Below are 57,671 nucleotides of genomic sequence, written 5' to 3'. Positions count from 1 at the left end.
GTTTAATCCGGCAATCGTCTCCGAATACCGTTTAATAGGCTATGAGAACCGGGCCCTCAATCGTGAAGACTTCAATAATGACAAGGTGGATGCCGGCGAGATAGGTGCGGGTCACAGGGTCACAGCGCTCTATGAGATAAGCTATGTAGATAGTCCCAATCAGGCTAACGACAAACTCAGATATGGCTATGATAATGCCACCGGCACGGAGAAATATAGTCGGGATGAGATAGCCTTCCTCAAGTTGCGATACAAGCCTATAGGGCAAGATACCAGCCGTTTGATCTCATATGCGATTCGCAGAGATTCTGGAGTGAAGACATTAGCCCAGGCTAGCGATGACTATAGATTCTCCGCCGCGGTTGCCGGACTGGGGCAATTGATTAATCAGAGCCTATATACCCATGATTTGAGCTATTCTAAGGTGATCGATCTGGCTAATTCTGCAATGGGGCAAGACGCGTTTGGCTATCGTCATGAGTTTGTGCAGTTAGCTAAGACGGCTCGCCTATTGGCAGGGCAGGAGGCTGTTATTAAAGGAGAAAATATGTCGAGTGTCATTGTTCCCATCGAACCTATACCTAGACCTGAGCTGGAGATTCAAGCTAAATACATAGCCCCACATATAAAATCTTCTCAATACCAGCTCGAGATAGACAAAGGGGTTCAGGGCGTGCAAACTTTGCATGACTAGTCTATCTATTGTCTTTCCCTCGAGGGGTTTACGGCCTAAGGGAGAGGCGTTTCAGCAGGAGAGGTGTGTGGCACAAGCGTTAGGGCAAGATAAATCGACAGAGGCGGAGATAGATCAGCGCTTAATGCTGAACTATGCCAGTGGAGACACCTCGGCATTTGAAACTCTGTATCTAAAACATAAGGGTGGCTTGTATCGTTATTTTGTCCGCCAGATAGGGGATACGCAGTTGGCGGAAGACCTCTATCAGGAGACATGGGGGCGAGTCATCAAGTCTGCATCCAGTTACCAGGCCAATGCCAAATTTACTACCTGGATCTATAAAATTGCCCATAACTTGCTTATCGACCACGTCAGGGCGGTGAAACCTGTCGACCTGTTTAGCGAGACCTTTAGCGAAGAGCAAGACGCCGAAGCCTTGCTGCCCAGTGATGAGATGTCACCGGACAGGGCGATGGAAGACAGCGCCAAGGCCAGCCTGCTTAAACGTTGCATCGCATTATTGCCAAGTGTGCAGAAAGAAGCCTTGTTATTGAATATGGAGGCGGGCTTTACCGCCAGTGCCATCGCAGATATCGTCGGCGTAACACTCGAAGCGACCAAGAGTCGAATTCGCTATGCCAACCAAGGTCTGAAAGCCTGTGTGATGAATAAGTGGCAGGAGGTTCAAAATGAAAGATGATCAAAACAACAAGCCTGCGACTGAGCGAGCTGAGGCATTCGATAGTGAGCTGCAGATCTGGTATAAACTGCAGGCCCAAGAGAAACCGAGTCGTGAGCTCGATGATGCCATCATAAAAATGGCCACTGAGGCGAGCACCGTGAGCAAGCAAGCCTTAACTGATAAGCGTCTGCATCAAGCCCCATTAGCTGGCGACAAGAGCACTGACAATGTGGTCCGGGTCGAGAATAGTTTTTGGCGACACAATAGATGGGCAATATCGTCGGCCGCCTCCGTGATGCTGGTGGTGACCGTGATCATGTTAAATCCTCAGAGCCCTGAAGAGATCCTATCCGATGATGCCATGCCCATGATGATGCAGATGAGCCAGCCGCTCGATGAACAGCTTGAATCCTTACCGGCAGATGCTGTCGATGTGAAGAGTGAGTCCAGGCAAGCACACAGGGCGCCGAGCGCAATGCCGGCATCGGAGCCGCAGTTTGCTGGGGCTGCCGCGCCGAAAATGAAACCGACGGCTAAGCGACATGAGGACAAAGCTAAGCTAGGGGCCGAGGCTCCGAGTAACCTGACGCTATCGAGCAAGTCTTTATCGAATCATGCTTCACCGAACAAGAGTGTGCCACAACGTGAGGCTGTGGTGAGTGCCAAGCAAGCATTGAATCATCTGCAAAATGTAATCGATTCAAAGCTGTGGGATGAGGCAGAGAAGCTAGCGAGCAAGATTGCCAAGCAGTATCCAAACCTCGAACAGTCAGAGCATCCTCAGCATCAAAGGTGGAGTGACTTGCAGGCAGAAATAACAGAACACTAGTTGGTTGATTTCTGTTTACTAAATTCTATTCCTCTGTAATTTAACAGGAAAAAGGCAGTTATCGGTATGATAGTTGCCTTTTTAGTTGCTACCCATATTCCATCCACTGTTAATTCAGAGGATAAGGGATGTTTTGTTTATTCGTTTGTACACATTTGCTAATGATTTATATGCTAATTATTGCTGGCTGTTTAATAAAAGTTTGCTACCTTGTTGGCCTCGAAAGAATAATATCAATAATAAATAACGAGATACTCATGAAACTTCGCCTTTCTGTTGCCTGCACCTTGTTAGCGCTCGGCAGCCTAAGTTCTTCGTCGGCTTTTTCAGCAGAGACTATTCATCCCGGTTACTTTCGCGCTCCTGCACTGAGTGACAATACTTTAGTGTTTACCGCTGAGGGCGATCTCTGGACCAAGAAGCTAGGTCAGAGCCAGGCCCAGAGGCTGACCAGTTTGCCGGCAGAAGAGATAGGGGCAAGCATATCGAAAGATGGCGAGTGGCTAGCCTATGTGGCTAATTACGAAGGCAGCAGCGAAGTGTATGTCATCCCTATCAAAGGTGGTGAGGCGAAGCGGATAAGCTTCGAAAATAGCCGAGTGCGAGTACAGGGCTGGACGGCCGATGGCCAGATCTTGTATGCCACAGATAATGCCTTCGGTCCCGCCAACTATTGGGTGCTCAGAAGTGTCAATCCTGACACCTTAGAGACTCAAGACTTACCGCTTGCCGATGCCATCGAAGGGACAATCGATGATAAAGGTGAGTATCTGTATTTCACTCGTTTTGGATTACAGACTACCGGTGACAACGTCAAGGTATATCGCGGTGGAGCCAAGGGTGAGCTTTGGCGTTTCAAGTTGGGCTCCAAGACTGAAGCCCAGCGCTTAACATCTGATCATATCGGCTCTGTGCGTCAACCCATGCTCTGGGATGACCGCCTCTATTTCGTTAGCGACAGTGATGGTAACGATAACATCTGGTCCATGACATTAGATGGCAAAGCGTTTAAGCAGCATACCCAGTTTACCGATTGGCAGGTTCGCGGCGCAGGCATCAATAATGGACGCATCGTGTTCCAGCAGGGCGCCGATATCAAGCTCTACGATATCGCAGCCAATAGTAGCCGCACATTAAATATTAACCTAGTGTCTGATTTTCCACAGCGTCGTGAGCATTGGGTCAATGACCCGATGAAGTACGCCACGTCTACTCGTCTCTCACCTTCTGCGAGCAAGGTGGTGATAACGGCAAGAAGCCATGTGGCCGTGGCGGCCACGGATGGTTCTCGTCTGGTTGAACTTGCCTTGCCCGGCAATAGTCGTATTCGTAATGCGGTGATGAGTCCAGATGGAAAATGGGTCTACGGCATCAGCGACGCCTCCGGTGAGCAAGAGATCTGGCGCTTCCCAGCCGATGGCGGCAATGGCGCTAAACAGTTAACCGATAATGGTCACACCTTACGCATGTCGCTCAGTGTTTCGCCGGATGGAAGATACATTGCCAGTGATGATTATGACGGTAACGTGTGGCTACTTGACCTTAAGAGGCATAGACACAAGAAGATCATCACCCAAGGCGAGGGTCTGGGCCCCTATGCCGATATCGTCTGGTCGGGTGACAGTCAGTTTATTGCCGTCACTAAGTCAGAGATGGGCAAACCCAGACCTCAAATCGTGCTTTATTCATTAGCTAAACAGCGTGCTGAGGCATTGACCAGTGATAAGTATGAATCTTACTCACCCGCGTTTAGCACAGATGGTCATTGGCTCTATTTCCTCTCCGACAGGCAATTTAACTCTACACCTACCTCGCCCTGGGGCGATCGTAACTTAGGGCCCATGTTCGACAAACGTAGCCAAATTTTTGCCTTGGCATTAGATAAAAATGCCAGATTTGCCTTTCAGCGACCCAATGAGTTGCTTAAGCCTGAAGCCGATGACAAAGATAAGACATCATCGAATGAGGTGACTGTCGACTGGGATGGCTTGAGTCAGAGACTATGGCAGGTTCCGGTGGCGTCCGGTAACTATTCAGCATTGACGGCGAACAAGGGCGGCCTCTACTTTCTCGATCGCGTCGCCGCTCGTGGCAGTAAGCCGAGCCTGAAACGGGTGAAGTTCGATCCTCTCAGCCCTAAAGTGGAAACATACGCTAAAGGCGTCGCCAGTTACAGCTTATCGGCGGATGGTGACAAGCTGTTTATTCGCAAGTCTAATCAGGGCGGAAAAAATATGCTCATTGTCGATGCCGGTGATAAATTGCCTAAAGAACTGACCAACGCCAAGGTGCAGATACAGCAATGGCAGCTTGCCATAGAGCCAAGACTCGAGTGGCAGCAGATGTTTGAAGATGCCTGGTTGATGCACCGAGACTCTTTCTACGATAAGAAGATGCGCGGCCTGGATTGGCAGGCGACCAAGGCTAAATACCAGCCTCTGGTAGATAGGCTCACGGACAGACACGAACTCAACGATCTGTTTAAACAGATGATGGGAGAGCTGGACTCTCTCCACTCCCAGGTTCGCGGTGGCGATCTGGACAAAGATAAGCAGATGGCCAAAGCCGCCAGTTTAGGTGCGCGCCTCGAGCAGACGAAAGCTGGCGTTAAGATCACTCATATCTACCAGAGTGACCCCGAGTTACCCGCTCAAGCCGCGCCTCTTGCTAAGGTGAGCGTCGATGCCGAGGTGGGGGATATCATCATCGCCATTAACGGCAAGAAGGTGACTAATGTTGCCGATGTGACCCGTTTCCTGAGAAATCAGGCGAAGAAGCAGGTGTTACTCCAGCTTAAACGCGGCAATAAACAGCATAAAACCATAGTCAAGCCCGTCGATATCCGTAGGAATGCCAAGCTCAGATACTTAGACTGGGTTAACCATAACGGCACTAAGGTGAGTGACACCAGTGAAGGTAAAATTGGTTACTTACACCTCTATGCCATGGGCAGCGGTGACATTGCCAGCTTCGCCCGTGAGTTTTACGCTAACTATGAGAAAGAAGGTCTGATCATAGATGTGCGTCGTAATCGCGGCGGTAATATCGACAGCTGGATCATCGAAAAGTTACTGCGCCGTACCTGGGCATTCTGGCAACCGACTCGTGGCACGCCAAATGCGAACATGCAGCAGACCTTTCGCGGGCATTTGGTTGTCTTGACCGATGAACTCACCTATTCAGATGGTGAGACCTTCGCTGCCGGCATCAAGGCCCTAGGCATAGCACCACTTATCGGTAAACAAACTGCGGGGGCCGGTGTCTGGCTGTCGGGACGTAATTCCCTGACAGACAAGGGCATGGCGCGCGTCGCCGAATATCCTCAATATGCCATGGACGGTCGCTGGATCCTCGAGGGCCGGGGAGTGAGTCCGGATATTGAGGTGGATAACTTACCTTACGCCACCTTTACCGGGCATGACGCTCAGCTTGAAAAGGCGATTTCTTACCTTAAAGATGAGCTGGTGCAGAAGCCGATAAAGCCACTCAAGGCGTTGCCGCTTGCCGGGCAATCCAGGGCTGGCGACATAAACAGTAAGTAGCTAAGTCAGTCACTAAGAGTTAAAATGAATAAGGATTTATTAAATAAAATTAACTGGTTAAAGATATATTGGTAATGCATATTAATGCTTATCCAAGAGTTTTTGTTTGTGTCAGGCATACCCTATGTCTGTTTCGGCTCTCTCACCAAGGCCGAAATTTTTAGGAAGCTATCAGCCAAGCAGTTCCCAGGCTGATAGCTTCCGTTTTTCTTTTGTCTCTCCCAATCTGGGTGTGTTTCCTGACAGCTAGCTCCTAGCGTGATTTTACTCAAAACCCTTGATTTAAGTGGCTTACTGATGATTATTTTCTATAATTTATTAGCCATAGCCGATGATAGCCGTTTCAAGATAGCAGCAGGTGTTTTTTACTCCAATTCTGACACAGGTATGGATGTGAATAATCCATTAACAGGCAAAACATTTTAGCTGGATTTAGAGACCGTTCTAGAGCTGGTAGAGAGTGAGTTTTTGCCTTTTATTGAAATTGCATATTGGTTTAATGCTCGGCATGTTATCTATTTTGATTGGAAACCACTGCATCGTGATGCAACCAATACCAATATCACAGTGCCCTATGAGTTTACTCATCCCGATCCGGATATTGACGAGACTTATTCGATTCAATTTGGCGCCGAGATCACCACGACCTTTAATGTCGATATTGCCCGCCTTGGGTATGGCTATGACTTCTATAAAGATGACCAATGGGATCTGATCCTTACGGTCGGCCTACACGTGATGTGGATAGAGCTAGGCTTCGAGGGGGAGGTCGGTGCATGCCTGAATGAGGATTGTGGCGTTATCGATATCGAAGGTGATTCTTCGACGACAAGTATTTATTATGGTTTCCATGGGCCTGTGCTAACGCTATCCTACGAGTTTTGATCGTCCAGTGAGTAAATTTTTTTGTTTAGTAAAAGCCTGGAGTAAATTAAGAAAAACATAAGAGTAAAAGCTGGGAGGAGGACATAAGGGAAAGTAAAGATGTTCCGCTGCACAAGAGACTGACCCTGAATGAGCCCAATCCTAGGCCTTAAGTAAGGGCTAGAGTCAGAGATAGCTAGGCTTGGGTGTATAATCCCTGGGTCGTCTCGGCATAAATTTGCATGGTCGAGATCTGATGTTGCTGAGCCTTGGAGTTGACTAAGGCCTCACGAGCCTCATCATTATTTGAGGCATAGTGTGCTGTCACCGGAGATAAACCTGAGCTATTGCCCGTCATTGCCCCAGCCATATCTGAATATATCTGATATTGCGCCTTAGCCTTGCGATAATCGACATATTGCTCAGTCACATCACCCTGAACGGGAGCTGAGGGTAGCGTGCCTGCCGAAGTCATGGTGTCAGTAGAGTGCATTTGAGATTGCTGAGAAAGTGCCATCGCCTGTGTTGAAATTTTGACTGAGCTTTCAGACTCGGCCTGAGGTTGAGTCGCCGTGGCTTGGTTTTTATTTGTCGACTCAGCTGCCTGATTAGCAACTGGCTTTACAACGCTGCTGGCATCTTGGATCGTCGTATTAATTTGCATATCAACCTCATCAATTTTTAATGAGCTCCAATAGTAAAATAATAAAACTGTACCTAGGCTGAATAAAGTCTGATCTCTTCATTCAGTTTTTAAGTGATCAAATAGCCCATGCTCGGGATTAAACCAAACAGCATAAAAACCGGTAAAGACTTAGCGCGGTAACTCAGCGTGAGAATCACTAATAGTCCAGCGACAGCAAGCATACCGGTAAAGAATATACTGCCATAAAGCATACCTTGTTTAGCCACACTCAAATAATAGCTTAAGGCAAGCATCGACCAACCGGACCAGTATAAGCCCCTAGTCTGCAGTGGCGTCGGGGCTTTTTTGAAGGTACTTCTGAAATTTGAAAACATGGCCAATGCTAAACAGCCAAATGCGATATAGCTGATCCACAAGATACTCAATACCATTAGATTGGAGATCATAGGGCTTCTTCCTTCATTTTAGCCGTAAGGGGATTTTCACCCGCTAAGTTTTGTCGCCGAGACCCGGTCGCCGTATTTTTATTGATGACTGCAGACTTAGGTTGACTCGAAGCACTGAGCTTTTTGACTGTTAATAATAAACCTAAGCCTAACAAGCTAGATAAGAGATCGAAACCCACCAAGGCCCACTGTCCACTGACAATATTATCGATAATATGGCTCGGAGAAGTTAAGGCGTTGACTAGAGGTAGAGAAATTAACCCTAGTCCCCCAAGGCTCAAAACCAGTCGCCAAGTGCTTAGGCTGCGATTAAGGCAGGCTAATAACCCGACTAAGCCTAAGGTGATAAAGAAGCAATCGGCTTCCCATTGTGCCCTACCTTGTAACTCGAGCGGCAGCATACGATTGGCGTAGAAAAAAACCGATGTCGCTAAGGGCAAGCCTGCAATAAACGTCAGATTCAGCCCTTCTACCAATCGCAGACCAAGACTCGCAGTCTTGCCCTTACTTAGCTGCTTCTGTTGCTTCTGGCGTATCTTTACCGCCCAAAGCAGTGCGCCGCTAGCTATCATGACGCAGCCCATCAGACCGCAGATAAAGAAGAACCCACGTAAAATAGCGCCTGCAAAACGCGCCGTATGCAATGACATTAAGGTGTCGTAAGTCGCATGAGTCGCAGACTCTTCCGAAGGTGACATGGTTATTAGCTCACCTGTCACGCCGCTAAATACAATTTGAGTAGGTTTGTCGGTGACCTCTTGTTCACTGTTGCGATAGAAGCTGATACGGCTATTGCTGTCATGTGGCGCAGCAATGATCACTCGTTTAATCGGGGCGTCTCCCCAATGACGCGTTACTTGTGGCAATAAGCTAGCCGCAGAAATAAGATTAGCATCTTGGCCACTGGGCTTTGTTTGTACCTTAGATGGGGCTAACTCAGCGCGAAAGGCCCGGTTATCACCGTCGTAATTAGTGACTACCGCCCAAGGCATGTACATAAACATCAAGGTGATGAGGCCCGTATAGGTGATCATCAGGTGGTAGGGCAGTGCCATCACAGAGCTGACATTGTGGGCATCAAGCCAGGAGCGGCTGCCCTTATTAGGTCTGAAACTGAAGAAGTCTTTAAATATTCGTTTGTGGATCACTATACCGCTGATTAAGGCGACCAACATAAACATGGTGCAAAATCCCACTATCCAACGGGCAAAATGGGCCGGTATATAATGCAGGTCGAAGTGTAATCGGTAGAAAAAATTACCGCCTTTAGATTCCCGTACTTCACTGAGCATCTCGCCACTATCTGCTTTAACGACCATTTTATGAAACTTACCGCGGCGCTGTCCGGCTTCAGGTTGATCTTGCCAGCCATAGCTAAGATAAGGTCTGCGCTCAGTTGGCAGGTAGATACGCCAGTCCTGAGCATTATCGGTCTGTTCGTGTAAGAATGTCTGTGCCGACGCTAACTGTTTGCCAAGCTCATTAGCTTGATAATGTTGGAATGTACCAGAATGTAATTCAGGTTTGGTCCACAATGATATCTCGTGACGGAAATAACTCATGCTGCCAGCAAAAAAGACGACGAGCAGTATCCAGCAAACGAGTAGGCCGACCCAGGTATGGAGCCAGGTCATTGAGCGAAAAAAAGAATCTTTCATTAGGTTACCTAAAAACGGAAATAAGCCTGTTACAGCTGTTAGGTCATCATTTGAGTGGCTGCGTATAGGCAGGCACTCACGATTAAAATCTCTGACCAGGCACGCATTGGCGACTGTAAACTAAAGCTACGAATCGCACTGACAGCGTAGATGGCGAATGAAAGCATGGTCGCCACTAAGGTAGCATCGACAGCTGGAAGTGGCAGTAAGGCTGCAATAAATCCACATACATTGGCTGCAACCAGATAACCGCCAAATATCGCTGCCGATATTCTGGTCATAAGTGCGCCATGTTTGGGGCGATATAAACTAACTTTTTCTATGAAGGTTAACTTGGTAACGTGAGAGTGAGTCACTGTTTGGCTATCCGTTTTAACCTGCTATAAAACAGGTAGAGCAAAATGGTGGGCACGATTTTACATCAGGAGTGTAAATCTGGTAACTGTTTTCATTCTCATTTACATGTAAATTTACAGAGTGACAACGGCTTCTCATTTTGCAGTAAGATGAGAAAAGATTCGGTGTGAATAAAAATTAATCATCAGATAGAGCGAGTATGGTTTATGCTTAATTTTAGCTGGTTAATTATCAGTCTTTCGGTGGCGGAAATATCAACATTTTGTCCGGTTTTATGACGTTTATCTTAGTTTTGTGTTTATTTTAGACATTGAATATAACCTAGGCTTGCATTTGTTTCGCATCAGGAGTAAATATTAAGGCAGCGGGTTTGGAACTGTTTTGGTGATTGATTATGTGTGACAAGAATGCATCAAAGGTGCGTTGTCATATCTGCCCATTGGCACTTTCATCTTTAAACGTTCACTTTCTGCAATGGTAATAGTTAGGATGGATATAGGACTGTTAGTTCTGTATGAGTATGAAAATACTCTATTAATCTAGGTTGTAATGACTTGCTAGCGTAAAAAAATAAATTAATTTTATGTTAGCCCTTGAGATTTTCAAGCTCAGACCCCAGTTCTATTATTAGAAGTAATTCTTAAAAGGAAAACCTATGAAAATAAATCTTTCAGGTCACCACGTAGATGTTAAAGATTCAATCAAAGAGCATTTGAACGAAAAGTTTTCCAAGATAGCCACTCATTTCCCGACACTCATCTCGTTAGATGTCACCATCTCTAAAGATCATGGCGAGTATCAGGTTGAGTTGCGCACTAATTATGAAGGTAGTCGAATCTCTGCATCTGGGTCAAACGATGTCATGTATCCGGCTATTGCGATTGCCAAGAAGAAGCTCGAGGCAGCGCTCAAGCACCGTAAGGGGCAGCTAAAAGCGGATAAGCATGAGAAGCCGGTGAGCACTACGCCAGAAATCGCCCACGAAATAGTTCAAGAGATGAAGCTGGTTTAAGGACTATTTTGGCGCAAGGCGGTGAGCAACAATACTGCAGAAATCGCCCAGGAAATAGTTCAACAGATGAAGCTGGTTTAAGGCTCACTCTAAGACAGTAGGTAAAAAGAAAGCCATCATACTGATGGCTTTTTTGCTTTTAGGCTATCAAGTTTCAACAGGTTGCAGGTACCTGAGAAAGCAGGGCAGATCTTATCGTATAATCGAGTCTAAGCGAATGTGCTGAATGTGTTGTTAGCGACCCATCAAGAGGTGGTAGAACAAGTCGCATTTATTACCTGTGTCTCTTTGGTTTACGGCTGTTTTAGTGGTTTTTTCCTGTCTAGACTCATCGTATATCGCAGTGCAATGAAAGTAAGATTAGCGGCACATGCTTAACCCGCCCCTTAGATGACTAGCCTAGGTACAAGCGTTGGGGCTAGTCGTATCACTGTCTTTGGGTTAGTTTGCTAAAAGTTCACTTCATTGCTAAACCTAATGGGTATCGCGCTCAGGGAGCGATATCCAGACAAGGAGGTGCTATGTTCATGCTCACCAGAAAGCCTAATTCATCACGATCACCTATATCTATGATGCAAATGGCCAGCGACTTGAAGATATTGAGATTGATGTTTATGCTGAACATCGCATTGGCATAGCTACCTATGGTTCGGTTGATATTTATCGCAGCGAGCTCTTGGAGCTAGGGGAATGAGTTAGGCCTGTTTCTCCCCCTGTTTTGGATAAGCGGAACCCGTTTAGCTTAATTAGCCTGGATGAATAAGCGCTTGTCTACGCCACTATCTAAACCACTATCTAAACCTCTTGTCTAACATCCTGCCGAAAATGCCCCCACATAAAACACCATGAGTATTTATTCAGCCACACTCGTTTCGACTAGACTTAATAGGTCTTTAAGCTTAGTGAGTACGAGGTATGCTATGAGTCTTTATGAGCGTCTTGGAGGGGAGCTGAAAATCGCACGGATCGCGGCAGATATATTCGATACCCATGGGACCAACCCAACCGTGGCTAGTCGTTATAAGGACAGTGACAGAGATCGGGTGATCAAGATGGTGACCGAGTTTTTATGCGCTGGTACTGGTGGACCACAGGAGTACACGGGAAAATCTATGCCAGAAGCCCATCGATGCATGAACATCAACGAGGCGGAATATCTGGCCGTCATCGATGACATCATGGTGGCGCTGGAGAAGAACGAGGTGGGAGAGCAGGAGAAACAAGAACTCTTGATGATAGCCTATTCGCTTAAGGGAGAGATCATCGGCGCCTAGCCTGACACCAACAATATCTGCTCATCCTTTTATCTACGCAGCCAACTGGCTGCGTTTTCGATCTTATCACCTAGGGGGAGTGTCGATAGGTCATGGATCTTAACACTGACACATGAGCTAGCTCTTAGCTTAGGCCTCACTCGCTGTTTCACTTTAGGACTCTGTGCTATAGTGCCGCCAAATATTGTGTAGATGTTAGATTGAAGAGATCGAGATGACGAGAGAACTATTAAAGCGTTGCGACAGCAAGTGTGAACTGTGTGGTAGCGGATCAGAGTTAGCCTCCTATGAGCTTCCAGACTCAAAAGGATATGGCGATGCGCGTATCATGATCTGTGATACTTGTACTGGTCAAATTCAAGATCCTAGCACCATAGACATGAACCACTGGCGTTGTCTCAATGACAGCATGTGGAGCCAGGTTCCAGCCGTTCAGGTGATGGCTTATCGTATGCTTAAGAAAATTAGCCAAGAAGCATGGGCACGCGATCTACTGGACATGCTCTATCTTGATGATGACATGCAGGCATGGGGTGACGCTGGCATCGAAGAGGTTGATGACGATTTTGTCCCTCATAGAGACAGCAACGGCGCCATTATCGAAGCCGGTGATAACGTGGTGATCATTAAAGATCTTAACGTGAAAGGCACCACCTTTACCGCTAAACGTGGTACCACGGTGCGTGGCATCTCGCTGACAAATAATCCAGAGCACATCGAAGGCCGCGTTAACGGTACTCGTATCGTTATCCTGACTTGCTTCGTTAAGAAAGTACCGCTAAGCGAAGAGTAATTCTACTGTTTAGCCAGTGTTTGGCACACAATAAAGCCGCCTTTATCGACAAGATAACGGCGGCTTTATTGTGTGCAGTCAATTTTTAGCCTATGCGCCTGTGAAGCCAAAACCAGATCGCAGATCTATTTTAATCATTCGACTCATCTCATCTTTATGGTAAATGTTCACTCAATTTCGGCTATATAATATTTGCTTGTATCTTGGTATGCAGATAGTGCGTTAATATTAAATCGCTAGACTCGATGGGTTTGATAACAGTAATTGGGAAAATATGAAAATTTGGGTTGATGCCGATGCTTGTCCCGGCGTGATAAAAGAGACACTGTTTAGGGCGGCCGATAGGGCTAAGGTGGACGTGACCTTAGTGGCGAATCATTCGATGCGTGTTCCGCCGTCGCGTTTTATTAAGATGGTGATCGTGTCTTCGGGTTTCGATGTGGCCGATGATGAGATAGTAAAGCGTCTCGATGCCGGCGATTTAGTCATCACCGCCGATATACCCTTGGCCTCAGAGGTGATCGATAAAGGCGGCGTGGCGCTTAACCCGCGTGGTGAGCTTTATACCGAGCAAAATATTAAGGCTATTCTTAATATGCGAGACTTTATGGATACCATGCGAGCCAGTGGTGTACAAACCGGCGGGCCGGCAGCCTTGGGTCAGAGCGATCGCCAGGCATTTGCCAATCAACTCGATAGGTTTATCACCAAGTATCATAAACCCGCTTAGTGCGATGGCTAACAGTGTGATTACCCCCTAACTCTGGGACGCCCTTGTAACAGACTGGGCATAAAAAAAGGCGCCAAATGGCGCCTTTGTTATTCTTAGCTTATCGCTTAAGTCTTAACAGACTCGTTTAACTTAGCTTCTTCTAATTTTTCACTGTGATCGACCATAGTCACTACCGCCGAGTCACCCACTACGTTAGTACTGGTACAGAACATGTCGATAACACGGTCAAGGGCTGCAACCAGAGCGATCGCTTCAACTGGCAGACCCATCTGGTGAATGAGCACGCCAATCATCACAATACCGCCACCAGGAACGCCACCAGCACCGACAGAAAGCAGGAACACACTGAAGGCTAATACGGGGATTTGTTCCATGGTGATGGGGGTACCGAAGGCGTTACCGACGAAGAAGGCTGCGACTGTGATATAGATGGCCGCACCACTCATGTTCATGGTTGCGCCCATAGGTACACCAAAACCTGCCACGCTACGCTTCACACCCAGTTTATCTGTCAGGGTACGCATGGTGACCGGGATGGTCGCATTTGAGCTGGCAGTAGAGAGTGCGAACAGGAACTGCTCACGCGTCTTACGGCGAAAATCAGATGCTGATATATCTGTGGTCATGCCGATAACCACCGGGTATACCACGAGAGCCCAAAATGCCAGTAGACCGACAATAACAGCCATATAGCTCAATACGCTCAGGAAGGCTTCTGGCTCGAAGGTCGCACCGAGTTTAACCATGAGGGCGAATACACCGATTGGCGCTATGCTCATCACCACGGTGATCATCTTAAGCATGATCTTGTTGCCTAGTTGGAAGAAGGCAACCACAGGCTTAACATCTTCACCTAGGGCCTTGATGATACCGCCAGTGAGTAACGCCATAAAGATGATCTGCAGCATGTTACCCGTAGCGAAGGCATGGATTGGATTGCTGGGGATGATGTTCACTATCATGTCGATAAAGCCCGGAAGCTCAGTCGAGGTCAGGCTGGCATTTTGATCGCCTACCAGTTGCATGCCTGTACCCGGTGCGATCCACATGGATAGACCAATAGCGACTATGATGGCGACTGCGGTATTGGCAAGATATAGGGCGAAAGTTTTACTGCCCAAACGGCCGAATGATTTGAGATCGCGAAGTTCGGCAATACCGGTAACGATACTGAAAAACACCAGTGGGACAACCAGCATCATGATGAGCTGGACGAACATGCTGCCGGCACCTGATGCGATATCGACCAGAGTGGTATTGGCAAAGCTAGTGCTAGCAAAGCCATATTGAATGATTGTACCTAATATTAGACCGGCAAATAAGCCGACAAATATGCGGGATGATAGAGATTTGAACATGAGTCTGCACCTTAATTAATAATGATAACTCCTTCCATAGAGCATTAGTCCTTTATTAGTACTGAAAATACTCCGTCATATACAAGGTGCTAACAAGCCCTATCATGGTGATTAGGGTGAACTTTAACCTGTTTTACTTAAGGCTATAACTCAGTGAGCCACTGGTAATAACGTCTTGAGCACGAGACTCGTACACGGGGTGGGGTAAATTAACTTTTCAGAAACAAAGTGACTGGTTGTCAGGTTTGGACACTTATTTACCGCGTTATTAAGATAGTTTCTCTATATTTTACTAGTATTTGTAGTGGAATTACCTGTTTATTTGTTGAGGTGTGACTGATGAAACTTCATTGGCAGATAATGATAGCGATTGTTGTAGCCATTTTTGTCGGCTTGATCACGCCCCCCAATAGTCATATTTACCAAGTCTATGTCTTTTTCGGCACCCTGTTTCTTAATGCGCTGAAGATGGTGATAGTGCCGCTAATCGTGGCATCGATTATCTCCAGCATGGCTAGCCTTAATCAGGGAGACAACTTGGGCCGTTTAGGGCTTAAGACCTTGGGCTATTACGCCACCACGAGCCTCATTGCCATCTTGATTGGACTCACGGTGGTGAATATCACTAGCCCTGGCATTATTCATGGTGCGCCGGCGGGCGAGTTATTAAACCTGCACGCCGATAGCGCCGAACTCGAGTCGACCATGATGAAGGTCGAAGGCCGAGGCAGTAAAGATCTGATTGAGATTTTTATCCGCATGATCCCGACCAACATAGTTGCTGCGGCGGCAGAAGGGCAGATGTTGGGACTGATATTCTTTAGCTTGCTGTTTGGCTTCTTCATGGGGCGTGTGGAAGGGCGCAGGGGAGAGGTGCTACGAGACTTTTTCAAGGGCGTGTCTAAGACCATGGTACTTATCACTCAATTTGTCCTCAAGTTTGCCCCTATCGGTATTTTTGCATTAATCGCTAAAACCGTGAGTGGCACAGGCTTCGATGCCTTCGCTCCTATGTTAGTTTTTCTGTTGACTGTGATAACGGCATTAGCGTTACATGCATTTGTGGCTTTACCACTCTTGCTTAAATTCGTAGGGGGCGTGAGTCCGCTCAAGCAATTATCTGTGATGTCGCCAGCCATCTTGATGGCATTTTCTACCGCTTCATCATCTGCCACCCTGCCTCTGACTATGGAGTGCGTGAAAAAGCGCGCCGGAGTATCACATAAGACTGCCAGTTTCGTGCTGCCCTTAGGGGCAACCGTGAATATGGATGGTACCGCTTTGTATGAGTGCGTCGCAGCCATGTTTATTGCTCAGGCCTATGGTCTGGAATTGGGATTCGTCACCCAGTTCACCATAGTCCTAGTGGCGCTATTAACGTCTATTGGAGTCGCTGGGATCCCAGCGGCAAGCTTAGTGGCCATAACCGTGATTTTAACCGCCATAGGCCTGCCACTAGAGGCAATAGGCTTACTCTTGGTTACCGATAGGGTCTTGGATATGATGCGAACCGCGGTCAATGTGTATAGCGACGCCTGCGGCACCGTGATCATTGCGCGAACCGAGGGAGAATCTTGGGTGCTCTCTCCTGAGCAAGACCATGAGAGAGCAGAACCTGACAATGATTAACCTTAAGTAAGTGTTAGTGCCTGTGTTTGTCATCCTAGGGTTAAGAGAAACTTGGCGATGGCTAGCACCTGAACAAGAAATTATTCAAAACAGGAGGTTCTTTTGAACCGTCAATTAACCACAAGCCTATTATTGGTCACCTCCTTGATCAGTTTTAGTAGTTTTTCCGCTAACAAGCCAGACGAAAACGAGCTGAGTGATGTTTTTAGTGTCGACAGAATCGTCTCTAATGATGTTGAGCTTAATTTCACCAATGATGGTGATATACAGCCGAAAATTAGTGACTTTATTGTGGTCAATTACATCTTGATGAGTAATGAAAAAGGCGATCGTCGCGCCGTGGTGACCCTGGAAAATCAATCATCGGGTAGCCGAATTTTTAAAAGTGATCAGCTTATGGCACTCATGGGAGATGGCGGACGTCTCTCTCCCCTTACCTATAAGCAGAAGTTTAAACGAGGAGAAAGCATCTCAATGACACTCTCATTTGGCAATAACAAGACACCTATCCTACAGATCTATACCCGCCAATAATGCTTATGCTGATTTGTCATGGCTTTTACAGTTTTTAAAGGCTTAGTGGCAATAACAAGACCTTCATTCTACAGATCTATACCCGCCAATAATGCTTATGCTGATTTGTCATGGCTTTTACAGTTTTTAAAGGCTTAGTGGCTTAAAGGCAATAACAAGACCCTCATTCTACAGATTTATACCCGCCAATAAAGCTAGTCTGCATTTATTAGAACCATAATATTATTTTTAGGCGCTGAAAAGCTGAGTGGTCAGCTTTTTTTATCTCTTTGATTCAATTCTAATTCAGCATTTTTTCTCTATATTTATGTTCGTATTTTATGATGCTTTTTTCATTAAGTGCTAATGTGATGCGATGTGAAGTGTTGACAGTTTTTTGAGGAAGAGAAATAGATGGAACCCCATATAGTTGAAATTAAAGATTTTGTCTCGTTTACCTTAGCCATTATTGCGCTGTTTATAGGTAAAACGATCATCTCTCGCTATGAGTTATTGCGAAAATACAGCATTCCAGAGCCCGTGGTCGGAGGTTTTGCTTGTGCGACGATTGTTGGGATCCTCTATTATGCTTTCGACATCCAGATTGAATTTAATCTGGATGTTAGAGATATCCTCCTGCTCTATTTCTTTGCCGGTATCGGGCTTAAGGCCGATATTGTCACCCTGTTAAAAGGCGGCAAACCGCTATTGATCTTGTTAGTGCTTTCGACCGTATTTATCTTCTTGCAAAACTTTATGGGGGTCAGTGTCGCGACTCTGTTTGGTTTAGACCCCAAAGCAGGTTTGATGTCTGGTTCTATCTCCCTCATAGGTGGTGTCGGCACAGCCATGGCTTGGACACCGACCTTCGTAGAGGAGTTAGGTATTCCCAATGCCAGTGAATTAGGCATTGCATCCAATACATTAGGCCTTATTGCAGCTTGTGTTATCGGTGGTCCGATTGCCGCTTACCTGATGAAACGCCATGATGTGAAGCCTAATCTGGATACTAATTTAGATATTGGTGCTAGCCATAAAAACGGTAGCCAGCAGATTAAAGTCGATTATTTTGGTGTGTTACGCGCCTGGTTATGGTTAAACGTGACCCTTATTATGGGTTACTTTATCGATCTGGGACTGCAAGAATCCGGGCTTAAGCTGCCTATGTTCGTTGCTTGTCTGCTAGCGGGTATTATCATAGGTAATCTAGGCAGAGCGTATCTAAATCGTGACAAAGAGAAAGACAGAAGTTATATAGAGGAAGCTTCCAGAGGCCTGTCACTCATTCAAGATATCTGTCTAGGCATGTTTTTAACCATGGCCTTGATGAGTCTGAAAGTATGGGAACTCGAAGGAAGCCTGGCTTATATCTCAGTGGTGATGACCTTGCAGGTGTTGTTGTCGATTCTATTCACCGTGTTTATCGTGTTTAGGATGATGGGCAAAGACTATGAGGCGGCGGTCATATGTTCCGGCTTCGGCGGGGTCACCTTGGGCTCGACAGCCACGGCGATTGTGAATATGACGGCGGTATCTCAGCAATATGGTGCGGCCCATAGAGCCTTTATCATAGTGCCACTGGTGTGTGGCTTCTTTATCGATATCGTCAACGCGATGATCATTAACCTGTTTGTTAATTTCTAAATACGTTCGGGACGAGACAGTTAACCGATGATAAAAAAGGAGCTTAGGCTCCTTTTTTATTGTTTGAGTGTATTTGTAAAAATGCTTATAAAAGTTCTTCGACGATAAGCTTGAGCAGGTAGGTTTCTCGTTCGATAGACATGCCTTTCTTGGGGCTGCTCGCTATGGTGTGCTCGTTGTGTTTTATTGCCTGATGAATATTGATCCAAATTGGTGTCATGCCATTTTGAATCTCATGTGCTTCAAGTTTTGTTTCACCGAGTTCTGGGTGAATATTGCATACATAGCAGTATGACTGCATGTGCATTATGTCAAAATCTGCCTTGTACCAAGGTCTGAACTCTTCGTATAGACCAAACTCGCCGATGATGTCGATATGTTGAGCGCCGGTTTCCTCTTCGAGTTCTCTTAGCAGGCCTGTTTCGATGGCCTCTCCTGCATCAATTCCCCCGCCTGGGATACTGTAATCATGATATCGCTCCGTATAGAGCATGAGAATATTCTCACCATCTAGAATGATGCCACGGGCGGCTTTACGATGGAAAACCTTCCCTTCGAGTGAACTCAGTTCAGGGTGAGTCGTGGTTCTTAAATGGCGCATGATGTTCTCGCGAAATGGCATCTTCTAGAAATGAAAACTTAGAGGAGGTAAGCATGGGGTGAGTGAGCTTTGTGCCTTAATGCCTTCTTTAAGAAGGCTTTAGCAAGAGGTTTTGGCAGGGCTTAAAGCACTACTTCCAGTTCTAACTCAATATCGGTACAGCCTTTCTTACAGAAAACACCATATTTTCCGGTCTGTTGCTTGCCTGTCGGCACGATGAGCTTGAGAGGTTGCTTACAGGTTTCACACAAGACTGTGTTGCCTTTGAAGAGGCGCTTAATCAAGTTTTTCTGTGCGTTAAACGATTTTGCAGTGGTCTTATTAATTACTGAGAAATCGAGTTTCTGTGTCTTTCCTGGGCTAGTTTCGCTCATTATTCGCCATCTAAGTTAGTTATCTTGGTTATCTAGGCTCGAGTATATCTTTGCTTGAGCAAACACTAAAGGCTTAATCGCACGATAAGAGCTTCTCTGTGGTTAATGTTCTACGAGGTAAAGTTAATGTGAGTTCAAGCGGTAGATTATTGATGTCTCTACGTTGAGAAATTAGTGGGTAATCTTCATTTATCAGCCAAGATCACATTGATGAGGGCAATTAAGTGGCCAGAAATAACGAGTCTAGCAAGCTTGTGGCTAAGATAAGAAATATCTACAATGTCAGTTAACCTATATACGATAATTCACAGATGACAAGATGCCCAAGCTAAACAAACCTGGATCACAGAAAGTCCCCACAAACACGGCCGCACCAGCTTCTTCTCTGGATGACGCTGCTGATGAAGTTAAACTGGCCGTGGACCTTATCTACCTCTTCGAAAGTAGCAAGATAGAAGTCGAAGTCGCGTTAGCGGCCATCGAGATAGTCAAAGCCGATCTTATGTCTAAACAAGGTAAACTCGCAGGCTAGTCCCCATTGGTTTGTTTTAACGCCTTTTTGCCTCAGTTGAGTGACTGTTAGAACTGATAGCGAAATCCCGCTATGGCTTCTAACTCGACTTTTACATCATCAATAATATAAAGAATAGGCTGAGCCTCGACGAAGAAAGTGAACTTCTCTACGGATGTTTGCGCACCAAATATGGCCCTGGCACCCAATTTAACGTCATGATGACTGGAATTTATTTCGGCAATTTTGCCACCAAAGCCATAGTAAAAATACGGTGTGTTATTAAAATTAATCACCTTGTCTAGTGTGATTGAAAAATTATCTAAGCCTACTCCTATCTTAATATCACCCAATTTAGCATTGATCCCAGAATCGCTGCCAAGCATGACGCCGACTTGAGACGCGGCCACTGCCGTTGAGCTGGTTATAATCACAAACGCGAGCAGCCTGAAGATATATCGGATTGATTTCATATTTCACCTTTAACTGGAATGGTCAAATACCTAAGTATTGTCGCCATCGATGGGGGCAAGGTTATTGAAATCGACTCTCTATTTCAATCGAATACAGGCTTAATTCATTATAGTGACCACTAATGATCATTTATTGAAAAATTATGATAATAAATACTGTACCTCTTTATCTACAATGAAAGGGGCCTGTGAGTTTTTTGCTTTTAATCTGACTAAAAAAGGGCAAAATATGGCGAGAAAATGATCTGAAAAATTAAGGCCTGCATGACACTTGCTTAGCGTAAATGTTCGCTGAAGTGGACAATCTTGTTCAAGATCGCCGTGATAGTCGAGCGCATTATCGCCAGGGGGAACCAGCCTATGGAATGGTATAACTAGCCTGAGTCTATGGGGGGAACTCAAGTGATTGTGCACGCAAGCGGTGATCTTAATAGGTAAGGTTTATTTTTTGTTCTTGATTGTTCTATGAAAGGACGCTTGTAGAAAGCGCCCTTGTAGTTTGTGTTCACCCATTATTTCGTGGGTTGGTATTATTTCCCCTTAAGCCTTCTTGCCCCATCTTGTACCGAGCGGTGGAACTTGCTTAGGTTGCGATCTTTAGCGCGCTTCTGGGCTAAACTCGCCGTGTTTAATGCCTGTTCTCGGAGTAACTTCTGATAACTAATTAAACGTCTGGATTCTAGCTCTCCTCTGGTTAACGCCTTTTGCACCGCGCATCCTGGTTCAGCCTGATGATGGCAATCACCAAATCGACATTGCCGTGCTAAGGCGGTGATCTCTTCGAAGGTGTCAGCCACGCCTTGCTCACAATCGCTAAGTTGTAATTCCCGCATACCCGGTGTATCTAAGAGTAAACCGCCAGAGCTCAGTTGATGTAAAGTTCGCCCTGTTGTGGTGTGACGTCCTTTGCTATCATCTTGGCGAATATCTGAGGTTAATTGTGCCTCAGCGCCTAACAAACTATTGATGAGTGTTGATTTTCCGACACCGGATGAGCCCATTACCGCCACGGTCTGTCCCGCAGCGCAATAAGCGTGCAAAGCTTGTACGCTCTCGCGTGCTAGCGCGTTAACTGTCTCTATCATAGCCAGCGGGAAAATGCTCAATATCTGTTTAATGAAGACTTGAGTATCATGGCAAAGATCGGCTTTAGTGAGTACGAATACCGGGGTTACTCCAGCTTCATTGGCTAAGGCAAGGTAGCGTTCTATACGGCTTAAATTAAAGTCCTTGTTTAAGGATGACACGATAAATACCGTGTCGATATTGGCCGCAATGAGCTGAATCTGTACCTTGCTTCCCGGGGCTTTACGGCTAAATAGTGAGGTACGGTCCAGACGATGGCGAAAGCTGTCATCACCATTAAGTACCAGCCAGTCACCCACTGTGATATCAGGCATCTGGTTGGTGATTGAGAGCGTCAATGGCTCTGTGCTTGTCTCGAGTTCGAACTGATTTCGGTGACAGGCCATCACTTTGGCGAACTTAATCTCAGTGATATTCTCCTCTGCCACTTGTTGTGCAAAAAAGGGACGCCAGCCTAATCGAATGAGTGAGTCGCTTGATGTCTCTTGATGTGTAACTGCACAGCTATCAATAGAGAGCGAGCTAGCAGTTGAACTTGTTTTAGATTTGATTATTGAGAATCGATTGTGTTTATTCATTTTTATCCCAGCGCAAAGCGCCTGAACTGATTGGATCAGGGGATCGTCAACTAACCTGAGGTATATCTGAGATCCCGGTGTTATGCGTTACTCGAGGCGAGAAACGAGTCGTCGCTAGTCGTAACGATAAGTACAACCGGGCAGTGGAACCTTATCTACAGGAACAGCTACTTAAAGAGCTAAGCAAGACTTGCTTAGTGATCTATAACTGCTTAAGTTAAAGCGCCAGTTGCCCAGTTAAAACCTGTAACAATCATCAATTAATCTCCTATCTGTATCTGTTTAAATTGGGTGTTAGTATGCAAGTCAGTCGAACTTCCAGCTTGGCCATTCGACTTCAAAGTGAGCTAAATAATAGCAAGAACCGCTAGTCCTAGCTACTGGTTGTTGATTTTTCTCTAATTTTTTTAATGGGTAAATGCCCCACCTTGACTAAAATAACCGTCTCCTGTTTCACAAAAGGATGATGTTCACTCTGATGGGGATTACGTATCCAGGTGTTTGCCGGATATCGACCATGCTCATCTTCAAATTGCCCCGATAATACCACCACCTCTTCGCCGCCAAAGTGTCTATGGGGCTGAAAAATCTCATCGGCAGGCCATTTCACCAGCGCCGTGTGCTGGCCCTCAAAATCATGCAGTGACATGACCTCGAGTCCTCCAATACCTTGTTGCCATGTTTGTCTCTTGGTGTCGACGCGCACTTGTTGAGTATCTCGAATATTAAACTGGTTGAGTTTGACAAAAAGGGTGCAGCCATTCGTGCTAAACGGGCTATGACTGCTGCCTGGCGGATTACGAATGTAAGTTCCCGCCGGATAGTCACCGGTCTCATCGGAAAAGGTGCCTTCTAACACAAATATCTCTTCACCCATTGGGTGGCTGTGAGCGCTGAAATGTGATCCGGCTTGATAACGCACTAGGCTGGTGGCATGACCGCTTTCTTGGTTCTCCCTTGCCAGAGGCTTACGGGTGACTCCCTCAAGAGGGCTGGGAAGCCAGTCCATATCATTACTGTCGATAACGACTCGCTGTGAAAAATCCATATGCAGATTTATATTTAGTGAAGGATTCATATCTAAGGCCCTGTTGATTCCAAAAGCTCATGAGTACTATTTCTCTTTCTATTGCTCGATACTCGACTCGTTACGTCAAGCTATCAGATCGCCATCGACATCCCAGGTGGCACCTGTGACCCAACTGCCTTCATCCCCACACGGCACGGTAACGGCCTTCTGTAACTTAGCGGCTAAGGAGTAGTAAGCCCGGGTGAAAGCACGCCCATGGTCGAAACCATAGTCGGCTGTAAATGCTCTGACTCTGTGATCATAGCCAGCCTCTACATTGCAATCGAAGCCGTTGGCGTAAAAGTCACCGAAGCCGCGAAATATCTAGTGTGTAGCGTTTGCCCGTTAACCTTCATAATATGCTTAACTGTAGATTAATGCATGTCAGTATCAGGTAAAATCCGTTACCCAGCATGACTAACTTTTTAGTGATATCGCTAGCTTCTTATCGGCGTGACAGGCGATGCTTGATTACTGCATGCATCCCGTTAAGCTCAGCTGTAGGGCTTTAAGAAAAATCTTGAGATTATATTAACCGACAGCATCTCAATGTCGAGGAGAAGCAGACCGTTGCTCTGGATAGCGGAAAGAAAAACTTCAACCAGAGGACTGAGGTCGTATCGTCGAATATGACGCTGAAGGCCATTCCGTTGGTATGATGATAATTCATATCGATAGGCCTATTAAAGGCAATTTAATGGGGAACTGGTGCAGAATCAAAATTTAAGCATGATGAAAATGACAATTACCGTTCATCAATATATGGCTGAAACAGGTTTCCTTTAAGGGAGTCCATAAAAAATGCAGCCACTGGGCTGCATCTCTTCGCTGTATAGTGAACAATGAGCCTAGTTAGCTATCTTTAGCTCTGCTTTGTCACTAATTAAGTTCATATTAAAATCGAACTCATCGACGCGGATCGCGCGCTCACGTTTGAGGTTGTAGCTGAGCAATTGTTTGTGCTCGGTGGCGTTGATGACGTTAGCAGCAAGGGCATTATCGAGTGTGATAGGCAAGCGAGTGCCTGATTTGAATGCACGTGCCTTAAGCCCTTTTTTCACCTTATCCAGTAACTCGAGGCAATCCATCTTAGCCAGATAGGCTTGCTCGTTGATGTAGTTACCATCACCGACAACAGGCTTAATCAAGTGAGTCAGGTTCTTCTTGAACTCGGTATTGAGCTGGGCCTGCTCGGCAAGCTCTCTGACTAGGTTATCATTCACTTTCGGCATCTTAGCCGAGTAAGTCACCGTTAATGCACGCATTAGCTTACGCACTGGCGACGACGGGAAGTTCTCCAGGAAGGCAAGCAGTGCTGCTTCTGCCTTACACAGAGACCAACGGGTCGCATAGTGAAAGTAAGGCGCCGCTTGTGCTCTTTGCTCGCTTGGCAGTTTCTGTTCGTAATAACGAATCGACGCCATGGCAGCGTACAAGTAACTCATCACATCACCCAGGCGCGCCGAGAGCATCTCGGCTTGCTTGAGTTTTCCGCCAAGTACCAGCAAGGAGAAGTCGGCGTAAACCGCGAGCTTCGAAGCCAGCTTGTTGACCGATTTCTCGTATGTCGCGACTTCAGCTAGCTTAGAGCTCGAAGGAGCTGTAAATGGCAGTAGGCCCAAACGGAATGCGCGCAAACTGTTGTTGACGCTGTAAGCTATTGTTTTACGGAATATGCTGTTAAACACCTTATCGGCATTCTTATGCTCGCTGTGAATCGCCTCGACCATGCTCTGCATATGAGGGTGACAACGCATCACGCCTTGGCCGAAGATCATCAGGTTACGGGTAAGAATGTTAGCGCCTTCGACTGTGATGGCGATAGGCTGGGCAACATAAGCCGAGGCTAAGGTATTTTGTGGACCACGTTGAATGGCCTTACCGGCTTGAATGTCCATGGCTGAGTTGAGTATGTCTCGGCCAAGTTCGGTCATATGATATTTGGCGATTGCAGTGACCACCGAAGGCTTAAGGCCTAAGCCAAGGCCTTCTGTGGTCAGCACTCGCATGGATTCCTGCAGATACGTCTTACCGGCAATGTCTGCAAGTTTCTCTTGAATACCTTCAAACTTGCCGATAGATAATCCAAATTGCTCACGAACGGCGGCATATTCTGCCGAAGACTTAAATGAGCACTGGCTCACCGCAGCGCCAAGGGCAGGTAAGGATATGCCACGACCCGCGCCAAGACAGGCAACTAGCATGGCCCAGCCTCGGCCAATTTTAGTCTGGCCACCTATGATGAAATCCATAGGGATAAATACGTTTTCGCCGCGTGTGGTGCCGTTATAGAAGTTAACGCCCATAGGATCGTGACGATTGCCAAGTTGTACCCCTGGGTGAGACTTAGGGATCAGCGCACAGGTAATGCCCAGGTTTTCCTTGCCACCAAGCAGACCCTGTGGATCTTGAACCTTGAAAGCCAGTCCAAGCACTGTGGCGATAGGGGCTAAGGTGATATAGCGCTTATCCCAGGTGATCGACAGACCCAGAACCTGCTTACCTTCAAATTCACCCATGGTCACTATGCCTACATCCGGGATACCACCGGCATCGGAGCCAGCTTCCGGGCTCGTTAGGGCAAAGCACGGGATCTCCTGACCATTAGCCAGGCGCGGTAGCCAGTAATCTCTTTGCTCACTGGTACCATAATGCATCAATAGCTCGCCTGGGCCCAAAGAGTTAGGCACCATGACAGTCACGGCTACGGCCGAGCTCTTGGCCGATATGGTGGCGACTATGGTCGAGTTGGCGTAAGGGCTAAATTCGAGTCCACCGTAGGATTTTGGGATGATCAGAGAGAAGAATTTGTTCTTTTTAAGGTAGCTAAGAATGTGATCCGGAATATGTTTATCACCCTGAATAGCAAAGTCATCGATCATCTCTATCAAGGTGGTCACAGGACCATCGAGGAAGGCCTGTTCATCGGCGCTTAACGCAGCGACCGGGATATCTCTCAGTGCTGCGAAGTCAGGTTTGCCTTGGAAGATAGAGCCCTCTAACCATACATCGCCGGCATCGAGAGCCTCTTGCTCTGTGGTAGAAATACTCGGCATTATTTTTTTTAATTGGGTTCTTATGCTCATCTTCTTCACTCATCCGACCAGAAATTCAGATCACATTACGACATAAAATCAAACGTAGATCAATAACTCCAAACGAGTAATTTAAACGTTTGTTTGAATCGTTCATTTACTGTGAAAGTTATATTCTGATTTTTCATTAGCTTACACGTGTGCGCTGAGATATTAATTATTTATATTTAGGGTTAATTTTTATTGAATAGAGTGAGTAAAAGGATTGGTTTACTTAGTTTTAATGTATCAAGTTAACCATGTCACAGATTTTCAATGACATAGTGTTCAGTATCTTTGATCAAACTTTTCATCTCTCCACTTAGTTTCATCGAATGACTAGGGGAATAAACTCGTAAATGCAGCCTGACTCAGAAATAAAAATGAGCAGCCCTTGCTGCTCATTTAGCTTAGCTAAGTTTAATCATTAAACTGACTCGTCCTGGTTAGAACTGCGCCTCAACTCTTAGGGTCAATTGTCTTGGATCACCTAAGGTCTGGATCCCATAGCCGGTGTCAGCTGACGCGACATATTCAGCGTCTAACAGGTTGGTGCCTAAAGCGTAGACTGAGAAGTTATCCCATTCATAGCCGACACGCGCATTGACCAAGGTTTTTGCATCGTTCTCAGGATCGTATTTAAGTCCTGATGCTTCGGGGTTATTTAGGGCTGATGATGCATCTGCATAGTTGATGTTTACGTTAGCGAAAAAGCCTGAGTCACTGCGATAGGTAGAACCTAAGTTCGCCGTCCACTCGGGGGATGTTTCACGAAAAGGGTAAGAGTATTTACACTAATATGCCTCGTATCCATTGACGGGCCATAGATGTGCGGGCTGTAATGTAAATTTTAATGAAAGGTTTGTGAAAGATGTTAGGCTCGCCGGCTACCTGAATGATAACTATTTGCATATATTAAGATGAGTGTAACCATAGTCGTACTCTGGATTGGATGTTTAACCGCATTGCTGTCCAGTAAGCATCAAGGTTTATTGGCTAAACCTTTGATGAAGTTCTTTTCCATCTCCGTTTTTATCGGCTGCTTTATGGCCAGTATCTGGTCGTTAACCTATATCTATAACCCGATTGCTGCGGCGCTGATGGTATTGGCGTTTACCATGTTTATCTGGCTGAGCTTAGTATTACAACTTGGGCATGTTAAGGCTAAGTTGGCCCCCCTGTGCTGTGTCAACTTGGTTTTTTGGCTAGCTGTGGTTCAGCTAGGAGATCAACATGTGGCCTAAAACGTTGGCCGCCATATTCGGTGGTTGTCTTGTCTCGATATCGGTCATGCTCAATCTCAATCATCTGCTGCCATTGGACGTAGACACCCGACTATTTCTCGGATTATTGATGGCCTTTCCACTCTGGGTGAGTGCCATGATCTGGTGTTATGCCAGTGATTCAGGCTGGCACGCCTGGCGGCGTTGTGGCAGCTTACTCTTGGTGTCTGTCGGCTTCAATACGCTGTTTTTTTTCAGTTAAATTTGACAGGGCTAAACTCAGGTCAAGTGAACAACAGCATATTAAACCTAACTCAATAAACCTAACCCATTAAATTAAGTCATTATGAATAAACAATTTTTAAAGCGTTTAACTCAGGCTCACAGTTGGCTGGGATTGATCATCTCTGGCTTGCTGTTTATCGTGTTTTTCATGGGCTCGATAAGCTTATTTCGCAGTGAAATATACCTCTGGTCTGTGTTGCCACATCATACGCCTGCCCAAGGTGAGGTCTTGTCTCCCAGTGAGATCATGGCATTGGCAATCAAGGACCGTCCCTTCAATGCCAAGGAGCATTTGACGCTAGTGTCTCCGACTGCCGAAATGCCCTTCTACAAGGTCTATGTGGACATAGTATTGCCCCAAGATGCGACGATGGACATCGATTATGTGTCACTCTTGATGGATCCTGTGTCCGGTGAGGTGGTGGCAAATATCGATGACTTCTATCTGGCCGATTTTATCTACCAGTTGCATTACAATCTTAATATTCCCAATGGCGGTTATATCATAGGTTTTGTGGCCCTATTTTTCTTTTTCGCACTGGTGGCGGGGATCTTCATCCATGCACGCAAGCTATTCAGGCAGTTCTTCCTCTATCGTACTCAGGAGGGACGGCGAGATCAGCTGCTGACCATGCATAATGTCATCGGGGTGATGACCCTGCCTTTTACCTTGATGTATGCCATCACAGGCTTGATATTTAACCTGGTTATCATCTATCAAATCGCGTTCGCCTTAGTCCTTTATAAGGGAGATCAACAAGCGTTACTCAAAGATGCTGGCTATACTCAGCAGATGCCAGAGTGGCTGGATAAGCCGCTCGATACCCGTGCAGAAGTTGATAGCTTAGTGGCTCAGCATATTGCAGATTTTGGTCAGTCACCGAGAGTCATTCGCGCCTATAACTATGGTGATAGTAGCGCACTGCTACATATTTTTGGCAGTGAAGCTGGCAAATTTGTCAGTCCTGTCGAGCAGGTTTTTGCCTTAGATGGTGGCGAAACCTTGTTCTCACGGGCGCCAGAGACTCCCAATACGATGACAACCGGGAGAATTGTCCTTACCACGCTGCACTTTGGTGACTATGCGGGCACGGATCTTAAGCTGATCTATTTACTACTTGGCATGGGCGTGTGTGTGCTTATCGTCAGTGGCAATCTACTCTGGGTCGAGAAACGCTTGCAACAGAGACTGTCATCGCCTAAGAGTATCGCACTGGTTAATAGCATGACGTTGGGCTCGACCATGGGAGTCATATTCGCCACGGCTATGGCATTCTTATTTGAACGAATACTGCCTCTTGGCGTGGCTGGGCGAGACGACTTGATGATGAGCAGTTTTATGGCGAGTCTTGCACTCTATCTGGTGCTGGCTTGGTGTGTGTCTGATAAGCGAAAAATGCTGTTTATTTCACTCATCGCCACGGCTGGCGTCTTGCTTAGCACCATTTTCGCCGATTGGGTGCTTTTCCACGAGCAGATAGTGACGGCGTTAAATGCGGGTTTCCTAGCCGTTGCCGGAGTACAGATAGGCTTGACCATCACAGTGATACTGTTTGTCACGGTCGCTTGCTCATTGTTTAGTCAACCGCAGGCCGCTGTAAATGACTTGGATTCAAATTCCAGAACTGACTCAGATGAGAGTCTAGCATTAGCATCGAATAGGAGCCTGAGTGATGAGGGGCTAACCCAAGGTTAACTTAACGGATTAGCGCCATCAGATAAGCGTTTTATCAGTTTTGGCATACTCTTATCAGCAATAGCAAGCGCCGCCAGATAGCGGCGCTTGCTTGTGGTAGCGCCTTATTAATTTATGCTTAACATCTGTTGCTCAAGCCCGGTATCATATTGCCAAACTTGGTATTGTGGCTCGCTAGTATCATAAAACCATAGCACGGCAATCAAGGTATCCTGATGATTCGCCACCTTGATTTTTGTCGTGAGCCTCCCCTCATCGAGTGGGCCGCGAAATTGGCAGGAATCAAAGTTCACCGAGTACGCGTTATTACTGCCATTAAATTCATCACACAAGGAAAAATAGGCGCGTTTGTTTGAATCGATATTGATATCGATGGCAAGTTGAAACACACTCTGCAAGACATTATTGGGGTCAATAACGAGATCATCTAACGAGGTCGGCTTGGCTGGTGTCGTGACCGGAGGTGTGACTGGAGGCGGGGTGCTTGTTTCTGTGGCAGAGCCTTCATCTCCTCCTCCGCCACCACCGCCACAAGCTGACAGGCTACTGAAAATAAACAGTAATAAATAGCATTTTATCTGCGTCAATCTTGTGAAGTTTTTCATATTCATCTCCTCTTTCCCTACTTATATCAATTCCATTAAATTTATGGTCAGTTACTTGATGCAACTGGTATTTGGCCATGGTGATAATTTAGGTCGCACTAATCTTGGAAAATGAGCGCCGTAATAGGGTTGAGATACCAGTTGAGATTAGTGTTCCCGCTGTTATCTGCCGCGAAGTCGATAAACTCAGGATAGCAAGCGTCTAAACGTTGTCTTTCTAATGGGTGCTTCCAGCTGGTAGGCACCTCTAATGCCCAACTCATACCATCTTCATTGAGAAAATAGAGTCCTTGACTGGGTACGGACCTATCTTCCTTAGAGCCAAAATAGGCGGTATCAAATTTATCAGTAGGGGCTTTATTTTTGAGGTGGATCTCGAGCTTACGTCCGGGATGCTCACCGACAACAGCCTTTGCTGCCCGGCCATGGTCACTTTCTGGCGTAGCAAAGATAAAAGGGTCATAGGGAAAGTCTGGCATCTGTGATTCAGGTACCGCATTGACGAAGGGGATAACCATCTTCCAAGTGGTGCGGTAGCTGGCTCCGCACCCCGACTCCGAACGAAGAAACTCACAGCCGGTCGAGAGGGTAATATAATCCCACAGGTCTTGGGCTAGAATAAATACCCCATAGGTTTGCTCGCTTTCCAGGGGCGAAGCACTCTGTGTAACATCATCAATACTCCATTCGATGGTATTTTCCTTGATGTTGCTCATCGCGATCCCCGGCAGCTGAATGCCAAAGCCGTTGTGATAAAAGGCTCCAGCCGCGGCTAACTTAGCTAAAAACTCTACCCGCCTGACTTGACCATATTTGACGTACTCGATGAGTCTTAGATGGAAAATGACATCATTCATGTCGTAATCTTCTTGAGTGGGGTAAAGATCTTCAAACACTATTGAGGTAAACGTTGACGATGAAGGGTAGTAGTTAATGGTAACGCCGCTTTCTGTCATGCTGATTTGATGGTCTTCGACCTCCCCATCTCCGGCTCCCCCGGTAGGACCGATATCGGCCAGGCTACTGAAGCGAAATCTAGCCCATGTTTGGCCGGTTTTTCCCCATGTAGGCACATCTAAATTGACGCTGTTATTGCCGGGGGAGAGCGCATGGCCTGTGATAGCCTGTTCGTCGCTGTCAAAAACACCATCTTTATTCCAGTCAAACCAGGCGTTGAGAAAACCGCCACTCCCGGTTGCGGTAGCCAGGATGACGGCAGATTCACCTAGTTCAAAACCGGTAGGGAAACTGATGCCATCCTCATCATCTATGCCGTCACTATAGTCGTCTGACAGTGGCGTCGGGTAGCCATTGGCCTCACCGTCGACAGTGGCACCTAGATAGAAGTCATCTATGATGGAGTGCCTGGCGCCATTGGACTGCATATAAGTGCCATAGGTGTCGGGCGCATCACCAAAATCAACATTTTCTCCCACAGGGACTTCTGCCAAGGCGCAGCGGGCACCGTCATTACTCGACGATGAAGGGCCGTAAGCAAAGATATCGGCAAGGGGAGGGGAATCATTAACATCCAGGCGATAGATCTTACCGTCGCTATTATTGCTCATGTAAAGCGTGCCGTCGGGATCGAAGAACTGGGCACCGAAGGTGAATTTTGACCCTGTCGAGACGACCACAACACCGAGGTTGGTGGCGGATGCGTCAAATGGGTCGATGCGAAGCAGGCTGGCATTATAGCCATTGGTGACGGCGTAGATATAACCATCACTAGGGTGGAAGGCAAAATCGGTAATGTTATAGGTCGCGTTAATTGCACTGCCGGTAACGAGTGTCATTGGATACTGGCTTGGGTCATCTAAGGGGATTTTAAACAGACCCTTATTTTTTCTATATCCATACCAGACATTTTCATTGATGGCGATGTCACCGACAAAAAAGTTACCCGCAGCCGCCGCATCGGCATCTTTAGTAATGGTGAGAGGGGTGATCATATAGTCATCACCCGTTTTACCTAAGGTACTGGCTTCATAGTCCCAGCCATAGATATAGTTATCGTGATAATTAAATCCCACTCCGTTATAGGAAGCGAGGCGATTCATGTTGTCTGAAAGTATCACATAGCTACCCGTTGCGAGTTCGACACCGTAGGCAATGGGAACAGAAGAAGGCGTTTGTATGATGAAAGCCTGAGTCGGACATGACTCAAACTCGGCTGCAATGCCATCATTGGCGAAGATAGATAAGGCAGCAAGGAGAAGCAGAGGAGCGAGATATTTCATAGTTTGTCCCTATATGAAACAGGTTTAACTATGAAGTGCATGAGCTGTGCCATTATGTAATTATTTGATTTTTATAGCATTGTGTTTTTTTGTTATTTCGGTTCGCAATTTGCGATTCAAATTGCATAAGTTAAACAGCGCCTTCATCTATTAGATGAAGGCGTGTATATCACTCTGATTATTTCGTTTTACTTATAAAAATCCGAATACTTATGTAGTATTGATCTTCTTTAATCATCTCTTCACGAAGACTGTGTGGAAAAGTAAAGACAGGATAGGCAAGTTATAGTATGAATGCATCTAATCGAATCAAGCTCAATGCGGGTTTTACATTAATAGAGCTCGTTGTAGTTATCATTATACTTGGCATACTGTCTGTGGTTGCTGCACCGAAATTCATCAACTTGAAGAGCGATGCTCACCTTTCTGTGTTGCGAGGCTTACAAGGTGCAATTTCAAGCGGTAATGCATTGGCTTACAGTAAGGCGCTAATTCAAGGAAAAGAAACCCAAGCTGTCGCTAATGTCGATCTCGGTGCTGCTGAGGTTATTCTGGCTTATGGTTACATCCCAACGAGCTTGAATGGTGTACCTCAAGGAGCAAAAAAGATAGATACTGAAAGTAATATAATTTTTAACAGTATCACAAGTGTTTTAGATATTGATGCGGCACATTTAATCGATAGTTCAGAAGTGGTTCGCGGTGATTGGGGGGTTATGACTCATGGCATAGACATGTATGTGTCATTTGTTCCCAAAGGCTTGTCAGTGGATAGTCTCTGCATGCTAGAATATACAGGTGTAAATGCAGCTGGCGAGCACCCCATGTTTACTATTATCGATAGCGGTTGTTAGTTAACTCGACGTTGACGCCGCATGCTCTGCATATATTTCAGCCTACCCGTACTCATGCATAAGTTATTCATCGGTGAGTTCCCAAACAAGCATTACCTTACTTAATGTAATGACTTACCTTAAGCTTCATGGCGTATTTTTTCCTCTTTCTTCGTGAAAAACTGACGATGCTCTACTAAGCTCTGTGAGTACTGCTATGCAGTTACTTATCATCACGAGTCAAGGAGAGACGCATGCCAGCTAGTGTTCGTTCGCCACATCGATTCATCACCTATTTAGCGTTTGTTATCACACTCTTTTTTGTCTTGGCTGTGTCGGCTAGTGCTGCCGATAAAAAAGTCATCAAGGCACTGTATATTCCTCTTGCAGATCATTATGCATCGATCGTGGCCTATGAGCGCTACCGCCAAGAGATGAAGTACGCCGATTATCAACTAGAGCAGATGAAAAACTGGGATCTATTGCGGGCATATTTTCAATCCGGTGAAGTCGATATGGCCTATGTGATGAGCCCATTGGCGATGGATATGTTCAGCGATAAACCGCATTTCAGATGGATAGGCTTGATGCACAGAGATGGAAATGCATTAGCAATCAACGATCTGCTAAATGAGCAGGTCAAGCTTCCCGCTGTGAGGCATGAAAGAAAGCCCGATGACAAGGTTGCCAAGGCATTGAAGCAAGTATTTGAGTCCACAGGCCGCGCAACCGAAATCGGTATGCCTCATCTGTTGTCGACTCATACTGTGGTGTTATATCGCTATCTTAAAGAGCACGGACTCACCATGAGTTTAACGCCTAATTCAGGCTCTGATGTGCTGGCGATAGCCGTCGCGCCGCCTAAATCACCCAGCTTCATCAAGAGTAAGAGCAATAGAGCCCAAGCTGCCGCTTTCGAGCAATCTTTACCCTGGGCCGATGTGGTCGAGACAGGAGGCTTTGGCCATGTAGCCTGGTATTCAAAAGATGTGATGCCCTGGGAGCATGGTCATGTGGAATGTATTGCCCTGGCGACCGATGCTGCAATTAAGCATAAGCGTCAGGCTGTTCATGAAGTGATGAATTATATTCATAAGGCGGGAGAGGATATCGAGCTTGCCCGTACTCAAGGGGGAGAAGCATTAGAGGAGATAGTCAAGTTAGTGCGTAAGCATATACCTGCTCATACCCGTGAAGCCATTATCGCGAGTCTTGATCCCGATCTGAGAGTGATTAATTATCAAAACCTGAATGTGGATAAGCCGGGTCTGAAATTGATCATGGATCTGGCGGTAGAGGGGGGCATCATCAGCAAGGCTATCGATATTGAAGATTTTGCCGATGAGAATTTTAGCCGCCATGACTTAGCCGCCATGAGCCAGGCCCAAGTGAATCGCTAGCGTGGAGTCGCCGATGCAAGATGAGTTCATACATGCGCCGATAAAAGAGGTCAACAAGTTAAGCTCTTTGAGCTTTAACCTGACTCTCTGGTTCTTGCTCTTATCCTTACTGCCTCTAACGATAGTGGCTTGGTTCAGTTATCAGCAGGCCAAGCAGAGTCTGGTCGATGCCGCCGAAGAGGAGTTAACTCAGTCTTCGCTGCTGAGTGTACAGTCCATCGAGAGCTGGTTTAATTATCGTATGGTAGATCTTAATGTCGAAGCCGAATCTATCAATGCGGGACTTATCTTGAGTTCGCTCACAGAGGGCAAAAAATCCAGCGGTAAACCCGTTAGCGAATATGTCACGAGTTACGACTGGACCAAGCGTGTCGATGGTCTGCAGAACGATCTGATCGTATTAAGTCGTCAATATGATTATATCAGCGATATATTTTTGATCGATCTCGATGGTGACATTCTTTACTCGGTGATCAGTAATGATGCTAAAGGCAAAAATGTTTTTTCGGCCAATCTAGTCGACTCGCAGTTTACCCAAAGTTTAACCGTGACCATGGACTCAGGTTTGGCTAACTTCTCAGGTCTGGAGCGGAGCCCATTGAGCCAAGGTCAAATCACAGGCTTTATCTCAGCCCCCGTTCTCGATGAATTTGGCGGTTCCATCGGAGTCTATGTCATCGAATTAAAGTTCGACAAAATATTCAATATGCTGCACTCGACCATATCAGAATCTAGCTCTTTAACGCATTACATTATTGGTCAAGATGGCATTCTCAGGACGCCAATAAAAGATAATTGGCAGCAGGTATTACAGAGACAAATTAATACGCGTCCCTTTATCGCCTGGCAGGGCAGAGGGGCTAATGCTGGCATAGATAGCGCAGGAGGTAAAAGGAGCATAGCTTATGAATATATCGGACCTTCGGGCAAAGAGGTGATAGGGCTATATCATACGGTTAAACTTGCCAACATAGAATGGCTATTGATCAGTGAGATAGATAGCGAAGAGACGTTACAAGCCAGTAACTGGTTGAGAAAAATCACCCTCTTATTAGTGCTGCTAACCGCGATGGGCGTGCTACTTGCCTCGGTGTTTATCGCTCGAAAGATCACCCGGCCGATTATTAAGCTCGCCGAAGCCAGTCGTAAAGTCGCCGCAGGAGAAGACCTGACTCTGGTGGATGTAAAAGGCAAGAATGAAATTGGCCTGTTAGCCAATGCGTTTAATCATATGCTCGAAGCCAAAGCGCGTCATGAAGAGGCGCTTATGAAGGTAAATAGCCAGCTCATGGAGGCGATGGATTCGCTGGAGGAACATAAGTTTGCCTTAGATCAGCATGCGATCGTTGCAGTGACTGATTTGAAAGGGACCATCACCTATGCCAATGATAAATTTGCCGAGATCAGTGGTTACCGAGTCAATGAACTCGTTGGCCAGAATCATCGTATCCTTAACTCGGGCTTGCATCCAAATGAATTTTTTTCTGAGATGTATCGGACCGTGTCTAAGGGCAAGGTATGGCATGGCGAGATCTGTAATCGTAATAAACACGGTGAAATTTACTGGGTCGATACCACCATCATGGCCCTGAAAGATGCGAGGAATTTACCTAAGAGCTATATTGCCATTCGAGCCGATATCACCGAGAGAAAGCGTAAGGAGTTAGAGGTTAAAGAGGCGTTGACTCTGATGAATGCCACACTGGAGTCGACCGATAATGGTATCTTGGTGACCAGTAGTGATGGCGAGATTTTAAGGACTAATAGTCAGTTCGCACATCTCTGGGGAGTGACTAAAGAGTTACTCGATAAAGGGATTAACGACAGAGTCATATTAAAGCAAATTAAGGGCTTGTTAAAAGAGCCAGAGCTCTTCCTTAAACGCGTCGAAGAAATTTATCAGAACCGGGAACTAGAGGCATTCGATACCATAGCGTTTATCGATGGACGCGTCTTCGAGCGTGCCTCATCCCCCATGGAAATCGATGGTGAGTATTTTGGTCGAGTCTGGAGCTTTAGGGATATTACCGAGCGAACAGCCAACCAAAACGCCCTGTTACAGACGAAAGAGGAGGCCGAGCAAGCCACTAAGGCTAAGAGTGAGTTTCTCGCCAGCATGAGCCACGAGATCCGCACCCCCATGAATGGCGTTATCGGCATGTTGGGTCTGTTATCTAACTCCAAGTTGACCGAGTATCAAACCCGTCGTGTCAACATAGCTCAGTCCAGTGCACAATCCTTGCTTTCGTTGATTAACGACATATTAGATTATTCAAAAATCGATGCCGGCAAGTTAGAGCTGGAACAGATAGATTTCAACTTGAGGGGAATGCTTGGCGACTTTGCCGAAGGTATCGCTCACCAAGCTCAAGATAAAAATTTGGAACTGATTTTAGATCTCAAAGGGGTCGAACACTCTATGGTAACCGGAGACCCTGGTCGGCTGCGTCAGGCTATCACCAACTTAACCGGTAATGCGATTAAGTTTACTCAGCAAGGTGAGGTGGTGGTGAGAGCCAAGCTCACACCTGCTGATGCGGGGCATTGGTGGTTAACCTGCTCCGTGTCGGATACCGGAATAGGGATCCCCGCGGATAAAATCGATAGTTTATTTACATCATTTAGTCAGATAGACGCATCAACCACCAGAAAATATGGCGGCACTGGCTTGGGACTCGCCATCGTGCAGAAAATATCGCGTCTGATGGGCGGAGACGTGTCAGTGAGCAGTGTTTATGGCGAAGGGAGTCGTTTTGAATTTAAGGTTTTACTGGGCAGGAGTACTAGGTCGACGCTAGTGATCCCTAAGGTCGATATTAACCAACTCAACTTGTTGGTGGTCGATGACAATGCGACTAACCGTGAAGTGATCCGCGATCAACTCGAACTGTGGGGGGCGACTGTGGTTGAGGCCTGCAGCGGCCAAGAAGCCTTGGATATATGCGCTCAAAGAGATAAAGAGCCTGGCAGTCTTAAATTTGATGTTGCCTTCTTAGACATGCAGATGGCAGCAATGGATGGCGCCGAACTTGGACAGAGATTAAAAGCCGATGCCAGGTTTGCTCAAATCAAGCTGGTAATGATGACCTCAATGTCTCAGATGGGGGATGCCAGCTTCTTTGCGGAACTCGGTTTTAGTGGCTATTTCCCTAAACCAACCACCACCTCAGATCTATTCGATGCACTCAACGTCGTCGCCGATGACGGTGAGGCACTGCAAAATGCCCGGCCTCTGGTGACCCATCATTATCTTCAGGCGTTACACCATCAAGCTGACAAACTCAAGATACCGACATGGTCTCATGATACCCGTGTCCTCCTGGTTGAGGATAACTATGTTAATCAATTAGTAGCCATGGGGATTTTAGAAAATTTTAACTTAGATGTGGTCGTCGCCGAAAATGGTTTGCAAGCATTAAATAAGCTAAAAAATGCAGTCGGTGCTCCTTTCGCTCTGATCTTGATGGATTGTCTGATGCCTGAGATGGATGGATATCAAGCCACGCGTGTGATCCGCGCCGGCAATGCAGGAGCCGCAAATAAAGACATCGTCATAGTGGCTATGACGGCGAATGCCATGATGGGGGATAGAGAAAAGTGCATCGATTCGGGGATGAATGATTATCTGCCCAAGCCCATAAATCCCGATAAACTGCTCGATAAACTCATACATTGGCTTCCCCAAGCTGAGTCTGACGATGGGATTCTCAATCAAGACGACTGCAATGAAGATGTATCAGCCACAACATCTGCTGTAATCAGCGCAATACCTGATATTAAAGCCGAGAGACACACCGACCTGATAGCTGAGATAAATATCAAGGAGCCTAAGCATGAACAAGTCAGTGTTTGGGTCGACAAAACCATATGGGATAAGGAGTCGCTACTAACGCGTTCCATGGGAAAAGAGTCTCTGTTTAATGCCATAGTGGATATTTTTTCAGAGGATATGCCTAAGCGTATCGAGTCCCTGATGGAGGCCAATGCAGCAGGGGATATCGATCAACTGCGGCAAATATCCCACACCATAAAAGGCGTAGCGGCAAACCTTAGCGGCAGTAAACTGCAAGCTTGTGCAGCGAGGATAGAGAAAGCTGCACAAGAGAACAAGCTAGCTCAAATCCGCGCAGAACTCCCCGAGTTACAGACCCGATACGACGAATTAATGTCAGTGGTTAAACAGTATGATAAGCCTAGAGGTGAAGAGATCCCGCTAACCCGTGCAAGTGAGCAGTTGATTGCAGAAAGCTTAGCGGATATCTCAGCAAAACTCAGCGAAGGCAGCTACATAGATGTAGCGGATTATGGTCATCTAAAAAGAGCCAGTGAGCGCCCCGAGTTGCAGCAGAAGTTTGATCACCTGCTACAACGGCTGGCCAATTTTGAACATGAGCAAGCGAGTGCATGTTTGACTGAGCTCTCCATCTATCTTGTCGATACTGACTCGAGTCCATCTAAGGAAATAGTCAATGGCTGAAAAAGCAACGATTCTATTGGTCGATGACACTCGCACCAATATTCAACTGTTGGCCGGATGCTTAAAGCATCAGTATCGATTGAAAATCGCCATGAATGGCCAACGTTGTCTCGAACTTGCCCAAAATCCACCCTTTCCCGATCTGATCCTACTCGATGTGATCATGCCAGAGATGAATGGTTACGAAGTTTGCCGTCAACTTAAACAGAATCCAAATACCAAAGATATTCCGATTATTTTTGTCACAGGTCGAGACTCAGATGAAGATGAGGAATTTGGCTTGCGACTCGGTGCGGTGGATTACATCGCTAAGCCGATACGTCCCGCGATAGTGAAGGCTAGGGTATCTACGCAGATAAAGCTTAAGCACCAAAGTGATAAGCTTCGTAACATGGCGCTCCATGACCCATTGACCCAATTGTATAACCGCCACTTCTTAATCGAAGCCGCGGCAAATAAATTGGCTTATGTCGATAGGCATGGAAGTCAGTTATCGATGCTGATGATTGATATCGATTTTTTCAAGCATATCAATGATCAATTCGGCCATCATGCTGGCGATCTGGTACTCAAGGCTATCGCCAAAATACTCAAGGATGACAATCGAAAAGAAGATGTGGTGGCCCGTTTCGGCGGCGAGGAATTTGTGATGTTATTGGAACATTGCTGCCTCCATTGCGCTGTCGAGAAGGCAGAGTTATTAAGAGAAAAAATCGAAGCGTTAGCCCCAATGGGGATAAGCGTGACTGCGAGTTTTGGCGTCGCTCAGTTAATGAGACACGAGCAAACATTTGTCGAACTATTTAGCCGTGCTGACGCCGCTGTCTATCGGGCTAAAGCGCTGGGGCGCAATCGAGTCGTTGCCGCAGAAGATGTGTATGTGGAGTTGAACGAAAAATAGTCTGATTCATTTATTCGATGGGATTAATCATCAGCGAAAATGTAAATATCATAAATTCCAACTGACCACTAACGAACCATAGCCATGCCACTTGTCTGTGTCGCTCTTATATTCCTTGGTATAGGAATTAAACGTCCAGGCAATAGACCAGCCAGGATGGGCCCAGATAATGCCAGTATTGATGCCCGCTTGTCTGTTTTCTAGTTCGACTTGTGAATCATAGGGGAGAGAACCATCGAGGGTGAGATCATTGAAGCGATAACCTAGATAGACTCGGCTATAGACCATGAAACTGCTGCTTTTGCTGGTGGCGGACAGATTGCCATACTGGCCAGCATGTTGACTCAGTCGACCGAATGAATTAGCCAGTTCGTTTCCCCATCTCAAGCTTAAGCCCAGATCTGCTTGGCTGCGAAAGTTACCTAATTGCGTATGACTAAAGCCGCCAATGTCCCATTGGGTCTCTCCGAGAAAGTCATTATTAAATGCCGCTCCACGCATGAACAAGCTGTCGATTTCATAGGCGGCTTGAAGCGTCAGTTGGTTTTCGACCTGATATTGCCAACCTTGAGGAGCGGAGGAGCCCGTGATCTTATGCACAAAGGATTGAACTTGCTCATTGGCAGATGCTGGACCAACAACTCCCAATGAGAGCCAGTTTTTTTGCGCTAATCTAGCTGAATAGGTTGCCGTATGACCTTCAAATGCCAGATAGCCAGCGTAAGGTCTATCTTCAGCTTGAGGTGCATCGACTTCGATCATGCCTGGTGTCCACATCTGTTGGCTGACTTTCCAGCCCCAAGCGTGCTCAGCATCGGCTTGTGAGAAGGTGAGTGCCCCAAGCCATTGAGCCGGCATGGGAGCAAAAGACAAATCAGCCTCAGCTTGGCTTTCCCAGCCCAGAATGATGGCATTGGTATAGTTGCCATCATCACCAAAGATGATGTCATTATCGACTTGGATATGCCATTGGCCTGCATGGGCGATTGGACTGGCCAGGGCTAAACTGGCAGCTAAACCGGAAGCGAATACTTGGGAACGAGAATATAGAGGGGGCAAATTATACTCCTGATTGAAAGTTTTCATTAGCCAATGTTTATCTTGTCCGCATCAGCTGCGATTGTGATTAAAGGATTGAGACTATGACCTCGTTCACCGTGGCGTTAAACCGCTTCAATGAGTCGGTGCCAGAGTATATTAGCGTCATTAGGCTTAACGATTGCTTAACTATGGCTGAATCGATTCGCTTAATAAACATTACAGCTGACCTTAACTTGGCAATTAGCCTAATTGCAATTTAAGTTGTGCGCAATTTAGTTGTAAGGGAGGGTGAATGCTGCTAGAGTTATCTTAACTTAAATTGTGTGCAATTTAATTTGAGCGCAAGAATTAGCATGTAAATCAGAGCGCTCTCATAGCAGAGAACGCGCAGAGGAAGAGAGACCCAATTATGCAAGCAATGTATCAAACACAAGCAACAGCGAATGCGGGCCGTAACGGTACTGTGGCAACAGACGATGGTAAGTTGCGCCTATCACTCAGTTATCCCAAAGAGATGGGTGGCAGTGGAGAGTCGACCAATCCAGAGCAACTGTTTGCGGCAGGTTATAGTGCCTGTTTCTCCAATGCTATTTTACATGTCGCAGGGGAAACCAAACTCACACTAAGCCAGGCACCCGTGACGGCGACTGTAGCGATTGGAGTGAGAGAAGAGGGCGGCTTTGGACTCACAGTGGCATTATCTGTGACGCTTGACCTCCCACAAGAGCAGGCAGAGCAATTAGTCAAGACAGCGCATCAGGTATGTCCATATTCGAATGCCGTTAGAGGTAATATCGATGTGGCTCTGACGGTCAATGAGCGCTCGATATAACCGCGATTAAGGCATTAGGCTAATCTGATGAGTGTGAGTCAGCAGATTAGCCTATTAAGCCAAGCTATCATTAGCAGCAGAGGATAAGGTCATGGAGCTAGCATTAATCACCAGTGGCAGAGTATTGTTAGCCCTCTATTTCTTGTTACCCGGGATCATGAAATTTGTCAGCTGGGACATGCATGTGGCATTGATGGCTAAACATAATATGCTGATGATCCCGGTATTACTGGCGACGGCCGGGGCATTAGAGATACTCGCAGCCCTGGCATTAATGGCTAATAGATACACAGTGCCTGTGTCACTGATGCTGGCTGGACTCGTGGTTCTGATTAATTTCAGCCTTCACGACTTCTGGAACTATAGCGGTATCGAGGCGGCGCATGAGATGCAGAACTTCATCAAAAATCTGGCTATTCTTGCCGGTTTGTTGGTGTTAGCCGGTCACTCATCGAAGAATGAAAAGCGCATCGATGGCTAAATCTCCCATTGTTATGATGCCTTAAACTGCTAAGGCTTAGTCGTTGCTGCGGGGATTGAAACGAGGGGAGCCGGCTCCTGTATTCTGAATTAGGCATTAATAGAAATATTTAGTCTCTTAAACGTAACACTGGCTAAATATTGACTATACTAAATAGTGAAGAGCGTATCATTAGGTAGTGATTGGTTTTGTGAGTTTTGATGTCACGTCTATGAGTAGCAACCGTGTTAGTTTCTGGGCTTACAGTGCGGTTAGCGAGGGATGTAGCACAACCCTGTTTGTGTGTGATTACATATGTGAATATGTAAGTATGAGCTAGCCCCCGACGCGCTTTTCACCTATTTCCCCCATGACCAGATAGGCCTGCTTGCTAGCAGGTTTTTTTGTTGTATTTTTGCTCAAATAATCGCTTGCGTCTATGGCAGGAAGCCAGTGGCTAACCATCAGGGCTCAATGCGTGTCTGCCTATATACTCATCGACCGAAAAGGAGTACAATTCCCACCCGATTTCATCATCGGAACAGGACACTGCAAGAATGAGTAACCCCTTATATCATAAACATATAATCTCTATCTCCGACCTCTCACGTTCAGAACTAGAACTTATTGTCTCTACCGCCAATACACTGAAGCAAACTCCTAATCCAGAACTGTTGAAAAACTGTGTCATCGCCAGCTGTTTCTTCGAAGCCTCGACGCGAACTCGCCTGTCCTTCGAGACCGCGGTACATAGGCTAGGGGGAAGTATTATTGGTTTCCCCGATAGTGGTAACACGTCTTTGGGCAAGAAAGGTGAAACCTTGGCCGATTCGGTAAAGGTGATCTCCTCCTATTGCGACGCTTTCTTCATGCGTCACAATCAAGAGGGCGCGGCCCGTCTTGCCAGTGAGTTCTCTTCGGTGCCGGTGATCAATGGCGGCGATGGCTCGAATCAGCATCCGACGCAAACCTTACTCGACCTGTTCAGCATCTATGAGACCCAAGGCACCTTAGATAAGCTGCAGGTGGCCTTCGTGGGTGATCTTAAATATGGTCGTACAGTGCATTCTCTGACCCAGGCATTGTCTCTGTTTGATTGTGAGTTCCACTTTATTGCCCCCCCAGCACTGTCTATGCCCGATTACATTATCGACGATCTCAAAGCCCAAGGCTGTAAGTTCACCCTGCATGACACCTTAGATGGCGTAGTCGATAACTTAGATATCTTATATATGACTCGGGTGCAGAAGGAACGCTTCGATGAAACTGAATATCAGCATTTGAAATCCAGTTTTATCTTGAGCGCTAACATGCTGCAGGGAGTGAAAGATAATCTTAAGGTATTACACCCATTGCCCAGAGTCGATGAGATCACCACAGATGTAGATCACACCCCTTATGCTTATTACTTTCAGCAGGCTGAAAATGGCGTATATGCCCGCCAAGCGCTGCTTGCCTTAGTGCTGACCAACGAGTATGGAGATGAGTCATGAAGAAGCAGCTAAAAGTCGAAGCCATAGAAAATGGTACTGTTATCGACCATATCGCACCCGGGCAAGGGATTAAGATCCTGAAGTTTTTTGAGCTCTTCGAGGGACAGCAGCGTCTCACCATAGGCTTAAATCTGCCGACCAGTAGCGGCGCCTTGAAAGATATCATCAAGATTGAGCACACGGTATTCGATCAAAATCAGGCCAACCAGTTGGCCCTGTTCGCGCCTAAGGCGACCATCAATGTGATCGAAGATTTTGAAGTGGTCAATAAGTTCAAAGTGGCCATACCCGAGCGCATCTCAGGAGTATTGACCTGCCCTAACAGCAACTGTATCAGCCATAATGAGCCCGTCGACAGTCGTTTCAATATCAAGCAAGAGGGCGCCGGGGCTAAGCTGAAGTGCCATTACTGTGAAAAGTCATTTATTTCCGGCGTGTTCCGCGAGTTTCATTAACACCCTGGGCTGAAATCATATTACCTGTGGCCAAACTGATGCAGGCGGTGTTTTTCAAGATAGCTATCACGATCACCTTGAGCGTGATAGCTCTTCTGCGATGAATCACACGCGTTCACCGCCGCGCAGGCAGCTTAGAATACTATGTGCATTCCGGATGCTATGTACTCCCTTGCTGTCAGGCTAGCACGGTTTTCTACTCAGAAGCTGCCAACTCAATGGCATTAGAAAGACAATTTACCAAATTAACGCCAGCGAATATTAGATATTTTGAGCATTCCTTGGTTTTTTCAAAAAATCCTGCACGCTTCATCGAATCGGTCACAAACACCAATAATATCGACTCTTTATGATTGGAAATATATTGAGTTATCGAGCTATTTACTGATTGGCTGTCCATTCCGCTGGAAAATGCAATGGAAGCTGTCAGTTTAGACAGTTGATCTTGCTGCTGTAGCTCCGTGACCATGCTAATTTTTACCCCAGCTCCCTTCACGGCCATGTGCAGAACGATAAGAATATTGAGCAGAACGTCTACCTCTTCTGCGGTATTGCCCATTTGTTGTTGTACTAATATGGAGGCTAGGAGATTGGGTTGCTCTCGAAAAAGCTCATCACAGATGAGTTCTTTTTCCTTCAGGTTCATATTTTGGGTACTTTTGATCGCGTCCACTAAGGTTTCAGAAGATAGATGTGCCATTTTTCGCTCTGGTCTAGGAAGTGTTTATCTACAGGAAAGATTAACACTTTTCAGTTTACAGTTTACGCAAACCTGCGGCCCATCATAAGGCTGATTAAAAGGCCTGGGTATCGTCTATTATCATAGGTTCACCTCTTGAATCTGATTTATATGGCCTGCGATATTCCAGATGCCGCTCAGTCATCCCAGAAGTGGCATAGTCCCTTGAAAAACACTGGTTTTAACCCTTATTTTTCGCTATTTAAAAATCAACAAGAAAAACAATCAGTTACAACAAGTCATATTTTAGAAGGTTAAATAGGTATTTTTTACCTAAAGACTTGTTGTAACTTATTTTTGTGCTGCTATGCTAGTGTTCACTGCCGCACAGGCAGCTTAGAAAGCTCACAGCAGATTTAACCGATGTCACACCTAGTTCACTGCCGCACAGGCAGCTTAGAAAAGCAGCATAAGTTAAGTATTTTTCTTCACACTGTTCACTGCCGCACAGGCAGCTTAGAAATGTACACATCATCGTGCGCCCCTGCCGCCCCTGTTCACTGCCGCACAGGCAGCTTAGAAAACAAAGCGAGTGGGTGAGTGTTGAGGATAGGCGTTCACTGCCGCACAGGCAGCTTAGAAAGTGCCGACAAACATATTGAACTCTTTGATCTCGTTCACTGCCGCACAGGCAGCTTAGAAATTTCAACTTGTGAGGTTATCGTTAGCTGATTAGTTCACTGCCGCACAGGCAGCTTAGAAATCACGCATCGACTCTATTAGAAACTCTGTAGGGTTCACTGCCGCACAGGCAGCTTAGAAAAGTCGAGCGTCTTCTATGCGTCTAGCCTCTGCATTCACTGCCGCACAGGCAGCTTAGAAACAGAAGACAACAGCGCCGCCGAATTGCTAGCAGTTCACTGCCGCACAGGCAGCTTAGAAAACCCGAACAACAACAACCAGTGCGCCGCCTTGGTTCACTGCCGCACAGGCAGCTTAGAAAATCCAGAAAATTTTGCTTTCACCGACTCTGGGGTTCACTGCCGCACAGGCAGCTTAGAAAGTCGATTTTGTAATACTCGAGAACAGTATCCGGTTCACTGCCGCACAGGCAGCTTAGAAATCCAGCGTATATGCGCACTGCAAAGCGTCCGCGTTCACTGCCGCACAGGCAGCTTAGAAAGAGTCGAAAACCTAGAGCTTAACGTTAATAATGTTCACTGCCGCACAGGCAGCTTAGAAAATCCAAAAATATGGCCTGAGTATCGATATTCAGTTCACTGCCGCACAGGCAGCTTAGAAAATCACCGAGTCTAAAGTTTCTAGTGTTACCCGGTTCACTGCCGCACAGGCAGCTTAGAAACGGCGGTGTTCATAACAGCGCGTCGCGAAGCAGTTCACTGCCGCACAGGCAGCTTAGAAATGCGAGCTGGGCCGTTGTAGGTTTAGTTTGGTGTTCACTGCCGCACAGGCAGCTTAGAAAAGCCTAGCGACTAGCGTAAATTTGTTTGGTACGTTCACTGCCGCACAGGCAGCTTAGAAATCTATATGCATCGGGGCTGAAGCCCCTCCTACGGTTCACTGCCGCACAGGCAGATTAGAAAACTCGAGGAACCTGGACCCGATAACGTTATACGTTCACTGCCGCACAGGCAGCTTAGAAAATCACATGAGGATTAGATAACAGCACCGGCCGGTTCACTGCTGCGCAGCTAGCTTAGAAATCCTCAACTGTGACTAATCTTACCAACTCTTTAAATCAACTCACTTTTACGTTCAGCTAATTGCTCTATCACTGCAACAAAAAACAACCGTCTAGTGTTCGCCATAAATATCCTGTAATGTGATATTGTTAAACGTTAAGTTGTTAATAAAAGCATAGGCTTATCATATGTCCGGATATTTGACTCTGGTGTACACAACCTAAGGAAGGGTATGGCTACAAATAATTTACAACAGAGGAAACTGTTCATTGAACTAGTCGCATGGTGGGAAGGCACTGTAACGAATAAACAACTCACTGAACAATTTGCTATCAGTCGCCAACAGGCTTATCAAGACTTTAAACGTTACAATGAACAGTTTCCTGATAACTTAATTCAAACCAGCCATGGTTTTAAGCCCAGTAAAACATTTATCGCACACTATATGTCATCAGACATTAATCAATATCTTCAGTGGTTTGACACAAAGCAAATTCATGAACACTCTCCCATTACCGCTAACGTCAGCCATCTTGCCCTGCCCACCCGCAGAGTCTCAGTCGACGTTATCAGGGTACTGGTAAAAGCGATTCGGCAACGTAAACGAATGGAAACTAATTATATTTCCCTGTCTAATCCAGAGAGTGATGGGCGTATTTTTCATCCTCATACATTCGTCAATACAGGATTACGTTGGCATGTAAGAGGTTATTGCGAAAAATCACAACAATACCGTGACCTAGTATTAAGCCGCTTCAGAGGCGTGGCAGACATTGTAGATGGGCCTTACCAAGACGCCAGCTTAGATCGTGACTGGCAAACCTACATCCCACTTATTTTACAGCCAGATCCACGCTTATCCCCTGCAAAAAAAGCAGTACTAGCCCATGACTATCAAATGGAAGGCGGCCAACTCATTATTAACACCCGCGCCGCACTGGCCAGTTATTTGCTGCGGGAGTTGCAGGTCAATACCAAAATGTTAGACGGCACGCCAGAGGCCCAACAATTAATTCTAGTCAACCAAGATGACATCAAAAAGTGGCTTTTAAACCATTAACCTCGTTTTTATCATCAATCATACCATCGAGGTAAAGTCACTTTACCTGAGATTTTACACAGTATTGTTAAGGCTTAGGAACCCAGTAAAGTGGCACCTTACTCACCCAACAATATAATACGGGCCGATAAATTGGATAACTTTTCATCATCAGATCTCAAAGCGATACTGCACTCTAAGCGTGCCAACATCTATTACCTCGAATATTGCCGAGTGATGCAAAAAGACGGTCGGGTGTTGTATCTGACAGAGGCAAAGAAAGAAAACCAATACTTCAATATTCCCATTGCCAATACCACGGTTCTGTTACTGGGCAATGGTACGTCGATCACCCAAGCTGCGGTAAGAATGTTGGCACAAGCCGGCGTATTGATTGGTTTTTCTGGTGGCGGAGGCACACCGTTATACATGGGCAATGCCATTGAATGGTTTACCCCACAAAGTGAATATCGCCCTACGGAATACTTACAAGGTTGGATGGGTTTTTGGTTTGATGACAATAAACGACTCGATGCCGCCAAACAATTTCAACAAGCACGGATTGAATTTTTACATCATGTTTGGGGTAAAGACAGGGATCTTAAATTAGCAGGTTTTACGACTAGCGATAGCAATATTGAAGCTGCATTACAGCGTTTTGATCAACGCATGATCACCGCCGCTAAGCCGTCAGATCTCTTGTTAACCGAAGCGCAGCTCACCAAGCAGCTCTACAAATTTGCCGCCAATGTGACTAACACGTCAGACTTTACCCGTCAGCATCAGTCTACCGACAAGGCCAACGACTTTCTCAATCATGGTAATTATCTCGCTTATGGGTTAGCGGCAACCACCCTATGGGTATTAGGCATACCCCACGGTTTTGCCGTGATGCACGGCAAGACCAGAAGGGGAGCCTTGGTGTTTGATATTGCCGATTTGATTAAAGATGCCATCGTCTTACCTTGGGCTTTTATTTGCGCTAAAGAAAAGCTCACCGAACAAGAGTTTAGGCAGCAAGTACTGCAAGCATTTACCGATCATAAAGCGCTCGATTTTATGTTTGAGACGGTAAAAAACATTGCCCTTAATGAAAAAACAGCCAGCAATAATGTTGCTGGCTGTTAGGCTGCCTGCTCGGCAGTGTACTTTATATTTTTGACATACATATTTCTAAGCTGCCTGTGCGGCAGCTGGTCATTATATTGGATTGATAGGTTAGCGTCACTATCTTTCATAAGTCACAGTTTTATTTTTGACATACATAGGTTGATCGGTTAGATCGGGTAGGGTAAGCTGTGCTCTCTTTAATGGATGAGAGGCTTCTTATAATGAAAATAGTATGTGCTGTGTACAGGGTGATGCTTAATTTAATAATAAAAATAAGAAGATGTATTGATAAGTGTCGGTGCCGTATGTCTTGGCATAGGAGTGGGGAATTACTAATATTCATGGTTAAGTTAAGCATAGCGATAAAAAACTTTTTGGATAACGAATGAAGGTAGGTTAAATCTGATGATGGTTACATTCGTGTCAATGTGCGAGAAAAACGCCTTAAAGAAAACCCGGCGGGTGTTAGACGCCTTTGCCAATCGCATCGGTGACAATACCTGGCAAACCATTATCACTGAAGACGGCTTGCAGGCGGTAAAAAAGATGCTGCGACAAACTGCCAGTAAAAGTACCGCGGTGAGCTGCCATTGGATCCGCTCACGCGCTCGCAGTCAGTTTATATGGGTGGTGGGCAATAAGAGTAAGTTTAATGGTGAAGGAGTGGTGCCAGTGAATACTACCAAGCGAAACTTGTTAAACATGGAAATAGAAAATGATTGGAAGTATCTGCCATTAATAAAATCGCTCACCGGACTTGCCGCGCTGTTACATGATTGGGGCAAGGCATCGCGACTGTTTCAAAATAAGCTCAACCCAGACAGTAAAAGTAAATGTAAAGGTGATCCGATCCGACACGAATGGATATCTTGTTTATTGCTTAATGCACTGGTTCGTTCGAGTGATGCTGGCGATGAAGACTGGCTCAAAGTGCTTATTATGGGCGAGTTGGACGAACAGCGAATTAAAGCCGTCTCGAGTGAAAACATCAGCAAACCACTGCAAGGACTGCCAGATGCTGCCAAACTCATCGCTTGGTTGCTCGTCTCGCACCATAGATTACCCTTGTATTCTTGGGATAAAAAAGCAGTAAGAAACAAATATCTCGGAGAAGACTTTCCGCGAATAGACGATTTGCTGGGTGAGATTAGTCAAGAATGGGGCTATGAAAATCGCCAAGATGAAGTTGAATATCAAGCCCGGGTTAAACAATGCTTTGAATTCCCCAAAGGTTTATTAACCCAGTCTCCACAATGGAATAAGTTAGTTAAACGCAGGGCGACCCAATTACAACATCAATTACCACTAATTAAAGAGGCGATCGCCGACGGCAGCTATCGTTTAGTATTACATCATGCGCGTTTGTGTTTGATGTTAGGTGATCATAACTATTCATCTCAAGATGCTGCCAAAGGTTGGCAAGATACCACAGGTTTATTTGCTAATACCGACCGAGACACTAATCAGTTAAAGCAGAAATTAGATGAGCACTTGGTGGGCGTCGCTAAAGTGGCACTGGATACCGCGCATCTATTACCTGCCTTTGAGTCTGAACCACCGTTAGCCCAAGATATTCAAGCGTTAAGAAAGCCAAGTCCTAAAGCATTTCGTTGGCAAGATAAAGCGGTAGAAAGTATAACGGAGTGGCGCCAACAGCAGTCCAAGCAAGCGTTTGGTTTTTTTGCGGTCAATATGGCGAGTACGGGCTGTGGTAAAACCTTCGCTAACGCCAAAGTGATGCGAGCATTATCGGTAGATCAGCAAAGTTTGCGCTATATTTTAGCGCTTGGGTTACGCACATTGACCTTGCAGACTGGCGATGAATATCGACAACGTATCGGATTGGATAAAAGCCAACTGGCCGTGTTAATTGGGTCTAAAGCGGTGGCTGATTTACATAATAAGCGTGTAGCAGCAGAGGAAGAATTGACAGCGGAAGCCGTGGGTTCTGAATCGGCAGAGTCGTTACTGGATGAGTTTATTGATTATGACTGTGATATTCCTGAAAGTGGCCTAACGACAGTGCTGACTAAAAATAAAGATAAGCAGTTTCTTTATGCCCCCGTTTTAGCTTGCACGATTGATCACATCATGGCGGCAACAGAAACCAAACGCGGTGGTCGTTATATTTTACCGTCATTACGCTTGATGTCGTCTGATCTGGTGATTGATGAAATTGATGATTTTACCGGTTCAGATTTAATTGCCATCGGGCGACTTATTCACCTTGCTGGCATGCTGGGGCGTAAGGTGATGATATCTTCTGCCACCATTCCCCCAAGCTTGGCTGAAGGCTATTTTAATGCCTACAAAAAAGGCTGGCAGTTATATTGCCTATCACGTACCGAGTCACAGGCCATTATAGGCTGTGCTTGGATTGACGAGTCGTATACTCAGGTTGAAACTGTCAAATCTAGTGATAGTGAACCCGCCATAGCGCAATATAAATCGTTCCACGATGCCTTTATTGATAAACGTATCAAGTTGCTAACCAATCAAACCGCGAAACGTAAAGGCCATATTGTGGCGTGCGAAGTCAACAGGGTTAACACTAAATCGACAGATGGAATAAGCAAGCAAGAGACTTATTTTCAGCATATTAAAGACGCGGTGTTAGTGAAACATCAACACCACCATACCGTTGACGAACTGACAAATAAACAGGTGTCATTTGGTGTTGTCCGGGTTGCCAATATTTCTCCTTGTGTTGAGTTAACTCGCTACTTGTTGAGTGCTGAATTTCCAGCGGATACCGAAGTCAAGGTCATGGCATATCATAGCCAGCAGGTTTTGTTACTGCGTCATGAACAAGAACAGCACCTTGACCAAGTGTTAAAGCGCAAAGAAAAGGCCGGCGAAGCGCCAAAGGCGTTCAGCAATGCCATTATTCGTGGTCACCTTGATAACAGTAACGCCAAGCAGATTATTTTTATTCTGGTTGCCACCCCAGTAGAGGAAGTTGGGCGAGATCATGACTTTGACTGGGCAGTAGTTGAACCGTCGTCTTATCGCTCTATTGTGCAATTAGCAGGGCGGGTTCGTCGTCATCGCGAAGGCGAAGTGACTCAAGCTAATATTGGCTTAATGCAATATAACTACCAAGCATATATAGCAGGCGACAAACAAGGCGGTGTTTATTTTACCCGACCAGGCTATGAAACTAAGCCAATGCCAACCCATGATCTGAGTAAAATTGTCAACCTGGCAGCGCTTGAAAACGGCATCAATGCGATTCCTCGCATTACTCAATTAGATCAATCACAAGGCCAGCATTTAGCGGGTATTGAACATCGCGCTATAGGTGCATTACTGACTCAATATACCCAGCTCGGCCCACAAGCACTGCAAGGCTACCTTGATTCAACGTGGTTTTTAACGGCAATGCCACAACTGCTGCATTCGTTTAGGCAAAGTGAGCCCAGTAGTAAAATATTTTTAGTGGCAAATAGCAATGATGAAGATTGTTATTTTACCGAGAAAGACGAGCAAGGTTTACGTATAACAGATATCGCGGGTAATTTAATCAATGTCGACAACATATGGCAAATAACGCCGGTGAGTTTATCGACAAGTGAACGAAATAATTTATGGCTAGTACGCGATTACCTTGATGTATTAGATGCACACATTGACGCAGACGTACTACCAACAAGACGGCAAGTATCACTGCGTTATGGCGAATTAAGTTTTGTTGTCAGAGACGGTGAGAAGTACGAGTACAGTGATCAATTTGGATTAGTGAAAATAGGGAGAGAGCAATGTTAGATCCTGCTATCACCCGTTTCTTTGAAGAACGAAAAGAAGCGTGGTTAAAGAAAAATCTAAAGGCTTCGATGGATGAAGCTCAAATTCGAGAAACACAACAACAATGTGAAGCGGTATTCTCGTTATCAACTTGGCTGCCCAACGCGGCGAAAAGAGCGGGTCAGATCTCAATGGCGACGCACCCCTGTACGTTTAGTCATCCGAGTGCTCGAAAAAATAAAAATGGCTACGTTAGTTCGGTTATCGCCAACGCAGACAGTGCGATAGATGGTTTTTTACGCAGCGGTAATGTGGTTGTTGATACCGATGCATTGGGTAACGCTGCGGCACTGGATGTGTATAAATTTTTAACCTTAGAAATGACCGATGGCCAGCAACTGCTCACACATATTCAAAATGATTCACAACTGGCCGCGCAGTTATTGACGCTAAAAGAAGTCTCTTATACGGAGTTAAAAGCAGGTTTTGTCGCGATGGCGGAAAGTGGCAGTGAAAATGTTACCAGCTCTAAAATAAAACAAGTGTATTTTCCTGTTGCAGAGGACTATCACCAGCTTTCCCTATTAACCAATTCGGGCATGTTATATCAGCTGCGAAAGCGTATCGATAATTTACGTTTTAATGACGAGGTTAAAGTACTAAGAGAATTAAGGAAAAAGAATGAATTTAGTGAGCAGGGTTTTGCAGAAATATATGGTTTAACCACGATTGGTTATGGCGGCACTAAACCACAAAATATCAGCGTGCTGAATAATCAAAATGGGGGTAAAGCACATCTGTTGTCATCACTACCACCACAAATAGAAAAACGCACCATTCATTTTCCACGTAGTAATTTTTTTAGCGAATCGTTTCGACCTTATGAATATAAGGATGTGTTTCAAGCGCTGCACCGCATCTTTAAAATTGATTATAAAAACAATAAAAAATTACGTAATAGTCGCGATGCGCGTATTCACGAAGTGATGGACAAAATCATTGCCAAAATGTGGGCAATTCGCAGTATTTCTGAGTTGCAATATAACAGCGAGATATCACAACTGACTCGCGTGCAAAAAATATGGTTACACCATGAGTTTATCGAAGAACGTGAAAACACGGATGAATGGCTAGATACTTTGGTCAATGAGATATCCAGTTGGTTTGCAAGCACGTATAAAACGGTTATGGGTAAGCAGGCAGTGATGCTAGGTGAGGAAGAACGGTTACATTTTTTGAGAATGATCACTCAGCATAAGGAGGCGCTACGATGAGCGGTGAAATCAAAACCCTATTAATATTGCCACATATTAAAGTGCATAATGCCAATGCATTATCTAGCCCTTTTACCATAGGCTTCCCTGCAATGACGGCTTGGTTAGGGGCAATGCATGCGCTACAACGTAAGTTAAATCAAGACGGTTTTACTGACTTGACGTTTAGCGCGACAGGCGTTGTCAGTCACCAATGTGATCTGCAAACTCACAGAGGTGTCGGTGATTATGTTTCTTCAATTATCGGTACAGGTAATCCGTTGGATAAAACAGGTTCACGCAGTGCGTTTATCGAAGAAGCGCGTTGTCATTTGGATGTTACTTTGCTGGTGGAACTTGATGGGCTAAATAAAGCCGATGAAGTAGCAGTATTAGAACGGATCACCCATCATCTGCATGGACATATGAAAATGGCCAGTGGTGATATTAAGGGTTTCCATGCGCCGAGTATTCAACGAATTGAGGAGGGTGAAACGTCTGATCTCGCTATGCTCACACGCCAATTAATGCCGGGTTATGCGCTGGTTGAACGCCGTGATTTAATGATTGCAGCAATGGAAAGTGGTCAAGATGCCATGGATGCCTTGTTAGATTATCTAGTCGTACATCAAAGTTGCACCCAAGATGATGACGGCAATGTCACTTGGCAGGCAAAACGAAAAACCTATCAAGAAAACCCCGCTGGTTGGATCGTGCCTATCGCCACCGGATTTCATGGCATTACGGCATTAGGCGAAGCTAAAAACCAGCGCGATCCTGAAACCCCCCATCGTTTTGCCGAAAGTATTGTTACTTTAGGTGAATTTAAAATGCCGTATCGGATTAATTCACTTAACGAAATTATGTGGCATTACGCCATTGAACCTGAAAATAACTTATACCTTTGTCAACAAACTCACTCTCTACAAAAACCTACTTCAGCGGACGATTGGTCTGACTTTTATTAAATAAGGAAAATTATCATGGCTAAAAAAGAAAATATTGCATCGGTACTCGCATTTGAAAAAAAACTCGTCCCATCTGATGGTTATATGTATGGCACGTGTTGGGACGATAGAAGTGCCGTCACGCCATTAAAGTTAATTGAAAAATCTGTACGTGGCACCATTTCGAATCGCTTAAAACCTGCAGTGCAAAAAGACCCTGTAAAGTTAAACGCAGAAGTGGAAAAGGCTAACTTACAACGGGTAGATGCTTGTGCATTAGCACCAGAGCAAGACACGCTGAAATTGAATTTTTCGTTGAAGATATTAGGTGGTCTAGCTAAACCATCAGCGTGCAACAATGCGCTGTTTAAAGAAAGCTACAGTGCTGCCGTAAATGATTATATTGGCAGCGAAGGGTGTAAAGAAATAGCACGCCGTTATGCGTTAAATATAGCTAATGCGCGCTTCTTATGGCGCAACCGTGTGGGTGCAGAGAATATCGAAGTACAAGTGTCAGCATTAAACAAAAATGCGCCGCAAAGCTGGACCTTTGACGCCACCGAATTTAGTACTCGCCACTTCGATGATTCTAGCTCGGCTGTGGATGAATTAGCTGCACGTATCGCTGGGGCACTTGCCAGTGAAGATGATTTTTTAATGCTGGATATTAACTGTTTTGTACAAGTCGGTAAGGCGCAAGATATTTACCCAAGTGAAGAATTGGTGCTGGATAAAGGCAAAGGCACGAAAGGTAAAATCCTTTATTCAGTCAATGATATTGCCGCTATGCACTCACAAAAAATTGGTAATGCTCTGCGCACTATCGATACCTGGTATCCGGAATTTGACAGTGGCAGCAGTGCGGGGCCAATTGCAATTGAACCTTACGGTGCTGTAACCAATCTCGGTAAAGCTTTTCGAACCCCCGCAGCTAAACAAGATTTTTATACCTTCTTTGACAGTTGGGCTCGTGGTGGACAGCTTGAACGCATTGAAGATCAACACTACGTCATGGCGGTAATTGTACGTGGTGGTGTATTTGGCGAGAGCGATAAATAGGAGCGAGAATGAAATATTATCTCGATATTACCTTGTTGCCCGATGCTGAGGCTAATTTAGGGTTTCTTTGGCAAAAAGTGTATCAACAAATACACCTGGCCTTAGCTGAACATAAAACGGCAGATAATACCTCTGCAGTTGCGGTTTCATTTCCAGAATTTAGCCAGGATAAATACCCATTGGGCAGTAAGTTACGACTTTTTGCTGCCAGTGAATCGGCATTACAAGCGTTAGACATACCGCAATGGTTACAACGGCTCACTGATTACTGCCATTGCACTTCGATTAAAGCTGTACCTAGCGCTGTCACGCAATATGCGGTATTTAATCGGGTGCAATTTGATACGAATATTGAGCGTATGGCACGGCGGCGAGCTAAACGAAAAGATGAAACCCTTGAACAAGCACTCGAGTATTTTAAGGGCTTTACCGATCAAGCGAGTGAGTTGCCTTTTATCAATATGAAGAGTCTATCCAGGCAACATTTTTTTCGACTTTTCCTGCAAAAAAAGAGTGTGTCTGCAGCGGTAACGGGATCATTTAATACTTATGGACTCAGCAAAACCGCCACGGTCCCTTGGTTTTAACCCTTATTTTTCGCTATTTAAAAATTCACAAGTAAAACAAATGGTTACAACAAGTCATTTTTTAGAAGGTTAAATAGCTATTTTTAACCTAAAGACTTGTTGTAACTTATTTTTGTGCTGATATTCTATTGTTCACTGCCGCACAGGCAGCTTAGAAAAAACCAAGCCGACGATTGCCCAGCTCGCAGGCATTCACTGCCGCACAGGCAGCTTAGAAATATCCGTGCTGCCACCATGATACTCAACCTCAGTTCACTGCCGCACAGGCAGCTTAGAAAATAACAAGGCAACTATAATTTAATTGGAGAATAGTTCACTGCCGCACAGGCAGCTTAGAAAAATCGCCTGGGTGGTCGGTATGTTATCTGTTAGTTCACTGCCGCACAGGCAGCTTAGAAACAAAGAATACGTGCATTTGGTCTGGCAATGGAGTTCACTGCCGCACAGGCAAAAAATAATCAAGACACCCACAATTGTCAGATTAAGATCCTTTGACTACGCTTAAGTCAGAGTTGTTGAGGAGGGTTTATTATGCCTACACCAAGAAAAGCGTTAGTCAGCTTAGAGGATACGCTCTATTATCACTGCGTATCTCGTTGTGTTAGAAAGGCTTTTTTGTGCGGGGTCGATCATTACACAGGTCAATCCTATGAGCATAGACGGGATTGGGTTGAAAGTCGACTATTAGAACTTGCAGCTGTGTTTGCCATTGATATTTGTGCTTATGTAGTGATGAGTAACCATTTACATCTCGTATTACGTATTGATGTGGAGTTAGCTAAGCATTGGTCAGATATCGAAGTGGTCACTCAATGGCAAAAGCTGTTTAAAGGCGATAGCCTTAATCACGACTTTGTTAAAGGTGAACCACTTGAATCCTATCAACAAAGCATTATCAATAAACGAGTCAAAGAGTACCGCTTACGGCTGATGGATATCTCTTGGTTTATGCGGGCACTGAATGAACCTATTGCTCGTAGAGCCAATGCAGAGGACAAGTGTACTGGGCGCTTCTGGGAAGGACGATTTAAGTCCCAGGCCCTGCTTGATGAAGCGGCAGTACTGGCCTGTATGGCCTATGTAGATTTGAACCCAATCCGCGCTAAGATGGCTGCTACACCAGAAACTTCAGATTTCACTAGCATCAAACTGCGTATTAAGGCTGCGCTTAACGGTGAGCAGCCCAA

The 57,671-nt window shown here is 45.8% G+C and carries 49 protein-coding genes and 2 CRISPR repeat arrays (1 of these 51 running past the window's edge); of the genes, 33 read left to right on the top strand and 16 right to left on the bottom strand.

Features of this window, described 5'->3' with window-relative positions:
* The 6 genes from HRU42_RS08755 to HRU42_RS08730 form a co-directional block, all read left to right on the top strand.
* Positions 1–694, top strand: the final stretch of a protein-coding gene (locus tag HRU42_RS08755) for a VWA domain-containing protein (RefSeq protein ID WP_295030359.1). It extends 1,412 nt beyond the left edge of the window; 694 of the gene's 2,106 nt are visible here — the last part of the coding sequence; its start codon lies beyond the left edge, outside the window; it ends in the stop codon at positions 692–694.
* 124 nt (positions 695–818) lie between these two features.
* Positions 819–1,376, top strand: a complete 558-nt coding sequence (locus tag HRU42_RS08750) for a sigma-70 family RNA polymerase sigma factor (protein ID WP_295030386.1) — start codon at positions 819–821, stop codon at positions 1,374–1,376.
* Positions 1,366–2,187 (top strand): hypothetical protein, encoded by an 822-nt coding sequence (locus tag HRU42_RS08745; RefSeq protein ID WP_295030357.1) that lies wholly within the window; start codon positions 1,366–1,368, stop codon positions 2,185–2,187. Before HRU42_RS08750 ends, HRU42_RS08745 begins: the two co-directional genes overlap by 11 nt.
* A 257-nt stretch (positions 2,188–2,444) precedes the next feature.
* Positions 2,445–5,729, top strand: a complete 3,285-nt coding sequence (locus tag HRU42_RS08740) for a S41 family peptidase (RefSeq protein WP_295030355.1) — start codon at positions 2,445–2,447, stop codon at positions 5,727–5,729.
* A 258-nt stretch (positions 5,730–5,987) separates the two neighbouring features.
* Positions 5,988–6,155: a hypothetical protein gene (locus tag HRU42_RS08735; protein WP_295030354.1), complete on the top strand. Its 168-nt coding sequence runs from the start codon at positions 5,988–5,990 to the stop codon at positions 6,153–6,155.
* 42 nt (positions 6,156–6,197) lie between these two features.
* Positions 6,198–6,614 (top strand): hypothetical protein, encoded by a 417-nt coding sequence (locus HRU42_RS08730; protein ID WP_295030353.1) that lies wholly within the window; start codon positions 6,198–6,200, stop codon positions 6,612–6,614.
* A gap of 175 nt (positions 6,615–6,789) precedes the next feature.
* On the opposite strand, the gene HRU42_RS08725 is transcribed toward HRU42_RS08730, so the two are convergent.
* The 4 genes from HRU42_RS08725 to HRU42_RS08710 all read right to left on the bottom strand — a co-directional run bounded on the left by HRU42_RS08725 (position 6,790) and on the right by HRU42_RS08710 (position 9,624).
* Positions 6,790–7,257, bottom strand: a complete 468-nt coding sequence (locus HRU42_RS08725) for a hypothetical protein (RefSeq protein WP_295030352.1) — start codon at positions 7,255–7,257, stop codon at positions 6,790–6,792.
* An 89-nt stretch (positions 7,258–7,346) separates the two neighbouring features.
* Entirely contained in the window at positions 7,347–7,685 is a 339-nt protein-coding gene (locus HRU42_RS08720) for a DUF3325 domain-containing protein (protein WP_295030350.1), read from the bottom strand.
* Entirely contained in the window at positions 7,682–9,343 is a 1,662-nt protein-coding gene (locus HRU42_RS08715) for a PepSY domain-containing protein (protein ID WP_295030349.1), read from the bottom strand. Before HRU42_RS08715 ends, HRU42_RS08720 begins: the two co-directional genes overlap by 4 nt.
* Before the next feature lie 38 nt (positions 9,344–9,381).
* Complete coding sequence (locus tag HRU42_RS08710; protein ID WP_295030348.1) at positions 9,382–9,624, bottom strand: hypothetical protein; 243 nt, start codon at positions 9,622–9,624, stop codon at positions 9,382–9,384.
* A gap of 731 nt (positions 9,625–10,355) precedes the next feature.
* Here HRU42_RS08710 and raiA point away from each other — a divergent pair.
* From raiA to HRU42_RS08690, 4 genes are all read left to right on the top strand, one after another.
* Positions 10,356–10,712, top strand: coding sequence for a ribosome-associated translation inhibitor RaiA (raiA, locus tag HRU42_RS08705; protein WP_295030346.1), 357 nt, complete (start codon positions 10,356–10,358; stop codon positions 10,710–10,712).
* A 920-nt stretch (positions 10,713–11,632) separates the two neighbouring features.
* Positions 11,633–11,986 (top strand): group 1 truncated hemoglobin, encoded by a 354-nt coding sequence (locus HRU42_RS08700; protein WP_295030345.1) that lies wholly within the window; start codon positions 11,633–11,635, stop codon positions 11,984–11,986.
* Positions 11,987–12,200: 214 nt separating this feature from the next.
* Positions 12,201–12,779 (top strand): alkylphosphonate utilization protein, encoded by a 579-nt coding sequence (locus tag HRU42_RS08695; protein WP_295030343.1) that lies wholly within the window; start codon positions 12,201–12,203, stop codon positions 12,777–12,779.
* 274 nt (positions 12,780–13,053) lie between these two features.
* Entirely contained in the window at positions 13,054–13,509 is a 456-nt protein-coding gene (locus tag HRU42_RS08690) for a YaiI/YqxD family protein (protein ID WP_295030337.1), read from the top strand.
* Between the two features lie 107 nt (positions 13,510–13,616).
* On the opposite strand, the gene HRU42_RS08685 is transcribed toward HRU42_RS08690, so the two are convergent.
* Positions 13,617–14,870, bottom strand: coding sequence for a dicarboxylate/amino acid:cation symporter (locus HRU42_RS08685; RefSeq protein ID WP_295030336.1), 1,254 nt, complete (start codon positions 14,868–14,870; stop codon positions 13,617–13,619).
* 339 nt (positions 14,871–15,209) lie between these two features.
* On the opposite strand from HRU42_RS08685, the gene HRU42_RS08680 reads away from it, so the two are divergent.
* The 3 genes from HRU42_RS08680 to gltS all read left to right on the top strand — a co-directional run bounded on the left by HRU42_RS08680 (position 15,210) and on the right by gltS (position 18,656).
* Positions 15,210–16,499 carry a dicarboxylate/amino acid:cation symporter gene (locus tag HRU42_RS08680; protein ID WP_295030334.1) on the top strand — a complete coding sequence of 430 codons (1,290 nt, stop codon included), beginning with the start codon at positions 15,210–15,212 and terminating at the stop codon, positions 16,497–16,499.
* Between the two features lie 102 nt (positions 16,500–16,601).
* The gene (locus tag HRU42_RS08675; RefSeq protein WP_295030332.1) at positions 16,602–17,033 is read left to right on the top strand and encodes a hypothetical protein; all 432 of its coding nucleotides are present in this window, start codon (positions 16,602–16,604) and stop codon (positions 17,031–17,033) included.
* A 393-nt stretch (positions 17,034–17,426) separates the two neighbouring features.
* Positions 17,427–18,656, top strand: a complete 1,230-nt coding sequence (gene gltS / locus HRU42_RS08670; RefSeq protein ID WP_295030331.1) for a sodium/glutamate symporter — start codon at positions 17,427–17,429, stop codon at positions 18,654–18,656.
* 85 nt (positions 18,657–18,741) lie between these two features.
* On the opposite strand, the gene HRU42_RS08665 is transcribed toward gltS, so the two are convergent.
* Positions 18,742–19,257: an NUDIX hydrolase gene (locus HRU42_RS08665; protein ID WP_295030330.1), complete on the bottom strand. Its 516-nt coding sequence runs from the start codon at positions 19,255–19,257 to the stop codon at positions 18,742–18,744.
* A 122-nt stretch (positions 19,258–19,379) separates the two neighbouring features.
* Complete coding sequence (locus tag HRU42_RS08660; RefSeq protein ID WP_295030329.1) at positions 19,380–19,631, bottom strand: hypothetical protein; 252 nt, start codon at positions 19,629–19,631, stop codon at positions 19,380–19,382.
* Between the two features lie 319 nt (positions 19,632–19,950).
* Between HRU42_RS08660 and HRU42_RS08655 the strand changes: the two genes are divergently transcribed.
* Positions 19,951–20,163, top strand: coding sequence for a DUF2496 domain-containing protein (locus tag HRU42_RS08655; RefSeq protein ID WP_295030327.1), 213 nt, complete (start codon positions 19,951–19,953; stop codon positions 20,161–20,163).
* Positions 20,164–20,210: 47 nt separating this feature from the next.
* Here the strand turns inward: HRU42_RS08655 and HRU42_RS08650 are convergent, their stop codons facing one another.
* The 5 genes from HRU42_RS08650 to HRU42_RS21165 all read right to left on the bottom strand — a co-directional run bounded on the left by HRU42_RS08650 (position 20,211) and on the right by HRU42_RS21165 (position 27,033).
* The gene (locus HRU42_RS08650) at positions 20,211–20,615 is read right to left on the bottom strand and encodes a hypothetical protein (protein WP_295030325.1); all 405 of its coding nucleotides are present in this window, start codon (positions 20,613–20,615) and stop codon (positions 20,211–20,213) included.
* Positions 20,616–21,145: 530 nt separating this feature from the next.
* On the bottom strand, positions 21,146–22,279 hold the full coding sequence (rsgA, locus tag HRU42_RS08645) for a ribosome small subunit-dependent GTPase A (protein ID WP_295030323.1): 1,134 nt from the start codon (positions 22,277–22,279) through the stop codon (positions 21,146–21,148).
* A gap of 373 nt (positions 22,280–22,652) precedes the next feature.
* Positions 22,653–23,357, bottom strand: a complete 705-nt coding sequence (locus tag HRU42_RS08640; RefSeq protein WP_295030321.1) for a cupin domain-containing protein — start codon at positions 23,355–23,357, stop codon at positions 22,653–22,655.
* A gap of 839 nt (positions 23,358–24,196) precedes the next feature.
* Positions 24,197–26,434: an acyl-CoA dehydrogenase gene (locus HRU42_RS08635; protein WP_295030319.1), complete on the bottom strand. Its 2,238-nt coding sequence runs from the start codon at positions 26,432–26,434 to the stop codon at positions 24,197–24,199.
* A gap of 434 nt (positions 26,435–26,868) precedes the next feature.
* Positions 26,869–27,033, bottom strand: coding sequence for a hypothetical protein (locus tag HRU42_RS21165; RefSeq protein WP_367227160.1), 165 nt, complete (start codon positions 27,031–27,033; stop codon positions 26,869–26,871).
* Positions 27,034–27,342: 309 nt separating this feature from the next.
* On the opposite strand from HRU42_RS21165, the gene HRU42_RS08625 reads away from it, so the two are divergent.
* The 3 genes from HRU42_RS08625 to HRU42_RS08615 all read left to right on the top strand — a co-directional run bounded on the left by HRU42_RS08625 (position 27,343) and on the right by HRU42_RS08615 (position 29,626).
* Positions 27,343–27,666, top strand: a complete 324-nt coding sequence (locus tag HRU42_RS08625) for a hypothetical protein (protein WP_295030317.1) — start codon at positions 27,343–27,345, stop codon at positions 27,664–27,666.
* A complete protein-coding gene (locus HRU42_RS08620; protein WP_295030315.1) occupies positions 27,656–27,907 on the top strand; it encodes a hypothetical protein in 252 nt (83 codons plus the stop codon). Before HRU42_RS08625 ends, HRU42_RS08620 begins: the two co-directional genes overlap by 11 nt.
* A gap of 84 nt (positions 27,908–27,991) precedes the next feature.
* On the top strand, positions 27,992–29,626 hold the full coding sequence (locus tag HRU42_RS08615; protein WP_295030313.1) for a PepSY domain-containing protein: 1,635 nt from the start codon (positions 27,992–27,994) through the stop codon (positions 29,624–29,626).
* 107 nt (positions 29,627–29,733) lie between these two features.
* Here HRU42_RS08615 and HRU42_RS08610 read toward each other — a convergent pair whose 3' ends face one another.
* Both HRU42_RS08610 and HRU42_RS08605 read right to left on the bottom strand, forming a co-directional pair.
* Positions 29,734–30,231 (bottom strand): hypothetical protein, encoded by a 498-nt coding sequence (locus tag HRU42_RS08610; protein WP_295030311.1) that lies wholly within the window; start codon positions 30,229–30,231, stop codon positions 29,734–29,736.
* A 98-nt stretch (positions 30,232–30,329) separates the two neighbouring features.
* Positions 30,330–32,471, bottom strand: a complete 2,142-nt coding sequence (locus HRU42_RS08605; RefSeq protein ID WP_295030309.1) for an LruC domain-containing protein — start codon at positions 32,469–32,471, stop codon at positions 30,330–30,332.
* 290 nt (positions 32,472–32,761) lie between these two features.
* Here HRU42_RS08605 and HRU42_RS08600 point away from each other — a divergent pair, with 290 nt between their 5' ends.
* The 4 genes from HRU42_RS08600 (at position 32,762) to HRU42_RS08585 (ending at position 40,082) form a co-directional block, all read left to right on the top strand.
* A complete protein-coding gene (locus HRU42_RS08600) occupies positions 32,762–33,325 on the top strand; it encodes a type II secretion system protein (RefSeq protein ID WP_295030307.1) in 564 nt (187 codons plus the stop codon).
* A 233-nt stretch (positions 33,326–33,558) separates the two neighbouring features.
* Positions 33,559–34,704: an ABC transporter substrate-binding protein gene (locus tag HRU42_RS08595; RefSeq protein ID WP_295030306.1), complete on the top strand. Its 1,146-nt coding sequence runs from the start codon at positions 33,559–33,561 to the stop codon at positions 34,702–34,704.
* A 13-nt stretch (positions 34,705–34,717) separates the two neighbouring features.
* Positions 34,718–39,181 carry a response regulator gene (locus tag HRU42_RS08590; RefSeq protein ID WP_295030304.1) on the top strand — a complete coding sequence of 1,488 codons (4,464 nt, stop codon included), beginning with the start codon at positions 34,718–34,720 and terminating at the stop codon, positions 39,179–39,181.
* Positions 39,174–40,082, top strand: coding sequence for a diguanylate cyclase (locus tag HRU42_RS08585; RefSeq protein ID WP_295030302.1), 909 nt, complete (start codon positions 39,174–39,176; stop codon positions 40,080–40,082). The genes HRU42_RS08590 and HRU42_RS08585 overlap by 8 nt, the downstream gene beginning before the upstream one ends.
* A gap of 48 nt (positions 40,083–40,130) precedes the next feature.
* Here HRU42_RS08585 and HRU42_RS08580 read toward each other — a convergent pair whose 3' ends face one another.
* Positions 40,131–41,141: a lipid A deacylase LpxR family protein gene (locus HRU42_RS08580; RefSeq protein WP_295030300.1), complete on the bottom strand. Its 1,011-nt coding sequence runs from the start codon at positions 41,139–41,141 to the stop codon at positions 40,131–40,133.
* Positions 41,142–41,532: 391 nt separating this feature from the next.
* Between HRU42_RS08580 and HRU42_RS08575 the strand changes: the two genes are divergently transcribed.
* From HRU42_RS08575 to pyrI, 4 genes are all read left to right on the top strand, one after another.
* Positions 41,533–41,955, top strand: coding sequence for an organic hydroperoxide resistance protein (locus tag HRU42_RS08575; RefSeq protein WP_295030298.1), 423 nt, complete (start codon positions 41,533–41,535; stop codon positions 41,953–41,955).
* 91 nt (positions 41,956–42,046) lie between these two features.
* Positions 42,047–42,436, top strand: a complete 390-nt coding sequence (locus HRU42_RS08570) for a DoxX family membrane protein (protein WP_295030296.1) — start codon at positions 42,047–42,049, stop codon at positions 42,434–42,436.
* Positions 42,437–42,972: 536 nt separating this feature from the next.
* Positions 42,973–43,908 carry an aspartate carbamoyltransferase gene (pyrB, locus tag HRU42_RS08565; RefSeq protein WP_295030294.1) on the top strand — a complete coding sequence of 312 codons (936 nt, stop codon included), beginning with the start codon at positions 42,973–42,975 and terminating at the stop codon, positions 43,906–43,908.
* Positions 43,905–44,363: an aspartate carbamoyltransferase regulatory subunit gene (gene pyrI / locus HRU42_RS08560; protein ID WP_295030292.1), complete on the top strand. Its 459-nt coding sequence runs from the start codon at positions 43,905–43,907 to the stop codon at positions 44,361–44,363. Before pyrB ends, pyrI begins: the two co-directional genes overlap by 4 nt.
* A 196-nt stretch (positions 44,364–44,559) precedes the next feature.
* On the opposite strand, the gene HRU42_RS08555 is transcribed toward pyrI, so the two are convergent.
* Entirely contained in the window at positions 44,560–45,063 is a 504-nt protein-coding gene (locus HRU42_RS08555; protein ID WP_295030291.1) for a hypothetical protein, read from the bottom strand.
* 354 nt (positions 45,064–45,417) lie between these two features.
* Positions 45,418–46,766: a CRISPR direct-repeat array (repeat unit 28 nt; unit sequence GTTCACTGCCGCACAGGCAGCTTAGAAA).
* Positions 46,767–46,977: 211 nt separating this feature from the next.
* Between HRU42_RS08555 and HRU42_RS08550 the strand changes: the two genes are divergently transcribed.
* The 8 genes from HRU42_RS08550 to HRU42_RS08515 all read left to right on the top strand — a co-directional run.
* Positions 46,978–47,805 carry a WYL domain-containing protein gene (locus tag HRU42_RS08550; RefSeq protein ID WP_295030289.1) on the top strand — a complete coding sequence of 276 codons (828 nt, stop codon included), beginning with the start codon at positions 46,978–46,980 and terminating at the stop codon, positions 47,803–47,805.
* Between the two features lie 132 nt (positions 47,806–47,937).
* Positions 47,938–48,912: a type I-F CRISPR-associated endonuclease Cas1f gene (gene cas1f / locus HRU42_RS08545; RefSeq protein ID WP_295030384.1), complete on the top strand. Its 975-nt coding sequence runs from the start codon at positions 47,938–47,940 to the stop codon at positions 48,910–48,912.
* A gap of 387 nt (positions 48,913–49,299) precedes the next feature.
* Positions 49,300–52,659, top strand: coding sequence for a type I-F CRISPR-associated helicase Cas3f (gene cas3f, locus HRU42_RS08540; RefSeq protein WP_295030287.1), 3,360 nt, complete (start codon positions 49,300–49,302; stop codon positions 52,657–52,659).
* Positions 52,653–53,912, top strand: coding sequence for a type I-F CRISPR-associated protein Csy1 (gene csy1 / locus HRU42_RS08535; protein WP_295030285.1), 1,260 nt, complete (start codon positions 52,653–52,655; stop codon positions 53,910–53,912). Before cas3f ends, csy1 begins: the two co-directional genes overlap by 7 nt.
* A complete protein-coding gene (csy2, locus tag HRU42_RS08530; RefSeq protein ID WP_295030283.1) occupies positions 53,909–54,859 on the top strand; it encodes a type I-F CRISPR-associated protein Csy2 in 951 nt (316 codons plus the stop codon). The genes csy1 and csy2 overlap by 4 nt, the downstream gene beginning before the upstream one ends.
* Before the next feature lie 15 nt (positions 54,860–54,874).
* A complete protein-coding gene (gene csy3 / locus HRU42_RS08525; protein ID WP_295030281.1) occupies positions 54,875–55,897 on the top strand; it encodes a type I-F CRISPR-associated protein Csy3 in 1,023 nt (340 codons plus the stop codon).
* Between the two features lie 8 nt (positions 55,898–55,905).
* Positions 55,906–56,484 carry a type I-F CRISPR-associated endoribonuclease Cas6/Csy4 gene (gene cas6f, locus HRU42_RS08520; RefSeq protein ID WP_295030279.1) on the top strand — a complete coding sequence of 193 codons (579 nt, stop codon included), beginning with the start codon at positions 55,906–55,908 and terminating at the stop codon, positions 56,482–56,484.
* Between the two features lie 130 nt (positions 56,485–56,614).
* Positions 56,615–56,943: a CRISPR direct-repeat array (repeat unit 28 nt; unit sequence GTTCACTGCCGCACAGGCAGCTTAGAAA).
* Between the two features lie 72 nt (positions 56,944–57,015).
* Positions 57,016–57,671: transposase (locus tag HRU42_RS08515; RefSeq protein ID WP_295030278.1), on the top strand; the 656-nt coding region annotated here is incomplete at its 3' end.

Source organism: Shewanella sp., from assembly GCF_013214165.1.
Taxonomy (GTDB): domain Bacteria; phylum Pseudomonadota; class Gammaproteobacteria; order Enterobacterales; family Shewanellaceae; genus Shewanella.
Note: the sequence above shows the minus strand (reverse complement) of the source record. Positions and strands in the feature narration are given on the sequence as shown.

Excerpts from the sequence above, each read along its gene's own strand:
- HRU42_RS08750 (WP_295030386.1), top strand. The coding sequence starts at position 819 with ATGCTGAACTATGCCAGTGGAGACACCTCGGCATTTGAAACTCTGTAT.
- HRU42_RS08745 (WP_295030357.1), top strand. The coding sequence starts at position 1,366 with ATGAAAGATGATCAAAACAACAAGCCTGCGACTGAGCGAGCTGAGGCA.
- HRU42_RS08740 (WP_295030355.1), top strand. The coding sequence starts at position 2,445 with ATGAAACTTCGCCTTTCTGTTGCCTGCACCTTGTTAGCGCTCGGCAGC.
- HRU42_RS08725 (WP_295030352.1), bottom strand. The coding sequence starts at position 7,257 with ATGCAAATTAATACGACGATCCAAGATGCCAGCAGCGTTGTAAAGCCA.
- HRU42_RS08720 (WP_295030350.1), bottom strand. The coding sequence starts at position 7,685 with ATGATCTCCAATCTAATGGTATTGAGTATCTTGTGGATCAGCTATATC.
- HRU42_RS08715 (WP_295030349.1), bottom strand. The coding sequence starts at position 9,343 with ATGAAAGATTCTTTTTTTCGCTCAATGACCTGGCTCCATACCTGGGTC.
- HRU42_RS08710 (WP_295030348.1), bottom strand. The coding sequence starts at position 9,624 with ATGACCAGAATATCGGCAGCGATATTTGGCGGTTATCTGGTTGCAGCC.
- raiA (WP_295030346.1), top strand. The coding sequence starts at position 10,356 with ATGAAAATAAATCTTTCAGGTCACCACGTAGATGTTAAAGATTCAATC.
- HRU42_RS08700 (WP_295030345.1), top strand. The coding sequence starts at position 11,633 with ATGAGTCTTTATGAGCGTCTTGGAGGGGAGCTGAAAATCGCACGGATC.
- HRU42_RS08695 (WP_295030343.1), top strand. The coding sequence starts at position 12,201 with ATGACGAGAGAACTATTAAAGCGTTGCGACAGCAAGTGTGAACTGTGT.
- HRU42_RS08690 (WP_295030337.1), top strand. The coding sequence starts at position 13,054 with ATGAAAATTTGGGTTGATGCCGATGCTTGTCCCGGCGTGATAAAAGAG.
- HRU42_RS08685 (WP_295030336.1), bottom strand. The coding sequence starts at position 14,870 with ATGTTCAAATCTCTATCATCCCGCATATTTGTCGGCTTATTTGCCGGT.
- HRU42_RS08680 (WP_295030334.1), top strand. The coding sequence starts at position 15,210 with ATGAAACTTCATTGGCAGATAATGATAGCGATTGTTGTAGCCATTTTT.
- gltS (WP_295030331.1), top strand. The coding sequence starts at position 17,427 with ATGGAACCCCATATAGTTGAAATTAAAGATTTTGTCTCGTTTACCTTA.
- HRU42_RS08665 (WP_295030330.1), bottom strand. The coding sequence starts at position 19,257 with ATGCGCCATTTAAGAACCACGACTCACCCTGAACTGAGTTCACTCGAA.
- HRU42_RS08660 (WP_295030329.1), bottom strand. The coding sequence starts at position 19,631 with ATGAGCGAAACTAGCCCAGGAAAGACACAGAAACTCGATTTCTCAGTA.
- HRU42_RS08655 (WP_295030327.1), top strand. The coding sequence starts at position 19,951 with ATGCCCAAGCTAAACAAACCTGGATCACAGAAAGTCCCCACAAACACG.
- HRU42_RS08650 (WP_295030325.1), bottom strand. The coding sequence starts at position 20,615 with ATGAAATCAATCCGATATATCTTCAGGCTGCTCGCGTTTGTGATTATA.
- rsgA (WP_295030323.1), bottom strand. The coding sequence starts at position 22,279 with ATGAATAAACACAATCGATTCTCAATAATCAAATCTAAAACAAGTTCA.
- HRU42_RS08640 (WP_295030321.1), bottom strand. The coding sequence starts at position 23,357 with ATGAATCCTTCACTAAATATAAATCTGCATATGGATTTTTCACAGCGA.
- HRU42_RS08635 (WP_295030319.1), bottom strand. The coding sequence starts at position 26,434 with ATGAGCATAAGAACCCAATTAAAAAAAATAATGCCGAGTATTTCTACC.
- HRU42_RS08625 (WP_295030317.1), top strand. The coding sequence starts at position 27,343 with ATGAGTGTAACCATAGTCGTACTCTGGATTGGATGTTTAACCGCATTG.
- HRU42_RS08620 (WP_295030315.1), top strand. The coding sequence starts at position 27,656 with ATGTGGCCTAAAACGTTGGCCGCCATATTCGGTGGTTGTCTTGTCTCG.
- HRU42_RS08615 (WP_295030313.1), top strand. The coding sequence starts at position 27,992 with ATGAATAAACAATTTTTAAAGCGTTTAACTCAGGCTCACAGTTGGCTG.
- HRU42_RS08610 (WP_295030311.1), bottom strand. The coding sequence starts at position 30,231 with ATGAAAAACTTCACAAGATTGACGCAGATAAAATGCTATTTATTACTG.
- HRU42_RS08605 (WP_295030309.1), bottom strand. The coding sequence starts at position 32,471 with ATGAAATATCTCGCTCCTCTGCTTCTCCTTGCTGCCTTATCTATCTTC.
- HRU42_RS08600 (WP_295030307.1), top strand. The coding sequence starts at position 32,762 with ATGAATGCATCTAATCGAATCAAGCTCAATGCGGGTTTTACATTAATA.
- HRU42_RS08595 (WP_295030306.1), top strand. The coding sequence starts at position 33,559 with ATGCCAGCTAGTGTTCGTTCGCCACATCGATTCATCACCTATTTAGCG.
- HRU42_RS08590 (WP_295030304.1), top strand. The coding sequence starts at position 34,718 with ATGCAAGATGAGTTCATACATGCGCCGATAAAAGAGGTCAACAAGTTA.
- HRU42_RS08585 (WP_295030302.1), top strand. The coding sequence starts at position 39,174 with ATGGCTGAAAAAGCAACGATTCTATTGGTCGATGACACTCGCACCAAT.
- HRU42_RS08575 (WP_295030298.1), top strand. The coding sequence starts at position 41,533 with ATGCAAGCAATGTATCAAACACAAGCAACAGCGAATGCGGGCCGTAAC.
- HRU42_RS08570 (WP_295030296.1), top strand. The coding sequence starts at position 42,047 with ATGGAGCTAGCATTAATCACCAGTGGCAGAGTATTGTTAGCCCTCTAT.
- pyrB (WP_295030294.1), top strand. The coding sequence starts at position 42,973 with ATGAGTAACCCCTTATATCATAAACATATAATCTCTATCTCCGACCTC.
- pyrI (WP_295030292.1), top strand. The coding sequence starts at position 43,905 with ATGAAGAAGCAGCTAAAAGTCGAAGCCATAGAAAATGGTACTGTTATC.
- HRU42_RS08555 (WP_295030291.1), bottom strand. The coding sequence starts at position 45,063 with ATGGCACATCTATCTTCTGAAACCTTAGTGGACGCGATCAAAAGTACC.
- HRU42_RS08550 (WP_295030289.1), top strand. The coding sequence starts at position 46,978 with ATGGCTACAAATAATTTACAACAGAGGAAACTGTTCATTGAACTAGTC.
- cas3f (WP_295030287.1), top strand. The coding sequence starts at position 49,300 with ATGATGGTTACATTCGTGTCAATGTGCGAGAAAAACGCCTTAAAGAAA.
- csy1 (WP_295030285.1), top strand. The coding sequence starts at position 52,653 with ATGTTAGATCCTGCTATCACCCGTTTCTTTGAAGAACGAAAAGAAGCG.
- csy2 (WP_295030283.1), top strand. The coding sequence starts at position 53,909 with ATGAGCGGTGAAATCAAAACCCTATTAATATTGCCACATATTAAAGTG.
- csy3 (WP_295030281.1), top strand. The coding sequence starts at position 54,875 with ATGGCTAAAAAAGAAAATATTGCATCGGTACTCGCATTTGAAAAAAAA.
- cas6f (WP_295030279.1), top strand. The coding sequence starts at position 55,906 with ATGAAATATTATCTCGATATTACCTTGTTGCCCGATGCTGAGGCTAAT.